This is a genomic window from Janthinobacterium silvisoli, from assembly GCF_014200725.1.
Taxonomy (GTDB): Bacteria; Pseudomonadota; Gammaproteobacteria; order Burkholderiales; family Burkholderiaceae_D; genus Janthinobacterium.
This window is the reverse complement of the sequence record NZ_JACHCL010000003.1, coordinates 456871-514541: the sequence shown is the minus strand read 5'-3', so window position 1 is coordinate 514541 and position 57671 is coordinate 456871. Positions and strand designations below refer to the sequence as shown.

The window sequence follows — 57671 nt, the reverse complement described above, 5'->3', positions numbered from 1 at the left end:
CAGGCTGTACCACAGTCGCGCCGTCAGCACGCAGAGCGGTCCGACAGGGCCACTGTGACTCAGCCATTGCATGGACCTTGGCAGATAGGTGCGTACCAGGTGGGGCGTCAGGCCGAGCGTGTCCTGTCCGCGCATCCAGCGCAATTTGAGCAGCTCGAGGCGGGTATCGGGCAGCTTGTGCTCGGTGTGCGCCCGCGCCGCGTAGTGCAGAACCACGCCTGCGGCTTGGAGGCGCAGGCCCAGCACCTGACAGTGCGCGCGGTACACGCCGTCGAGTGGCTGATAGCGGTGCTGCGCGAACACCTCGCGCAAGAACACCACGTTGTTGGCGTAGAAGTTGCGCGTCGCGCGAGCTTGTAGCTGGCTGGGGAAATACATGAAGTCAATCGTGGTTAGGGCGGTGCCTGCCACGGTGGCGGCGTAGCTGGTGCGGCCGGCCACCACTGCCGGTGGCGCTGCCTCTGTCAGCGGCGCGATCAGCTGTTCAAGCCAGTCTTGTTTGGGCGTGCAGTCGGCGTCGGCGAAGCAGACGTAGTCGCAGCGGTCGGCATGGACTGCGTCGAAACCGTCGTTCTTGGCCTGGTAGTAGCCGGTGCTGGCATTGATACGCACGAAGTCGATGCCGCGACCTGCCAGGCGCTCCGCGCTTGTGCGAATTCGCTCGGACAGGCCGTCGTGCGTGACAACCAGTTGCGCGAGTGCGCTCAGTGCTACACTCTGTTGCGCCAGCAGGCCGATCACATGCAGCAGGCTGGTGCCGGCCGCATCCAAGCCGGCACCGCCGCGCAGGTTATTCGTTTCCAATACCAGCGCGGTACGCGCGGCGACCTGTTCATGCGGCATATTGATGTCCATTGCCCAAACAAGACGAGGGCCGTTAATTGGTCAAATCGGCGCACCGTTGCGCGGCCAGCCACTCAACTCAATCCAGATGAGGCTGCTAACCAAGCCAAGCTGCAGGTGTACGGACTGTCTATTCCGAGATGCCATTTTGCTTTGCGAGTTCCGAACCCATCTTGATTTTGGACAATATCATCATTAGTTCCCCCACTCTCGGGCATTGATGGATCAGCTTACTGCCGTCATGCTGGCGAACGGCGGACCACGATGACTCATGGAACACCTGTCCTCATGGCCGCATTCTGGTGCTAGCAGGCTGATGCATCGATGTTTAGTGGTAGTGTTTTTATTTGTGCTATCAGCCGAAGCCGGCCGATTGGTGTTGAGGGCGATTCCGGCCACACCGAGCCAGAGGAGTGCAGTTGAGATTGTTTATGCGTTGTGTCGCGCTGCTGACGACCCTCTTGGGCTCGCCCGCGTGAACGGTCAGAGCTCTGTGTCAACCTACTGTGACACAACTTCATCATGCAAATTCAGGAGATTGCACGCAAGCGCGCTACTTACTCCCATTTTTCATTGCTCATTATTTGGCATCCAGAATCGGGCTCGATCAATCTGGTCGATGTGAGTGGATTCGAAGCTGCGGCCTCTGCGTCCCGCACGTAGAGCTCTACCAGGCTCATGTGGCAGCTTCATGGCGGCTTATTTTTTCTCCTTCTGCGCCTTTTTGATTTCCGCTTCGCTCACCTTTTTTGCTGGCGCATTCGTGGCTGGCGAAGTCGGATGCTGGCGCGTAGCGGTGGCTTGCGCCATGATGGCGGCGCAGTCGGTGTCGGGGGCTTTGTCGATATTGACCAGGGGCAGCAGGGCGGCGACGGGGGCGACCACAGTAGCGAGGGCGATGGCGGCGCCTGCTTTCAGGGCCAGCGGGCCTTTTTGCGGGCCCACGTCGGGGTTCTTGAAGGTGCCTTTCGCGTACAGCGGCGTGCGCAGCGAAATGATGCGGGCGCCCTTGGTTTTCGGGCGGATGTCGAGGTCCAGGGTTTCCTTCGCCAGGCTGACGTTGCCGGTCACGTCGACGACGGCGCTGTCCGTGTCGAGCACGAAGCGGCGTACCTGGGCCAGGCCATCGGTGACGGCAAAGTCGCTGGCCATGCAGTTCAGTTTGACCTGCTTGTCGCCAAATACTTTCACGAAGACGGCATTGGCCAGGTTCAGGCCGGCCAGTTCCAGCACGAACTGGCTGACCGTGCCTTCGCTGACGGTGGCCGCCAGTTCGCCATTGGCTGTGGCCAGCATGGACGAGACGGAATTGCCGTGGCCCGTCAGTGCCGCATCGCCATACACTTCGCCGAAACTCGCTTGCATCGATTGCAGTTTGGGAAACAGTTCGCGCACTTTCAAGTGGCGCGCGGCCACCTTGGCTTGTGCGGCGATGGTTTTCTGGCGGCCGTCGAGCGTGATATTGGTGGTGATTTCGCCGCCCGCCATGCCGAAGTTCAGGGGTGTCAGGCTCAGCACCTTGTCTTTCATCTGGATGTTGGCGACGATATTGTCGAGTGGAATATCGTGCGTGCGCACCAGTTTTTTACCGGTGAATTTCACGTCTGCATCGAGGGCATCCCAATGCGCCGTATTGAACTGTTCCACCGGCAAGGCCTTGCTGTCGGGCTGATTCGCTTTCTTGCCGCGCGCCTGTTTGCTGGCGTTGCTTTCCGCGCCGATGGTGGGGCCCAGGTCTTCCAGGCGCAATTGCTCCGAACGGACTTCGCCACGCAGCAAGGGGCGGGGCTGGCGCGGAGAATATTGCAAGGTACCGGCCAGGTCGCTGGCGCCCAGGGTGCCCTTGAAGTTCTGGTAAGTCCAGGTCCAGAGTTGACCATCTTTCTTGCCCAGCAGGCGGCCGGTGGTGGCGTAAGCCGGCGTTTCGGGCAGCAGCACGCCTGTCAGCGGATACAGGTCGGCCATGCTGGCGCCTGCCAGGCTCAGCTGCAAATCGATGCCGGACAAGGTGCGCGGGTCCGTCAGGGTGCCGTTGATACTGGCCTTGTTCTTGCCCAGCACGGCATGGGCTTGCACCGGATAAATGGTATGGTTATCCGTCAGCGACAGTACGGCGCCCGCCTTGCCACCTCCCGTGACGGGCGCCTTGCGGTAGCTGCCACCTAATGTAAACGCGATGCCATATTTTTGTGACGCTGCGTTTGCAGTTGCGGTACCGGGCGCCGTCGAGCTGACCTTGGCGCGCAGATCGAGCGCGATGGCTTCATCGAGATAGCGGATGGTGCCATCGGCAAAAGCCAGGCGGTCGATTTCCACCTCCCATTGCGACGGGCCATTGTCTTTCAGGGTCCAGCTATTGCTGCCATCAGCGCGGCGCTGCAGGGCGATTTGCGGCGCTTCGAGCGCCAGGTCGGTCAGCACCACCTGGTGATGGAGCAGGGGCAGCAGATGCAGCGAGAGGTCGATGCGCCGCGCGCTGGCCATTTGCGGGCCGGCCGTGACCCAGTCCGGATTACTCATGTGTACGTCCTGCGCGCTGATCACGGGGCGCGGCACGTAGCGGCGCCAGCCAGTTTCCGTTGCCAGGCCCTGCGTCCATTTCACCTGCAGATCGCCGCCGATGGCGAACTCGCGGCCCGTGCTTTCCGAGACGCTGCGGTTGATGTAGGGCCGGGCGCGGTTCCAGTCGAAGGTCGCGATGATGATGACGAAGATGGCGATCAGGGCCAGCAAGACGGCGAGCGACCAGCCGAGGATTTTGAATGGTGTTGTGCGTGTCATGGTTGGCCCATTGTTTTGAATTTTTAGCCAAGATAGACAATTCTTCCATGCCTGTCGGTGCGCTGGGTTACGTAGGAACAGATAGAAGCTGGTATTGATTCTATAATTCGACTATTATTGAAATATGGAAAACGAAAACACACTGAGCAAGCAGCCCGCTTTGGCCCTGACGAGCACGGCCGCCATTGCAGCGCTGGCCGCGCTGGCCCAGGAATCGCGGCTGGCCGTCTTCCGCCTGCTGGTGCAGACGGGGCCGGAAGGCATGGCCGCCACCAAAATTGCCGAGGCGCTGGGCATCGCGCCTTCGTCGCTGTCGTTTCATTTGAAGGAGTTGGCGCATGCCGATCTGGTGACGGCAAGCAAGGCTGGGCGTTCCATCATCTACGCTGCCAACTATGCGGGCATGAATGGCTTGCTGGCCTTTTTGACGGAAAACTGCTGCGCGGGCGCGCCGTGCTGCGTTACTGCGCCCACTGAACCATCTTGACCAAAGGAGAATATTTAGATGAGCATCACGATTTACCACAATACCGCTTGCGGCACTTCGCGCAATACCCTGGCCCTGATCCGCAACACGGGTGTGGAACCCGTCATCATCGATTACGTCAAGCATCCGCCTACGCGCGAGGAACTGGTCGACCTGATCGCGCGCGCTGGCCTTTCCGTGCGGGCAGTCATGCGCGACAAGGGTAATTTGTACGAGGAACTGGGCCTGGCCAATCCGGACTTGCCTGACTCGGCACTGCTGGACGCCATGCAAGCCCATCCTATTCTGATCAACCGGCCCATCGTCGTCACGGAACTGGGCGTGCGCCTGTGCCGCCCGTCGGAAAAGGTGCTGGAAATCTTGCCGCTGCCACAGCAGGGCGCGTTCAACAAGGAAGACGGGCAGGCGGTGGTGGGCGCCGACGGCAAGCCGGTAGTTTGAAATGGACGACCTACCCAACATCAGTGCCGCCCACCTGGATGTGCCCAGCCTGGACAAGCTGGCGCCGGTGACGCACTCCACGCACGCGCCGCGCATTTTGTTGCTGTACGGCTCCTTGCGCGAGCGGTCCTACAGCAAGCTGCTGACCCTGGAGGCGGAACGCATCCTGCACCATTTCGGCGCCGACACGCGCGTGTTCGATCCGGCTGGCTTGCCCATGGTCGATAGCGTGCCGCCCGATCATCCGAAGGTGCAGGAGTTGCGCGAATTGTCGTTGTGGTCGGAAGGGCAGGTATGGTGCAGCCCCGAGCGGCATGGCGCGGTGACGGGTGTGTTCAAATCGCAGATCGACTGGCTGCCGCTGGAAACGGGTAGCGTGCGGCCCACGCAGGGGCGTACTCTTGCCGTGATGCAAGTATCGGGTGGTTCGCAATCGTTTAACGCCGTCAACGGCTTGCGCGTGCTGGGCCGCTGGATGCGCATGGTGACTATACCGAACCAGTCATCGGTGGCCAAGGCTTACCAGGAATTCGACGATGCGGGCCGCATGAAGCCGTCGCCTTATTATGAGCGGCTGGTCGATGTGATGGAAGAATTGTATAAATTCACCTTGCTGGTGCGCGACCGCCGCGACTATCTGGGCAGCCGCTATAGCGAACGGCTGGAAGCGGAGCCGGCCATCGTGCAGGCATTGGCAGGCGCGGCCATGGCGCACGAGCGGCTATAAGCACGCAACAAAAAACGGCGCCATTGGCGCCGTTGTACTTGCGGTGACACGCGATCAGTGATTGCGGTCGACGGCAAACGTGCACAGTTGCAGCAAGGATTGCTTATAGACGCTGTCGGGCCAGCCGGCAATGGCGTCCGCCGCGCGCTGGGCGGCGATTTCCGCTTCCTTGCGCGTGTAGTCCAGCGCGCCGCTACTGGTGACTGCCGACAGGATGGCGTCGAAATGCTGCTCGTCGCCTTGCTCGATGCAGCTGCGTACCAGTTCGCGCTGTTCCGGCGTGCCGTTTTCCATTAGCCATATCAGCGGCAGGGTAGGTTTGCCTTCGCGCAAGTCGTCGCCCACGTTCTTGCCGATTTCGGCGGCGTCGCCTGCATAGTCGAGCACATCGTCGATCAGTTGGAAAGCGGTGCCCAGCGAGCGGCCGTATTCGGCTGCCGCTTCGATATCGGCTTCGCTGACGCCGGCGATCAGGGCGCCCAGTTGGGCCGATGCTTCGAACAGCTTGGCCGTTTTCGAGCGGATGACTTTCAGGTAGCTTTCCTGCGTCACATCCGGATCGTGCATATTCAGCAATTGCAGCACTTCGCCTTCGGCGATCACGTTGGTGGCGTCCGACAGGATTTGCATGACGCGCATATTGTCCAGCGCCACCATCAGCTGGAACGAACGCGAATGCAGGAAGTCGCCCACCAGCACCGAGGCGGCATTGCCGAACAGGGCGTTGGCTGTCTGGCGGCCGCGGCGCATCGACGATTCATCGACCACGTCATCGTGCAGCAAGGTGGCGGTGTGGATGAATTCGACTACGGCAGCCAGTTCGTGGTGCGCCGTGCCGCGATAGGCGTGGGCGTTGGCCACCAACAAGATCAGCACCGGACGGATGCGTTTGCCACCTGCGCTGATGATGTACTCGGCGATCTGATTGATCAGTATCACCTCGGAGTGCAGTTTTTGGCGGATCACCGTGTTGACTGCGTCCATATCGGCGGCAATCGTTTGCACGATGGTGTTTTGGTTAACGTGGTTGTTAGCGTCAGACAAGGCGAACCTGCAATAGATTGTGGGTGCCGCGATTATACGACATGGCTTGCGCCTGCGTGGCGTTTGCCTATAGTTTGACTATGAGTGTTGAATAATTGATTGTATTGCCCGCCATGGTCAGTAAAAAGGCCAGTAAAAGCAGGCCTGACATCGTGTCCAGGTTGTCGACATACCACGATCATCCGCATTTGTGAATAGTTTTTGACGCAATTTCACGAGCCATGTATAATTGCAGGTTCCCCCTGTTGTGTACGGCTTGCTGAACATCGCAGCGGGACAAATTCTTTCAACATTTGATGAGGTTTCAAATCATGTACGCGGTCATAAAAACCGGTGGCAAACAATACAAAGTTGTCGCTGGCGAAAAACTTAAAGTAGAACAGATACCGGCAGACATTGGTTCCGAAATCACCATCGATCAAGTTCTCGCCGTAGGCGCGGGCGACAGCATCAAGTTTGGTGCTCCATTGGTCGAAGGTGCAACGGTACTGGTTACGGTTGTGGCGCACGGTCGCCATGATAAGGTCAAAATTTTCAAGATGCGTCGTCGTAAGCACTACCAAAAGCATCAAGGCCATCGCCAGAATTTTACCGAAATCCAAATCGTTTCGATCAACGGCTAATCGCCGCTGTTTGAATTAATCAGTTATCAAGGAGTTTTAAATGGCACATAAAAAAGGCGGCGGCACTACGCGAAATGGCCGTGATTCAGAATCAAAACGTCTGGGCGTTAAAGTCTACGGCGGCCAATCGATCAATGCAGGCGGCATCATCATTCGTCAACGCGGCACCCCAGTGCGCGCCGGCGAAGGTGTAGGCACGGGCAAGGACCACACTCTGTTCGCGTTGATCGCTGGCAAAGTGAAGTTCGTTGTCAAAGGTGCTGGCTCGAAGCAATTCGTGACCGTTGTACCAAACGAAGCAGTACCAGCGTAATTCATCGCGGGGCGTTTGCTCCGCTGTGATCGCATGATGTAAGGCGCAAGCCTTCAATCGAAAGGCTCTGCCCAAGGTAGAGCCTTTTTAGTTTTATGGCGGCAAAATTATGAAGTTTATCGACGAAGCAAAAATCGAAGTCATCGCGGGCGATGGCGGCAACGGCTGTGCCTCTTTCTGCCGTGAAAAATTCCGGCCTTTCGGCGGTCCCGATGGCGGCGATGGCGGTAAGGGCGGGTCCATCTGGGCCGTGGCCGACCGCAATATCAACACGCTCGTCGATTTCCGCTTTTCCAAAATGCACAAGGCGCGCAATGGCGAGCCTGGCCGCGGCGCGGATTGCTACGGCAAGGGCGCTGACGATATTCACCTGCGCATGCCTGTCGGCACCTTGATCGTCGACAACGCGAGCGGTGAGATCATGGCCGACCTTACCGAGCACGGCCAGATCGAATTGCTGGCCAAGGGCGGCGAAGGCGGCTGGGGCAATATCCACTTCAAGTCCTCGACCAACCGCGCACCACGCCAAAAAGGCGAGGGCAAGGAAGGCGAACGCCGCGAACTGCGCCTCGAATTGAAAGTGCTGGCCGACGTCGGCCTGCTGGGCATGCCGAACGCTGGCAAGTCCACCTTCATTTCGGCCGTATCGAACGCGCGTCCGAAGATCGCTGACTACCCATTTACCACCCTGCACCCGAACCTGGGTGTGGTGCGCGTGTCGCACGAGAAAAGCTTTGTGATCGCCGACATTCCCGGCTTGATCGAAGGCGCTTCCGAAGGCGCGGGCCTGGGCCATCAATTCCTGCGTCACTTGCAGCGTACCGGTCTGCTGTTGCACATCGTCGACCTGGCGCCGTTCGAAACCAATGTCGATCCTGTCAAGGAAGCCAAGGCACTGGTCAAGGAGCTGAAAAAGTACGACGAGTCGTTGGTCGACAAGCCGCGCTGGCTGGTGCTGAACAAGCTCGACATGGTGCCGGACGAAACCCGCGTGAAAATCGTCAAGGATTTCATCAAGCGTTTCGCCTGGAAAGGTCCTGTATTCGAGATTTCTGCGCTGAACCATAACGGTTGCCAGGAACTGGTGAATGCGATTTACCAGCATCTGGAAGAGAAGAAACACAGCGAAAGCCGTGCCGAAGAAACGCAGATGACCGAAGAAGCACGCGGTATCTCGTCGATCGACCCGGATGATCCGCGTTTCAAGATTCTCGATTAACGCTGACTAACCGCGGCTGCCTGCAAGGTAGCTGCGGTCATCATTTCAAGGGTCTCATAGGCCTTCATGGTGTCAGCGGCTACCGCCAGTTTGACGCCATCCTCCAGTGTCTGGGCGCTATCGCGCTACTGGCGCTGTTCGCAGCACGACAGGGCAAACCGCCCGTCCTTGGCGATATCACTGCATTGTTGGTCCTGGCGCAGCCAGCCGGTCGCATGTCGCGCTCCTGCATTTCTGCTCGCCCCAGGGTTTTGTGTTGTTCATGTGTGCAATTGTGTGCTTGGCAGGCATAATCTTGCTACTACCGTGTACTGCATGCTGACAGATAAAGAGCCTCCATGGATTCCGTGATTCAAAAAGCCACCCGCATCATCATCAAAGTCGGCTCCTCGCTGGTCACCAACGATGGCCGCGGCCTCGACCATGCCGCCATCGCCCGCTGGGCAGCGCAAATCGCCGGTTTGCGCGCGCTGGGCAAGCAAGTCGTGCTGGTCAGTTCCGGCGCGATCGCCGAAGGCATGCTGCGCCTCGGTTTCGAGCAGCGCCCCACCGATATCCACGAATTACAGGCTTGCGCCGCCGTCGGCCAGATGGGGCTGGCGCAAATCTATGAAAGCAGTTTCCGCGCCCACCAGCTGGGTACGGCGCAAGTGCTGCTGACGCATGCCGACCTGGCCGACCGCGAACGCTATCTGAACGCCCGCTCCACCCTGACCACCTTGCTGCGCCTGGGCGTGGTGCCTATCATCAATGAAAACGATACGGTCGTTACCGATGAAATCAAGTTCGGCGACAACGACACGCTCGGAGCCTTGGTGGCCAACTTGATCGAGGCCGACGCGCTGGTGATCCTGACCGACCAGCATGGCCTGTTCTCGGCCGACCCGCGCAAGGACCCGAACGCTTACCTGATTACGCAGGGCATCGCCGGCGATCCTGCGCTGGAAGCGATGGCAGGCGGCGCTGGCAGCAGCCTCGGCCGCGGCGGCATGCTGACAAAAATTTTGGCCGCCAAGCGCGCCGCCAAGTCGGGCGCGCATACGATTATTGCCTGGGGCCGCGACAGCGATGTGCTGAGCCGCCTGGCCCAGGGTGAGGCGATCGGCACGGAACTGCGCGCGCAGACGGGGCAGTTGACGGCGCGCAAGCAGTGGATGGCCGACCATCTGCATACGGCCGGCGCGGTGGTGCTCGATGCGGGTGCCGTGCAAAAGCTGCGCCAGGAAGGCAAGTCCTTATTGCCGATCGGCGTGACAGCGGTGCAGGGCGAGTTTGGCCGTGGCGCCATCATTACCTGCGTCGACGGCCAAGGTACGCCCGTCGCGCGTGGCCTGTGCAACTACACCAGCGGCGAAACGCGCCGCATCATGCGCAAGCCTTCCGCCGAGATCGAAGCCATCCTCGGCTATATGGAAGGCCACGAGCTGATACACCGCGACAATATGGTTTTGTTGTGATGGCAGATTGAAGCGCTGCCAGCATGGCGTGCTGGCAGCGTTTTCTATATCTGGCCGTAGCGGAAACCGATGCCCAGGGCGTCTGGTAGCTTGAGCCATAACATCATCAGCAAACCGCCATACCACAAGGCCATGATCAGATTGGCCAGTGGGGCCGGCAGCCAGCGCAGCAAAAATGTGTACATCCCATTGCCTTTCTTTAAAAGTGCAAGCCGCCCAGGATGGCCAGTTTGTGCATCGCTTCAGCGATGGTCGGACTGGACGTGAGCGCAAAACTGAGGATCACGAATTGCAGCGTGAAAAACCAGCTGGCCACGCGCCATACCTTGTATTCGCGCAATTTTTCGGCGAGTGGCGCGTATTTTGACCACAGGTGCACCAGGCCCAGGCCGGCGCCATGGAACAAGCCCCACGCCAGGTAGCGCGGTGACAGCTCGTGCCACAGGCCCAGCACCATCATGCCGCACAGGCTGGCCGCCAGGTAATTGTTGCTGCGCGCAAACATGGGCCGGAACATAAAATCGCGGCACCATTCCGATACCGTAATATGCCAGCGGCGCCAAAAGTCCGGCAGGCTGCGGGCAGCGAACGGGAAGTTGAAATTTTCCGGTACGCGTATGCCCAGCAGCAATGCGAAACCGATGGCGATATCGCAATACCCTGAAAATTGCCAATACAAGTCCAGGCCATAGGCCAGCAAGCCGAGGTAGGTATCGAGCCAGGCATGCCCGGTCAGATCATGCAGGCCTTGCAGTTTATTCGCCAGCAGATAGTTCGCCAGCAAGACGATCTTGCAATAACCGTACAGCATACGTTCCAGCGCGCGCGATACTGCCTGGCTATCCCAGCGCGCACGCAGCGCTTCCATGCGAAAGGCGTCATACCGCTGCACCGGCCCTACCAGCAGGGTGGGCGGAAACAGCAGATACGACATTGAACTGACCATGCGGCCTTGCCGGTAGGCGCCCGTGCCATGTTCGGCGATCAAGTGCCAGGCTTTCAAAGTCACGAAGGCAAAGCCCAGGTAGGGCAGCAGTCCCTGCCATGCCTTGGCGTATTGATATCCGGCAAACGCGATCAGCAAGCCAGCCAGCCCGATTTTCTGTACCAGTGCGTGGCGTCGCCAGCCGGGACCGCAGATCAAGGCCAGCCAGGCGATCAGCGCGACCCAGACCAGCAAGCTGGTCCAACCATCGTGAACCAGCAAAAGACAGCCAGCGGCCGTCAGCAGCCATGGCCGCCACACTTGCGGCAGTAGCCAGTACAGCACGCACGTGATGGCAATGAACAGCATGCCGAAATTTGTCAGCCATACCATCTCAGTGCATTGCTTTCTGTATTTGTGTTAGTTCCTGCGACCACCAGGCGCTGAAAAGGCGCCGGCCTGCGTCATTTAAATGGCTACTGTCACAATATAGTTCCCCGTTGTCATACGAAGGCGAGGTGCGATAGGCGACCCTGGCGCCGGCTGGCAGTAGTTGTCGCAGATGCGTAAACCAGGTTTGTTTGGCTGCGGCAGTCATACGTTCGATTTGCATCGAGCGCTGTATATCCAGGATCACGATGGTGACACCTTGCTTAGACAGCTCTTGTAAGGCGGCTAATAAAGAAGAATCCACTTGCAGGCTGCTATAGCTCGTATTTAAAAGATGTAGATACTTGTTAAAATCAAAGGCATTGGCTGGTTTAGGGATTTGCTCGCAAGTGAGTTCCTCATTTTGTCGCTGCAAGACTTCACCCCTTGGATCAGTCTGGATCAGTGACGGGATCGCGATAGCAGCTATTTTCCTCAAGCTCAGCCAGACATTGCGGCGCAGCAGGGCCATTGCCTGACGCTGCGGATCGACCAGTAGCAGGTTTTTTTCAATCACCAGAATATCCGGCGGATGTTGCTCCACCTCTACCAGGCTGGCGCCAAGAAAGTCCACGCCCAGTCCAGGATTGCTCAAGCGTTTCCAGTGCAAATGTGTTTTTGTTTGATCTGTTGGTGGCGTTGCTGCCATTAACAAGGATGAACCCATGCCCAATACGCGGATGTCGCCCGGCGCGCGCGGTGCGTTTAAAACTTGTCTGGCATAAGCGGCCGCGCGGCCGGACGGTTCTGCTTCCTGTTGCACAGTCTGAGCCGCCCACAACTGCATTAAAAAGGCGGCACCGGCCGCCAGCCCGGCTCCCAGCGGCCAAATCCATAATGGTGGTGCGGGGCGCATCAATGCACCAGGCGCTTGATCAGTTGCACCGTCGCATCCATGGATTCCATGCGTACCACATCGGATGGTTTTAATTGGATATCAAACATGGTTTCCAGGCCGATCACGAAATTGATGTGCGCCAGCGAATCCCAGCCCGGTGTATTGGCGGGGCCGGAATCAGCCTTCAGCTGGCCGGGCTGCAAGTTGAACAGTTGCGCCGCCAGCATATAGATTTGTTCCTGAAAATCGCCGGTTGCAGGGCCAGCCTTGTCCTGCGCCAGTGCGTGTTGCAATTGCGCCGTGATCACCTTGCCCGATGGCGTGCGCGGCAATTGACTGCTGAAATGTATTTTTTTCGGTAATTCATGGGTACCCAGATACTGACCGCAATGGGCCAGCAATTGCGATGCATCGCTTTCCTGGCCCGGGCGCAATACCACGCAGGCGACGGGGATTTCTCCCCATATAGCGTCCGGCATGCTGACCGTGGCCGCTTCCAGCACGGCAGGGTGTTGCATCAGCACGCCGTTGATGGCTTCCGGCGACAGATTGTAGCCACCGCAAATGATCAGGTCCTTGATGCGGCCGACGATCCAGTACACGCCGTCGCTGTCGCGGCTGGCCTGGTCGCCCGTATGCAGCCAGCCGTCGCGTAGCGCCTTGGTCGTGGCGGCCGGATCGTCGAGGTAGCCGGACATCAGGTTGCTGCCTTGCACACACAATTCGCCAGGCTCATTATCACCGGCCAGGCTGCCGTCCTCACGCAGGATTTTTGCAATCATGTCGCGCGGCATGCCGATACTGCCGATTTTGTGGCTGGCCGCGTCGGGACCGGCATAAAAGCCGCAGGTACCGGTTTCGCTCAAGCCATAGGTATTGACGACGGGCACGCCAAAACGTGTACTGAAGCCACTCCAGACGGCGCTGCTCAATGGTGCGCTGCAGGAAATCGCAAAGCGGAAGCTGTCGCTGGAGAAATTTTCCGCCAGGTGGCCGCCGTATTGCTGGATCAGCGCCAGGGCGGTTGGCGCCACGATCAGGTGGCTGACCCGTTCTCGGTACAGCGCGATCAGGATGTTTTCGATGGCGACGATGCTGAAGGGCGCCGGACGCACCAGTGTCAGGCCGCGCCGGTAGCAGAGCAGCAAACCTTGCACGAGGCCATCGGCGTGCGACAGCGGCATCAGATTCATGAGCCGCGCATCGTCTTGCAACTGATATTGCGTGGCGATGGTATCGAGATGGCTCAGCAGTGCAGGCCAGCGCATCTGGACACCTTTCGGACGCGCCGTGCTGCCGGAAGTAAACACCACATAGGCGATGCCATCCTCGCTGAATGGTGGTAGCGGCGGCGCTTTCGGTCCGGACAGCAAGCCCGGCCAATTGTCCAGGTCGACCGGTGCGCGGCGTCCCAGCAGCTTGTTCAGCAGCATGCCCTTGGCGGCGGCGGGCTGCACCCGAACTTGCTGCGCCGGCAAGGCGATGCCTTGCGCCTGCCAGTGGTCTATCGTATCGCCATCGGCGATCAGACCCTCGGCACCGCTGTGTGCCAGGATATCGCGCACTTGCTGCGCCGGCGTGCCCGGATCGAGCAGCATCGGCACCGCGCCGGCGCGCATGCAACCCAACAGCAGCGGGACGTAAGGATGATCGTCGCGCACCATGAACAAGATGCGCTTGCCGGCTAGCTGGCGCTGCAGCAACTGGGCGGCAACTTGCAATATGGCTGCTTCCAGTTCGGCGTAGGACAGGTTCTTAGGGCCGAGCAGGAATTGGGCGGCGCTGGGACGTGCTTGAAACATAATCTCTTCCTATTGTTCTAGTTTTTATTGCGGAATCGACTGCGCCAATGCCTGGCGATCCAGTTTTCCTGCGGGGGTATAAGGCAGTGCGCTCAGTTGGCGTAGCTCGCGTGGTAAATAATGTCCGGCAAGCTGGCTACGGCAAAAGGCCACAAAATCGCTGGAAAAGTTCGGCAAGTCGCAGCCATCTTGCGTCACCAGCAAGCCGACCAGGCCTTGCGGCCCTTGCGCGACAGCGGCCTCGCGCACTTGCGGATGGCTGGCCATGATGCGCTCCAGGTGCGATGGATGGACGATCTCGCCGAATTCGTTTTTCAACTGGTCGTCGCGCCGACCCAGCAGCTTGATGCGGCCCTCGCCGTCGTGGCTGGCAATGTCGCCGGTGTACAGCCAGCCGCCGCGCTTGACGGTTGCGCTATGCACAGGATTGTTCCAGTAGCCGCACATTAACTGGTTGTTGTGCACGCGCAATTCGCCGGCCACGCCCGCTGCGACGGGTGTCCCGTGTTCATCGCAGATTTGCAGCAGCGCGCCGACTGGCCGGCCCAGCGCTGGCGCCTGCAAGGCGCTGGTGTCATGTTCGAACACCAGGCACAGGCCGCCGGTTTCCGTCAAGCCGTAATAATCGATGATGGCCACTTGCATGCGCGCGGCCAGCGCAGCGTATAGCGCCGATTGCAGTGGTGAGCCGGTGGACAGGATTTGCCGCAAGCTGGCCGGATGCGGGGTCAGATGCGGTGGCAGCAAGTCCAGCATGGATAGCCAGGCCGGGCCGGTAGCCAGCAAGGTGACGCCGTGCTCGGCCACCGCCTGCAAGGTCTTGCCGACATTCAGGCGTTCGGCATCCTCAGGAATATAGACCGTGGCGCCAGCGAACAGGGCGGCCACCGCCGGATTGCGCAAGCCGCTCATGGTGTGGTTGTCGCCCAGCGACAACAAGACATCCTGGTCGTGCCAGCCGAATTCGGTGGCCGCCAGCTGGCCGCTTTGCAAGAGTGCGCGCTGATCCAGCACCACGCCCTTGGGCTGGCCCGTGCTGCCGGACGTAAACAGGATCACCGCTGCATCGTCTGGCGCCACGGCAGTTGCTGCGGTGGCGGGCAAGTCCATCCATGTGCCCAGCAAATCGGCCAGTACCGGCCAGCCGTCGTCAGCCGGGGCCGCTTCGTCGCTGGCATCGTCTAGCATGAGCACCGGACAGGCCGCCACGCTGGCGGCACCGACACGCGGCCGGTCCAGCACCAGCAGCACAGGCGAAATATGCTGCAGCAGGGTTTCCAGGCTGGTGCCGGCATCGGCCAGCTCTTTGCGCAGCGGTACCAGCACGCTGCCGTTGCGCCATACCGCCCAGCTCAGCAACATGGCTTCAGGATGGGGCGCGGATAGCATCGCGACCCGGTCGCCCGGCTTGACGCCACTGGCGCTCAAACCGCGCTGCAAGGCGCCGACCAGCAGTTCCACCTCGTTCCAGCCGAAGGCGCTGCCATCGGCACCTGACAATAGCAGAGGCCGTTCGCCGTACAGCGCCGGCAGCAATTGCCACAGGTATTCGAAAGTTTCCTCGCCTGGCAGCGGTCGCACGATCTGGTTGGCATAATACGATTGCAGCCGTATCATGGCGTCGCTGAGCGGCGCCAGTTGCAGCAATTCCTTGCTTACCAGTTGTGCCGCTTCGTGCGCCACCGTATCAAATGGCAAGTCCAGTTGCCGCGCCGTTTCCTGCAGTGTACGTAATTGGCCCAATTGGAATAACAACTGTAATTGCAGTGGATTGAGCGCGATCGGTCCCAGTTGCGCCAGCCGCTCTGCATAACATGGGTGGCGTAGTAATAATTCTTCCATCAGGCCGCCCAGCGCCGAGGCGTCAGGCTTAGCGCTGCCGGCCAGGCTGTCGATACGCAGCAAGGCATTGCTTGCCGCGCGCGATTGCGGCAGGCAAATGTCCAGGTTGGCGCTGCGCAGTGGCGCGCCTTGCCATACCGGCGGCAGCAGCGCCACCACCCCGTTGTAATGGGGCGTATCCGGATCGGTGTTGAGAAGCCCTTCGGCATTGAACAGCTGCACTTCGGCCATCACCATTACCTCGCGGTCGCGGCGCGCTTGCGCCCGCTCGAAACGCTGCTGATAAGCCCTGCCATGCACGATGGCGCCGCCGCGCTCGAAAAACGGCTGAGGCTGGCTATTTGCCATATGTACATGGGGAAAGACGATCACCGCATCACCGCGCGCCACGCGCAGCACGTCGCCGGCAAAGCTCAGCGGCGCGTAGCGGTGCAGGGAATCGAGACCATGTATCAGGTGGAACTGGTGATCCAGGAAAGGCAGACCGGCGCCTGCTGCGGCAAAGACGATATCGTGATTGGGAGCGCGCCGCGCGGCCGGCAGCCAATGTCCATAACCGGCGTAGCCAAGCACATCGAAATTGCCCTCCCAGATAGACACCACATGTTGTTCGGGAAAGGCTGCCGCCAGCATTTCACCGCTCCAGCCAGTACGTCCCCATGTGTCGAGTATCACGTCGCCCGCTTGTAGCTGGCCGCGTATCAGATCGAGCAGCGCATAAAAAGCGCGGGTCGATTCATTGAATGGCTGAAATGCCGCATAGCGGTCGGGAATGCGACGGATATGGCGGTGATGGACAAAGGAAATGTAATCGCGCGATGGATTCAGTTGCTGGTCCAGCGCGGCCAGTTTTTGCGTCAGGCCTGTATTTCCGGCTGGAGTGGCTTCAGTAAACATCGCAAAGCCCTGCACTACCGGCACTTGCACTGCGCATTGCGGGCATTCAAGCCAGCCGTGCATCAAGCGTTTGCCGGTATCAGATAGGCTAGGTGCTTGCAGGCCAATACGACAAGCGGGACAGGCAAGCAGGTCTAGTGTTTTTTTTAACATATTATAAAAAGACTGTTTTACCGGATCGGCGTTGTTGTGCTGATTGGTGGTAGTGATTTCATACCGCTGTGCGCAAAAACGTGATCATAGGCAAGTCCGTTGACCCACATTACAAAAGCTTACATGGAGCTACGTTAATATACATTGATAGATAGAAAGTTTTTTGAAGGCGCTTTTTACCGTGAGGTAAAACTTATGTCAATGCCGGCATCGGCGATTTATCCTTGTAATCGCACAGGTCGGCGATCATGCAATTCCAGCACTGGGGTTTGCGGGCGATGCAGGTGTAGCGGCCGTGCAAAATCAACCAGTGGTGGGCATCGTGCAGAAACTCCTTGGGCACGAACTTGAGCAGCTTTTGCTCGACGATATCGACATTCTTGCCTGGTGCAATGCCGGTGCGGTTCGAGACGCGGAAGATGTGCGTGTCGACCGCCATGGTCGGCTCGCCAAACGCTGTGTTCATCACCACGTTGGCCGTCTTGCGGCCCACGCCGGGCAAGGCTTCCAGCGAGGCGCGGTCGCGCGGCACTTCGCCGCCATGCTGGTCGAGCAGGATCTGGCAGGTGGCGATGACGTTCTTCGCCTTGGTGCGGAACAGGCCGATGGTGCGAATATATTGCGTCAATTCATCGACGCCCAGCGCCAGTATGCTCGCTGGCGTATTGGCCACTGGATACAACACACGCGTAGCCTTGTTGACGGAGACGTCGGTGGCCTGCGCCGACAGCAGCACGGCGATCAGCAGTTCGAATGGCGTAGTGTATTCCAGCTCGGTCTTGGGCGAAGGATTGGCAGCGCGGAAGCGCGTAAAAATTTCCAGTCGTTTGGCAGCGTTCATGCGTCTTTTTTCGGTACGGTGGATACGTCAGGGGCTGGCGGTTCGTTCGTGCTGGCGCTGGTTGCTGCAGCGGCGGCCTTGGCGCGCGCGCGCTCCATGGCGGCGGCGATGATGGCGCGCTTGCGTTCCTTTTCGGCGGTTTCTTCGGGCGTGACCGCTACTTCCTGTGTCACTTCCTGCATCTTGGCGACGGCCTTGGCGGCCAGGCGCGCTTCGTTTTCTTCCGCCTCACGGCGCAAGCGCTGCGTGCGCAAGTCGTGGCGCGCGCGTGCATCGTCGGCTTCGGCCTGGCTCCAGGCGTCCCAGCCGGTGGCCTCGCCGCTGACCGGGTACATGACGATGCAATCGACGGGACAGGGCGCCACGCACAGGTCGCAGCCCGTGCACAGCTCGCTTACCACCGTATGCATCTGCTTGGCCGCACCGACGATGGCGTCAACCGGGCAAGCCTGGATACACAGGGTGCAGCCGATACACAGCGACTCATCGATGTAGGCCAGCGAGCGCGGGCGTTCATAGCCATTGACTGGATTGAGGGGAATGACTTTTTTGCCCAGCAGGCTGGCCATGCGGACCACGCCCTGTGCGCCGCCGGGCGGGCACTGGTTGATCTCGGCGCTGCCTGCGGCGATTGCATCGGCATACGGGCGGCAACCGCTGTAACCGCATTTGGTGCACTGCGTTTGCGGCAGCAAGTCTTCAATCTGGTCGGCAAGTGATGGGGGAGCTGGGTGTGGCACGGTCTTCTTCAATACGCTAAAACGCCATTATCGGCCATCCGGGCCATATACAAGTAAACACAAGTAAAAAACCCTGTTGTATGGAAGGGAATACGCCGTCTGCGTGCACCACTCAATTCTCACCAACTGTTGCGTCTTGCCAAAACGAAATAACCTAATACGAAACCATTCGTTCTTGTTTGTTTGTCCATCCCTTAGTCTGCAGACATTGTCTTGTTGACTATTAAAAAGGATGTTTGTATGCAAGTGTTGTCTGATTCCGTGCGTTCCTCCGCACCACGTTTACGGCGGCTGGCAGAGGCGGTGTCAGTCGCCGTGTTGTTGCTGGCGCAGGTTGGTATTGCCCATGCGCAAGTATCCGCCGATACCGCCGCCAACCCGCTCGATGCCGTGATCGTCACCGGCGCGCGTGGTTCGGGCCGCACCGTCGATAACAGTGCCGCGCCTGTCGATGTGATCAGCGCGCAGCAGCTGGTGGCGACCGGCAAGCTCAATTTGCTCGATGCGCTCGACTCGGCCTTGCCCTCGTTTAATTTACCGGCCAGGGTGCAGCCTGACCTGGGTAGCATCGTGCGCGCCGGCCAGCTGCGCAATCTTGATCCTTCGCATACTCTGGTGCTGGTCAACGGCAAGCGCCGGCATACGACGGCTATCGTCAATGAAGATGGCTTCCCGGGTTCGGTGGCCACCGATCTGGCCTTGATACCCACGGGCGCGATTGCGCGGGTGGAAATCTTGCGCGATGGCGCCTCGGCCATCTACGGCTCCGATGCGATTGCCGGCGTGATCAACATCATCCTGAAATCCGATGACAGCTTCACTGCCAGTACGCAAGCGGGCTCCACCAATGCGGGCGATGGCGCCAACGGCTACGTGCGTGTGGATGGCGGCACGCGTTTAGGCGAGCGGGGCTTTGCCCACTTCGGCGCCGAATACCAGCGCCAGGGTATTGCCGTGCGCAATTTCGGCTTGAATCCTGGCTATCTGTCGTACCCGGCCTTGCGCAACAGCGATGGACAATTGGTGCGCCTGGGACCGAACAATAGCTTGCCGGCCGGCGCTTCGCCGAACCCGGCCGAAGCGACGCGCAACAGCAACCCGTGGCGCAATACGGGCGTGCCGGAAAGCAGCACCGCCTCGCTCAGCGCCAACCTCGGGTATGAGGTGTCGGACGAGGTACAAGTCTACGGTTTCGGCACTTATGCCCACCGCAATGCCCGCTCGGCGCAGAATTTCCGCCTGCCTAACACCATTTTCAATAACAACCGTGGCTTGCTGTCCGTCTATCCGGACGGCTTTACGCCCTATGAAACCACCAGCGAAGACGATTTTTCGCTGACGGGTGGTCTCAAGGGCGAAGCGGCGGGCTGGGCCTGGGATTTCAGCACCACCTATGGCCGTGACGATATCGATGTCGGCGTGGAGAGTTCCGCCAATTACTCGCTCAGCTACCCGGGTGGACAAACCAGTTTTTATATCGGCAACCAGCGCTATAGCCGTTCGACCAGCAATTTCGACGTGCGCCGCCCGGTGGCGCTGGGCCTGGCCGAGCCTGCAGATTTGAGCATCGGCCTGGAATACTCGCATGAAACGCAGCAGCGCAGTCCCGGCGAACCGGCTTCTTACCAGGGCAGCGGTTCCTCGGCGCTGGCCGGTTATTTGCCCGTCGATGCATCGGACACGGCGCGCCACAGCTACGCCGCCTACATCGGCCTGGGAACAAAGGTCACGCCGCAGTTGCTGGTTGATACCGCCTTGCGTGCGGAAAAATACTCGGACTTTGGCAGCAAGAGTACGGGCCGCTTGTCGGCGCGCTATGACATTGATCCCGCGTTTGCCGTGCGCGGCACGGTCAGCAATGGTTTCCATGCGCCCAGCCTGGTGACGCAGTCGTATTCGAATACCTCGGACCACGCGGGCGTGCCTTATACCCTTGCACAACCGAGCTCGGCTGCCGCCAAGGCGTTGGGAGCACAGCCTTTACAACCGGAAAAATCGACCAATTTTTCGGCTGGCCTGACTTTCAACCCGACGTCGACCCTGCGCTTTGCCGTCGATGCTTACCAGATCAAGGTCAGCGATCGCCTGGGCGTATCGTCGAATATTGGCATCGACCGCAGTTCGGGCGTGGCGCTCGATGGCAGCGGACGGCCGCTGACGGCGGCGCAGGCGGCCACCATCGAAAACCTGCTGCGCTCGGCGGGCTTGACGGTCGGCAATGGCCTGGTCGCGCATTACTTCACCAACGTGGGCGACACACGCACGCGTGGCATCGATCTGACGGCGGAAGATGTGCTGCGCCTGGCCGATGGCAAGCTGCGCTGGACGGCGGCCGCCAATTTCAATCATACGAGCCTGGTGAGCAAGGCAGACTTGCCGGCCGTGCTGCAAGGCTTGCCCAATATCGGCACGCTCAGCAAATCGGCCGAATACGATTTGCTGTACCGCGCACCACGCGACAAGGAAATCGTCACTATGGCCTATGAAAAGGCAGGCTGGACTTTCAATCTGCGCGAGACGCGCTACGGCAAGCTGAAACGCCTGAACGCCATCACGGGTGGCGACTATCAGCTGAAAGCGGCGTTCGTGACGGACTTGAGCCTGGGCTACGACATCAGCAAGCGCATCAACGTGACTGTGGGCGCCAACAACGTCTTCAACCAGAAGCCGAGCCAGGTGCCGCGTGAAGCGCGCAGCGCCTCGAATCTGGCGCAATACACGGGCGCCTATGACAACTCGGGACCATTGGGTGTGCTGGGCGGCTATTACTACGCCCGCGCCACCGTCCGTTTTTAATTTATTCCTCCATTACTGATAATCAAGAACAGGAAACCACATGTCTGACCATACTGAACACGCCGCCATCGACCTGGAATGGGCTAATTTATTATCGCCGCAACGCCGCAAGGTATTGCGCGGCGGCGGCCTGGTGGCGGCCCTGGCCGCTTCCGGCCTGGCGGGCACGGCCCTGGCGCAAGAGGCCAAGCCTGCACGCGTGAAACCGGCGCCCGGCAAAAGCCCGTGGGGCGAACATACAGATACGGCACCCACGCCGCGCCCCGTCAGCGTACGCCCTGGCGAAGAAACCTTGCCAACGAAACCGCGCGCCTATACCGATATCGAGAGCTATCACGCGCATATCTATTTTGACGAAGATACTTACCAGAAGGCGGCGCTGATACGAAAATGGGCGGCCGAGCGTTTCTCGGTCGAACTGGGCGACTGGAACCTGGAGCCGCGCGGCCCGCACGTGACGCCGTCGTTTTATTTTGGTTTCACCAATGACTTGCTGCCCGTGATCGTGCCATGGCTGCAATTGAACAGCCTGGGCCTGACTATCCTGATCCATCCGAACACCGATGATCCGCGCGCTGACCATTTGTATTACGCGCTGTGGGTGAACCGCTCGCAACCCGTGAATGGTTACGCGATGAAGAAGCCGGGGCCGGGTGAGCCGCGGGTGGAACAGATCTATGTCAATACGCGCCCGACGGTAAAGGTAGAAACCTCGCGCGCATAAAAAAACGGCACGTCAGCTTGCGCTGGCGTGCCGTTTTTTCAGTGCTCCAGATTAGCCATGCTTCTGGATGAATTCGCCGATTTTCGGGCAAATGATTTCACGCCAGCGGCGGCCCGAGAAGATGCCGTAGTGGCCGCATTTCGGCGCCACGAAGTCTTGCTGCATGTGTGCGGGGATGCTGCTGCACAGATCGTGGGCCGCCTGTGTCTGGCCAGCGCCGGAAATATCGTCCAGCTCGCCTTCTACCGTGAATAGCGCCACGTTGGTGATGTCTTGCGGACGCACCAGCTGGCCGCCTACTTTCCAGGTGCCTTTCGGCAGGCTGAATTCCTGGAAGACAGTTTTAATCGTTTCCAGATAGTATTCGGCCGGCATGTCCAGCACCGCGTTGTACTCATTGTAGAACTGGCGATGGCCTTCCGCCGGTTCGTCGTCGCCCGTCACCAGGTGCATATAGAACTCGCGGTGGCTTTGTGCGTGGCGGCCGGGATTCATGGCGATAAAGCCCGCGTGCTGTAGGAAGCCCGGATAGACCTTGCGGCCAAAGCCCGGGTAATTCGGCGGCACTGCGTAGATCACGGTGTTTTCAAACCACGAGAATTTCTTTTCCGTCGCCAGGTTGTTTACTTGCGTGGGCGAGCGGCGCGGATCGATCGGGCCGCCCATCATCGTCATGGTCTTTGGCATGTGCGGATCGTTGGCAGTCGCCATCAGCGAGATGGCGGCCAGCACCGGCACGGTTGGCTGACAGACAGAGATCACGTGCAGGTCGGGCGCCAGCAGGCGGATGAACTCTTGCACATAGTAAATGTAATCATCCAGGTGGAACGGGCCTTGCGTCAGCGGAACCATGCGCGCGTCGGTCCAGTCGGTGACGTAGACATCGTGCTCGGCCAGCAAGCTGCGCACCGTATCGCGCAGCAGGGTTGAATGGTGACCGGACAGGGGGGCAACCAGCAAAACCTTAGGCTGTTGCAAGCCAGTGGCTTCTTTCTTGAAATGGATCAAACGGCAAAACGGTTTGGTCACGACAACGTGTTCGAGGATGTCGACGCTCTCGCCCTTGACGAGCACGGATTTTATGTCAAATTGCGGTTTTTCATAGTCTTTGCCAAGGCGGTACATCAGCTCGTAACCGGCTGCGATGCGTTGCGAAAACGGGGTGTGGGCCAGAGGGGAAACCGGGTTGGTAAATAACTTGGAGGACATGTCTGCCCATTGCATCACCGGGGTGAGGAAGGAGCGTTGCAGTTCGTGCAGTTGGTAAAGCATATAGAGTCCTTGTTTAATTCCAAGCGCCAATATCGGCTCAAATATCATAATCTAATTCTACGATAGATGGAGAGGACAAAATGTGCTTTACCGCGCACAGGGCCACACTTTGCGCCCTAGTGTGTTTATGCGCCACACTTGTATGAAAAGATCATTAATCATGTTTTTAAAGCAAAAAAGCAGCGTTTCCGCTGCTTTTTTCATATTGTTGCATCGATGCGTCTTAGCGTACCAGCATGTCCAGTTTATCCTTGACGTCCTTGTATTGCTCGGCTTCCGGCAATGCAGGCTTGGTCTTGGTAATCGACGGCCAGTTACGGGCCAGGTCGACGTTAATCTTGATGAAGGCTTGCTGGTCGCCAGGCACGTCTTCTTCCGCAAAAATCGCGTTCACCGGGCACTCTGCCACGCATACTGCGCAGTCAATACATTCGTCCGGATCGATTGCCAGGAAATTGGGGCCTTCCCGGAAACAATCTACCGGGCAGACATCGACGCAGTCGGTGTAACGACAAGCGATGCAGGATTCGGTGACAACGTGGGTCATAACAGTCCTATCAATATTGGGAGGTGCTGTAGCGCCTGAAGGAACGTCGGCGGCGCATACTAAAGCAAAGCCTCGTATTTTAAGGCAATTCGCTATTTCTCACAAATCGGGCTTAGATACAATACGCATAAGTAAATTCTTTTTTCACTGGCGCCACGGCTGTACGTGCAGATGGGCAGGTATTTCAGTTGGCGGCGCGGATTTGCGCCACCAGGGTTTGCCAGCGGGTATTTTCAGCGCTGCCATCTTCGGCAAAGCTGATCGTGCGGCGTGCATCGGGAGCGTCGACGGTGATGCGCCAATGGACCATGTCTGCCCCCACGGCGGTTTCGCTTGCCATGCTGCCATTGAAGAAACCGCTGCTGGCCAGCGCTGCTTCGAGCTTGTGGCCGGAAGGATGGGTTTGTGTATCGATTTCATAGTGTTCATGCAGGCCGGCAAAGCCGCCGCTGCTGCTTGCTGAGATTTTCATGGCGCTCCCTGTGATGGGTGGGTTACTCGGTTCTGCAGGCATAGTCGCGGCACCAGGCGGCCAGCGCGGCCCGTTCCGCATCGAGTTCCTCGTCCGATGTGCTGTATTGGGCGTGGTTCATGGTGCCGCAGCAGGCGCGCCGGTCTTGTACGGCGCCGGCTTCATCGACGATGCCAGGAGCATAGCCTGTATGTTCGCCGCCCATGTCCACGCCCACGCCTGCACTGAGCGTGTCGCTAAGTACTTCGCGCCGCGTGAAACTGCTGTGGATGAAATCGAGATAGCCACCCTTGCCGTCAGCGCTGGCGATGGCCAGCATATGGTTTGCCACATCGGCATAGCTGGCCGCCTGGTTGGGGGAGGCCAGCAGGGCGCGTAGCACCAGGCCGCGCAGGTAGTCGCCGCAGCGGTGCAGCACGGCGGCGTCGTCTTCCACCTGCGGCTGGCGTTCATGGGAAAAGATGTCGGCCAGGATGTCATAGATGGCGCCCGTAAAGACTTGTGAAATCGCATGCACTTCCGTGCCCGCTTCAGACAGCTTGATGTCATTGTCGGCGTTGCGCAAGCCATTCGGGCGGCCCAGCGCCAGGCCGAACTGTTCGGCCAGGTCGGCCAGGAAGGTTTTATCGTGCAAGTCGGATTTGGTCTGGGCGATCACTGCTTCCACCTGGTCCAGCTGCGACAGGGCCAGGAAGATGGCCGTCAGGTCGCCGAACGATTCGTGCAAGCCGCCCGTCTGCGGCGGGTTGTTGCTGAGCAGCCACTGTGGTTTCAATCCATCGAGCACGGCGTGCCCCGTTTCATGCGAGACGATGTCGAGCGAGCGGCAAGTGTACACACGTTCGGTAGCGCCGCTGGGGATGAAGTCGCCGAACTTGAGGGCTTTGTCGCTGCGGCTGTAATACGCGTTCATGACGTTGGGCAAGCCGTGCGGAAATACGGACAAGGGGGCGGTATTGCTGGCGCTATTCCATTGCCAGGGCAGTGGCGAAGGCGTGCCTATGCTGGCCAGTGCGCGCTGATACATGGTGAGGGTCATGCGCACGATGGCAAAGGTGTGCACGGCGTCGAACTGGTCGGTATTGGGCGAGACGATGAAGTCGCCGAAGGCGTTGGGGCTGACCTGGGCGATACCCGGTTCGCCAAACGTGATACGCGCATCGCGCGGGCCTTGTAGTATCAGCCCAGGCACGAAGGCCTTGCGCGTGCCCAGCTCGCTCACGGACGGGTCTTGCTTCCAGATCAGCATGCGCGAGCCGACGGGCACGGCAGCCAGTACACGCCCGCTGATGTCGTTCAGGCGTGGCGGACCAGGCTGCAAGGTCAGCTGGGCGTTCTTGCGGTGCTGGCGGTAGGGCGCCGACGGCGTGGGCACGTAGCCGATGGGCAGGGAAACGCATTGGGTCAGTACGGCTTCGACCGGCACGATGACTTTCTGGTCCATGGCGACTCTCCACGACAACACGACAAGCGACAGCTGGAAGTCAAATCATCTGCCCGCACGGCCCTGGCAGGTTTGATGCGGCGCAAGCGGATGTCGGAGAGGGCGGCTTTCCGGCTGTTATCATGCTGGCCGTGTCGTACCCGTTTTTAATAAAAGGATAGTTTGATGGCGGATATCAATATAGTTCAGCAGCATCAGCTGACAGCAGAAAAAGCCCGTGCAGCGGCGCAGCAAGTGGCTGACAAGCTGGCGCGGGAGTTTGATCTGGCGTGTGCATGGGATGGTGATGTGCTGCGCTTCGAGCGCAGTGGTGTCGACGGTGCGCTGACCCTGGGCAAAGAGCAGGCCCAGCTGACAATCAAGCTCGGTTTCATGCTCAGCGCCTTTGCTTCCACGATCGAAGGCAAGATCGCTGAAAAGATGCGCAAGGTGTTTACAGAGCAGGCTTGAGGCCTTGTCTGACGCCATGTTCAATGGTAAAGGCAGGTAGTTAATCAGCAGGCGGCTGGCCGTGCCATCCGCCCGTTTTAGTGAGGTTTTTACGGTTGACTGTGCGTTGCCGCACATTACTACCATGTTTCAATTTAGAAAGCCATTGGACTTTGCTGTCTTTTTGCGTTATACTTGACGCATATTTACAACAGCTTCATCGCATCATCTTCTGCTTCGCAGTACTTTTCCACTGACTTTTCATAGTCGTTTGGTTAATATTTCTTCGGGTTATAACACCCGCATCCGCTTAATCGTTTTTGACCGATTTTTTCGGTTAGATACATTTGGTGCCATGTATTTATGGCGCCAGCGTCGCTAAAAGTCCTGAACCACAGCCTCTTTTAGCACGCACTGGGCACCCCGGCATGGCTTATCCATATGCCGGTCACACGCGTGTCATCCCTGCCATCTGTCGCTCCCGTGCGCATTGCGCCGTTGCGTAGCCGACGGAGCAGGGTTTGCTGATACCTGGCGCAAGCTTGCATGCTTGCAAGGTGTCATTCCATTCGTCAAATCGAGGGAGAACCACAACGTGGCAAAACAAATCATTATCGACCATGTATTCAAGGTGTTCGGCGACCAGCCCGATACTGCACTGGAACTCGTCCACCAGGGCGCCAGCAAACAAGACATCCTGGCCAGGACCGGCTGTACCATCGGCGTGTTCGACGCCAGCTTTACGATTGAAGCAGGTGAGATTTTCGTCATCATGGGCCTGTCCGGTTCCGGCAAGTCCACGCTTGTTCGCATGCTGAACCGGCTGATCGAGCCGACGGCGGGCAAGATCCTGATCGACGGCAACGATATCAATACCTTGCCCGATTCCCAGTTGCGCGCGCTGCGCCGCAAGGACATCAGCATGGTGTTCCAGTCGTTCGCTTTGCTGCCGCAAATTACCGTACTCGACAATACCGCCTTCGGCATGGAACTGGCCGGGATGCCCAAGGCCGAGCGCCATGCGCTGGCCCAGCAGGCGCTGGAACAGGTGGGGCTGGCTGGCTACGGCGCCAGCTATCCCGACGAATTGTCGGGCGGCATGCAGCAGCGTGTGGGCCTGGCCCGCGCGCTCGCCTGCGATCCATCGATTTTGCTGATGGACGAAGCGTTTTCCGCCCTCGATCCCATCATCCGTACGGAAATGCAATCGGAACTGCTGCGTTTGCAGCAGATCAAGCGCCGCACCATCGTCTTCATTTCGCATGACCTCGATGAAGCGATGCGCATTGGCGACCGTGTTGCCATCATGAAAGATGGCCATGTGGTACAGGTGGGCACGCCCGAAGAAATCCTGCGCAAACCGGCCAACGATTATGTGCGCAACTTTGTGCGCGGTGTCGATGCGGCGGCGGTCTTCAAGGCCAGCGATATTGCCCGCAAGAGCCAGGTGGTGGTCTCCGAATCGCCGACCCGCGGTTCGCGCGCCGCGCTGACGATGCTGGAAGACCAGGACCGGGCCTATGCTTATGTGGTTTGTCCGCAGAAAAAATTCCTGGGCGTGGTGTCGGCCGATTCGCTGCGCGACGCGCTCGACGGCCACGTGGGACCGCTGGGCCTGCAGCATGCCTACCTGCCTGAAGTACAGACGATTAATGCCGATGAACCCGTAGCCGGCCTGTTTGGCCAGGTGGCACAACTGCCGTACGCCGTGCCTGTGGTGGCCAATGATGGCAGCTTCCGCGGCGCCATCAGCAAGACAACTTTGCTGAAGTTCCTCGACCGCGATACGCCAGCCATTGCCGAGCCACAATTACAGAAAGGACAAGCATGAATCCAGATAACGTTAGCGTAATCGAACCCGTCGTCGAACAAGCAAGCACTGCCGTTGTACACGCACCGCAAATCAACCCCTGGGCCATGACGCCGCCACCGGCCGGCAGCACTGCCTGGCTCGATGCTGCGACACCTGCCGTATCGCCAGAACATGTTTCCGGTTTCCATTTGACGCAAATTTTTGACGGTTCGCTGCCACTGGAAAGCTGGATCAATCAGGGCCTGGGTTGGGTGGTGACCCATTTCCGCCCGTTTTTCCAGGCCGTGCGCGCGCCGATCGACAGCACCTTGAACGGTGTGCAAGATGTGCTGATGGCAGTGCCATCGCTGAGCCTGATCGCCATTATCGGCCTGCTGGCCTGGCAATTTACCAGCCGCACCCTGGCCGTCGGCACCGTGCTGGCGCTGCTGGTAGTGTCGATGCTGGGTATCTGGCCGGAAGCCATGGTGACCTTGTCGCTGGTGCTGACCTCGCTCGCCTTCTGCCTGGCGATCGGTTTGCCGCTGGGTATTTTCCTCGCCAGCAGCGACCGCGCGCAAAATTTCCTGCGCCCGGTGCTGGACGCCATGCAGACTACGCCCGCCTTCGTGTATCTGGTGCCGGTGGTGATGCTGTTTGGTATCGGTAATGCGCCTGGCGTGATCGTCACGATTATCTTTGCCTTGCCGCCACTGGTGCGCCTGACCAACCTGGGTATCCGCCAGGTGCGTCCCGACCTGATCGAAGCGGCCCGCGCATATGGTGCCTCGCCGTGGCAATTGCTGACCCGCGTGCAATTTCCGCTGGCCATGCCATCGATTATGGCCGGTATTAACCAGTCGCTGATGCTGTCCTTGTCGATGGTGGTGATTGCTTCGATGATCGCCGTTGGTGGCCTGGGTCAAATGGTATTGCGCGGCATTGGCCGCCTGGACATGGGCCTGGCAACGGTGGGTGGCCTGGGCATCGTGCTGCTGGCCATTACGCTGGACCGCCTGACGCAAGCCATGGGCCAGCCACGCCGTGGCGTGCGCCACTGGTACCAGACGGGCCCAGCCGGTTTTGTGCTGCGCCTGGTGCGCGGCAACCCGGCCCGCCGTGAAGAACAAACTACGCAGCAAGCGACGCTTGCCAACGCACAATAAGAAAGGAACCGCATGCATCAAACTAAACATTTTAAAGAAACGCAAAAATCGCAACGCCGCTTCAAATGGATTTCGGCCCTGGCGCTGGCCGCCCTGGCCCTGACCACCAGCCTGGCCATGGCGCAGGCGCCAGCCAATGCCAGCTTGCCCGGCGCTGGCATCAAGGTGCAGCCGCTGCAAAGCTCGATCGCGGAAGAAACTTTCCAGACCATGCTGGTTGACCGCGCGCTGGAAAAGCTCGGCTACGATGTGCAGCCAATCAAGGAGGTGGAATATCCGACCGCGCATATCGCCATTGCCAATGGCGACGCGACCTTCATGGCCGTGCACTGGGATCCGATGCACAAGGATTTTTATAACAATGCGGGCGGCGACGCCAAGCTGTCGCGCACCGGGCAATATGCTGGCCCGGCCGCGCAAGGTTATCTGATCGACAAGGCGACTTCGGAAAAGTACAACATCACCAATATCGACCAGTTGCGCGACCCTAACCTGGCCAAGCTGTTCGACCATGACGGCGATGGCAAGGCTGACTTGACGGGCTGCAACCCTGGCTGGGGCTGCGAAGCGCTGATCGAGCACCATATGGATGCGTATAAATTGCGCGACACGGTCAAGCACGTGCAAGGTAGTTATGCGGCGCTGATCGCCGACACCCTGGGCCGTTACAAGCGTGGCGAACCGATCCTGTATTACACGTGGACCCCGTACTGGGTCAGTGGCGTGCTGGTGCCGGGGCGCGATGTGGTTTGGCTCAAGGTGCCGTTTTCCGCCAATCCGGACCATGTGAATACCCGCCTCGATGATGGCAGCGATTACGGTTTTGCCGTCAACACGGCCCGTATCGTGGCCAATAAAGCATGGGTAGAGAAAAACCCGGCGGCGGCCAAGCTGTTCGAGGTGATGCAATTGCCGGTGGCCGACATCAATGCGCAAAACGAGCGCATGCGCAGCGGCGAAAACACGCAGCAGGATATCGCACGGCACACGGATGGCTGGATCAAGTTCCACCAGAAAACGTTCGACGGCTGGATAGCCCAGGCGTTAGAGGCTGCGAAGAAATAACAGCTTCTTTAGCATCAGCATTGAGTGGCTACCGGGTCGGTAGCCACTTTTGCGTTTACAGGCTATTTTTGTGGTTTTTGGTGATTTTTTTACTGTTTTCAGCCTGTTTTTAGCCGTTTTACGCCAAAAAGTGAAAAACAGCCTGAAAAAGTGCTGATTCAGTACCTACTGTTTCGGTAGTCACTATGGTGGTTTTCTGCTGTTTTTGTGGTTTTTGGTGATTTTTTAGCCTTTTTTGGCCAATTCCAGGTGCAAAATGGGGAAAGGTTTGCCAAAAGGGTCCAATTCGGACCTGCTTTCCTCGATAAAACCCAAATGAAGGTAAAAACCGTGGCCTAAACCGTTGTGTTCGTTCACATCGACGGCCATTGCACCCAAAGATGCGATGGCAAACGTCACCAGGTGACGGCCAGCACCGTTGCCGCGCTGCTCGGGATGCACGAATAACATCTCGATTTTGTGTTTTTCGACGCATAAAAAGGCGTATACCTCATCACTGGTATCGCGCAATACGTGCAATAACTGTTCGCGCACGACGCGCTCCAGTTCGATGCGTACAAAGGGACTGAGGAAGTCGATATCGACGGGACTCAGGAAATCGTGGGTTGCGACGACGGCGCGATGCCAGACGTCGAACAGTCGTGGCAGATCGGTGGCTTGGGCGAGTGTGATGGTGTGCTGGTTCATACAACATACTAAAAAACCTGCCCAGGCGGTGCCGCCGGGACAGGTAAAACTGAGATCAGTCTTTCAAATCTTCGATCAGATCGATGTATTGTTGCTGCGCATCTTCTTTCGAGGTGCCAGCCAGGGCTGTCCATGCGTCAAACTTGGCGCGGTTGACGAAATCGGTCATGCCAGGGCGCTCGCCGGTGGCGTCGCCGCTGGAGGCTTGCTTGAACAGTGCGTAGATTTTCAGCAAGGTCATATTGTCCGGACGTTCGGACAAGGTCTTGGAATCGAGCTGCGCCTGTTCGAATTGCTCTTGTAGACTCATGGTATCTCCTGTGGGCTGGATGAATCGCTGTGATGTATCGTAGTGATATATGGCTGCGCAGGCCCGGCGGAGTGGCCACCGTGCGTGCCGCATGTTTGACATCATAGTGAAAAAAACGTGTCCTGCATTAGAGGGGACACTCAAAACAGCGCTTCCATGAAAAACGCCGCCTGCTGGCGGCGCTCGATACAGTCAACGCTTAGACGCCCAGCAGTTCGACGTCAAAAATCAGGGTTGCATTCGGTGGAATCACGCCGCCGGCGCCGCGCGTGCCGTAGCCCAGTGCCGATGGGATGATCAGCTGGCGGGTGCCGCCCACTTTCATGCCTTGCACGCCTTCGTCCCAGCCCTGGATGACGCGGCCGGCGCCCAGCGGGAATTCGAATGGATCGTTGCGGTCCTTGCTCGAATCGAATTTCGAACCGGCGCTGCCATCGTCGTTTTGCAGCCAGCCCGTGTAATGCACGACAACATTGTTGCCCGCCTGGGCTTCAGCGCCTTCGCCGATGACGGTGTCGATGTATTGCAGGCCGGAGGCCGTGGTGATGGTGGACATACTATTCCTTATGGTTCGGATAAAAGCTTCAGATTGTAGTGCAAGCGCCGCCAAAGCGCCAAGACAGGCCCTGGTACGCTAAATAACACGAACGGACGTGCTGCCCGGCCATCATTCGCACAGCAGGGGAATTTATTCAAAAAAAACAGTGTTTCCACGTAAAATAGCTGTTTTGTAATTAACAGTGACTCCTCATGCTCCGTCGCCTTTGCCGCCTGTCCGTACTGTGCCTGCTTTGCTTCCTGTCCACGGCGCAAGCCGAAGTCGTGGTGGTGCTCAATTCCCGTGACGCCACGGTGCAACTACTGGATCAAAAGACGTATGCATCGCTGTCGACCTTTTCCGTTGGCAAGGAGCCGCACCATTTGATGGAGACGCCGGATGGCAAGTCGCTGATCGTCGCCAGTGCTGTCGGCAATGAATTGATCTTCCTCGACCCCGTGTCGGGTCAGATCCAGCGCCGCATCGGCAATATCCTCGACCCTTACCAGATCGGTTTTTCGCCAGACCAGAAATGGTTCATCTCCAATTCCCTGCGCCTGGACCGTATCGACCTGTATCGCTATGACGGCACCAATCTGACCCTGGCCAAGCGTATTGCGCTGCCGAAAATGCCCAGCCATATGGCATTTACGGAAGACAGTACCATGGCCTTTATTACGCAACAGGGCAGCAACCAGGTCAGCGCCATCGACCTGGCCACGCAAACGGTGAAATGGACCATGCCCGTCGGCCCCGCGCCGGCCGGCATTACGGTGACGCCGGACGGCAAGTATCTGCTGGTCGGCATCATGGGCAGCGATTATGTGGAAGTGATCGACTGGCGCGCGCAAAAAAGCATCAAGCGCATCAAGGCCGGCGCCGGCGCGCATAATTTCCGTGCACTCGGTGACCGGCGCATGACGTTTGTGTCGAACCGCGTGTCGAACACCATCAATATCATCGACCAGACCACCCTGGAAAACGTGGGCACCATCAATGTGCCGGGCGGCCCCGATTGCATGGAAATCACGCCCGATGGCAAGACCATGTGGGTAACCCTGCGCTGGATCAAGAAAGTGGCCGTGATCGATATTCCCAGCCGCAAGGTGATCAAGCTGATTCCCGTGGGCCGCTCGCCGCACGGCGTGTATTTCTCGCGCCATTCGCCGCGTATGTAAGTAGGCAGTCCGTCAGCATGCGCTCCCTTTCCTTCGTCTCGCTGGCGCTGGCGTTGACCAGCCTGCCGGCACAAGCGGCCGCGCCGGTCTGCAAGGGCACGATTTACCTGACCTTCGACACTGGCAGCCAGTCGCAAGCCCAGTTGATTGCCGACGTGCTCAACAAGTACCATGTCAAAGCCACTTTTTTCCTGGCCAATGAAAAAACCACGCGCGGAGATTATTCGCTCGATCCCAGCTGGGCGCCGTACTGGCAAGCCCGCGTAGCCGAAGGCCATGCATTTGGCACGCATACGTTTGACCACGTGTACTGGAAAAAGGATCTGCCCAATGGCTTGATCCAGGTCAAGCCCCAGTTTGGCAAGGATGGCGGCAAGCTGGCATCCATCACGCCAGAACAGTTTTGTACAGAGTTGCGCCGTGTCGATACACGGTTCAAGGAATTGACCGGGCGTCCGCTCGATCCGTTCTGGCGCGCGCCTGGCGGTTATACTTCGCCCCGCACTTTGGCTGCGGGTAATACTTGCGGCTATCGCCACGCGGGCTGGGCGCCAGCCGGTTATTCGGGAGATGAACTGCCCAGTGACAAGTATCCGAACGCCATGCTGCTGAAAAAAGCCCTGGCGAACTTGCGCAGCGGCGATATTTTTATTGCCCACATGGGTATCTGGTCGCGCAAGGATGCGTGGGCGCCCGCCAACCTCGATGCCCTGGTCACGGGCTTGCAAGACCGGGGTTTTTGCTTCGCCACCCTGCGTGAACACCCTGACTATGTAAAAAAGAAAGATTAGCCATGATAGATGCCTTGCTTGCTCCCATCGTTGCCGCGGTGGTCGATACCTTTGGACAAGCGCAAGGCTGGCTATTCCAGCATGTCGTCAATCCTGTCGTGTATCACTTGGGCTTTGGCGAATTTACCGAGGAAGCATTCGAAGGCACGGAGTGGTTGTTGATCGGCATCTGCGAGTTGCTACTGCTATTCCTGGTGCTGCGGCCGATGGAAGCCTTGATCCCCGCGCAAAAAATCACCGATCCGCGTGCGCGCTGGAACGATTTTATCTATACCGTGCTGCACCGTATCGGCCTGTTTTCCGTGCTGATTTTCTTCACGCTCGATCCGCTGATGGATAGCCTGGCTGGCGCCTTGCGCTTCGACAATGTACGTCCGCTGCATCTGGAAACGCTGCTGCCTGGCATCAGTCCGCTCGCCAGCTTCCTGATTTATTTTGTTCTGCTGGACTTTGTCGACTATTGCTACCACCGCGCTTCCCACCATTTCGGCTGGTGGTGGGGCTTGCACAGCTTGCACCACAGCCAGCAAAACCTGAATCTGTGGAGTGATAACCGCAACCACTTGCTCGACGACTTGCTGCGCGATGTGGTGATGGCTGTGATCGCCCTGGGCATCGGCGTGCCGCCTGGCCAATATATCTTGCTGGTATCGATTTCGCGCATTTTGCAAAGCTTGCAGCACTCCAATGTAAGGATGCACTTCGGCCGCATTGGCGAGCGCTTGCTGGTATCGCCCCGTTTTCACCGCACCCACCATGCGATTGGAATAGGACATGAATCGAAGGGCAAAGGCAGCATGGGCGGCTGCAACTTTGGCGTCGTCCTGCCAATTTGGGATATGCTGCTGGGCACCGCCAATTTCTCCACCGACTATGCACGTACGGGGGTGCGCGACCAGCTGGCCCGCATCGACCGCAATGGCATCGGCCGGCCGGGGCGCAACTATGGACGCGGCTTCTGGCAACAACAATGGCTGGGCCTACGCCGCATGGTGGAATTTGCAAGAAAAAAAGGACGTTCTTGATGCGCAATGTATTTAATTCCTATGGCCGCGCTTTTCTGTCTCAGCTGCACGGCAAGATGCTGCTGCTGAGCGTGTTGCCATTCCTGCTGTCGCTGGTATTGTGGGGCGCATTGTTGTGGGTGGGGCTGCAACCGCTGATCGACAACTTGCACGCCTTGTTTACCGACCATGATTTCTTCCATGCCAGTGGCCAGATACTGGCCATGGTGGGTCTGGGCATGCTGAAAACCGTGGTCGTGCCCCTGATCGCCATGTTTTTATTGTTGCCGCTGATGATATTGACGGCGTTGATCTTCATGGGCTTGTTCGCCATGCCGGTGATTTCGCGCCATGTGGGCGGCCGGCATTTTCCGCAACTGGAAAAAAAGCATGGTGGCAGCCTGCTGGGCAGTGTGGGCACGGCCCTGGCCACTTTTGTGATTTTTATCCTGGCGTGGCTGGTCTTGCTGCCCCTGTATGTGTTTCCGCCGGCCGCCCTGGTGGCGCAGGCTGTGCTGTGGGGCTGGCTCACTTACCGCGTGATGGCGTATGACGCGCTGGCCGATTACGCTACTACCGAAGAGCGGCAGGCTGTCACGCGCGCGCGGCGCTGGCCGCTGCTGGCGATTGGCATGGTCTCGGGCGCGGCTGGTTCCGTACCGGGCTTGCTATGGATGGGCGGTGTGATGTCGGTGGTGTTTTTCCCCTTTATCGCGGCGTTCGCGATCTGGCTGTATGTGCTGATCTTTATTTTTACAGGCCTGTGGTTCCAGTATTACTGCCTGGAAGCGCTGTCGGCCCTGCGTGGTCTGCGCGGCATGCGGGATGTGGCGCCGGCCGACCTCTGATCTGAATTTACAGAACTTAATTTATAGAACTTAGTTTACAAAATTTAAGGAAGTTTCATGGCTATCGGACTGATCATCATCGGCGACGAAATTCTGTCAGGCAAGCGGACGGACCAGCATTTCCCGAAAGTAGTGAGCATGCTCAAGGCGCGCGGCTTGCATTTGAACTGGGCGGAGTATGTGGGCGACGAGCCCGAGCGCATCGTTGCCTTGCTCAAGCGCACCTTCGCCAGCGGCGATATCGTGTTCTGTTTTGGTGGTATCGGCGCCACGCCGGACGACCATACGCGCCAGGCCGCCGCCGACGCGCTGGGCTTGCCGCTGGTGTTGCATCCGCAGGGCAAGCTCAATATCGAGCAGCGCATCACGGAAATGGGCCTGGAGGCGGGTGTGCCGGCCGATTTGAATTCGCCGGAAAACCTGCACCGTCTGAAAATGGCCGAATTCGTGCAGGGCGCGGACCTGATTCCGAATCCCTACAACAAGATCGCCGGTTTTGCCGTGCGCGAGCATTACTTTGTACCGGGCTTTCCCGTCATGTCCTGGCCGATGATCGAATGGGTGCTCGATACCCATTACGCGCATTTGTTCAACCAGGTGGCGCATGCGGAACACGCCTTGCTGGTGTATGAAACGGCCGAATCGTTGCTGACGCCGCTGATGGTGCGGCTGGAAGCGCAATATCCGCTGATCAAGGTGTTCAGCTTGCCCAGCGTGGGCGATGCCGTCACCCGCCGCCATATCGAACTGGGCGTAAAAGGCGAGCCGGCACAGGCCGCCGCCGCCTACACCGAGATGTGTGCCGAGCTCGACAGCATGCACGCCGAATACGTCAAAATCTGACTTTCCGCCAGTCCCGCGCCGGCAGTTTGCTGCCCGGCGCGTAGCCCGCTTTGCGCTCCGTCAACGCTACTTTCCAAGGCGCGCGACCCCAGACGTTGTTTTTTTGCGAAAATCTGCACAGAAGCATGATTTTTGTGTGCGCTCGACCGTCGTTTTCGCGCCGATGTGGTGCAATGGTAAGTAGGGCTTCTTGAAAGAAAAATCAGACTTGTCCTGCAGCGCCTGCGTGCTTTACTGCTTGGCTGACTCTGAAATAGTTCGTTTGAATCACCGGTCTGGACATCATGTTGAGCAAGTTTAGTTTCCTCCGGCCCCATTGGGCCGCCGCACCTTGCACCGCCTTTGCCACTGCTGTTGCCGAGGGCATACCGGACGCCGTCCACACCCCACTTTTCTCGTGCATCCCATGAAAGACACTGGCGTACACCTGGCCCATGCCCAAGCGCGGCCAAATTCCGAACCCGAATCCGGGCCTGATGCGCCACCGCCTGCCGGTCCGCAAAAGCGGCGCCGCTCGAGGATCTGGCCGATCTTCCTGATCCTGCTGCTGGCGCTGATCGCCGGCGTGGCCTGGTTCGTGCTGCGCGAAGTGCGCACCTCGGCCCTGCAGGCGGAGTTCTTCAATCGCCTCAGCCGTCAACTGACGTACAAGGTTGAAGCGGGCCCCGCACCTGAGGGCACCGTACGTTATCCGCAGCATGGCCCCTACGATGAGCGTCTCGGCTATGCCAGCCTGCCCGACTACCTCAGCAAATTGAATGCGCGCGACTACGCCGTCACGGCGCAGGCGCGCATGTCGGCCAAGATGGTGCAACTGGCCGATATGGGCGTCTTTGCCACCTATCACGAGAAAAACCGGGCTGGCTTGACCATTCTCGATTGCCGCGCCCAGCCTTTGTTTGCCGCCAGTTATCCGGAACGCATGTTCAATGGTTTTGACGAAGCGCCGCCCGCGCTGGTGCAAAGCCTGCTGTTCATTGAAAACCGCGAATTGCTCGATCCCGGCACGCCGCAGCGTAATCCCGCCGTCGAGTGGGACCGCCTGAGCAAGGCGATTCTCGACAAGGCGCTGAATCTGTTTGGCGGCCATCGCGGTGGCGGCGGCAGTACCCTGGCCACGCAGATCGAGAAATACCGCCATTCCGAGGATGGCCGCACCAGCTCGATGAAAGACAAACTGTTCCAGATGATGTCGGCCAGCCTGCGTTCTTACCAGGACGGCGAGAACACGGTGGCGGCGCGTCGCAAGATCGTCGTCAACTACCTCAATACGGTGCCGCTATCGGCAAAAAGTGGTTTTGGTGAAGTCAATGGCATTGGCGACGGCATGTGGGTCTGGTATGGCCGCCCGTTCGACGAGGTGAAAACCTTGCTCAACGGCAAGCTCGATCAGCCGGGCAGTGCGCTGGCCTACAAGGAAGCGCTGAGTTTGCTGATCGCCCAGCGCCGACCTTCGCATTATCTGGTGGCCGGTGGCGCCGACCTGGAAGCGTTGACCAACAGCCATTTGCGCTTGCTGGCGCAGGCAGGTGTGATTTCGCCGCAACTGCGCGACGCCGCCATTGCCCAGCCGCTGCACCCGTCGATGGCCAGCGGCGTGCAGTCCGAAGCGGCCACTTCGTTTGTCACGCGCAAGGCCTCGAACGCCGTGCGCAATCACCTGGCCAGCATGTTGGGCGATCCGCGCCTGTATAACCTGGACCGTCTGGACTTGAACGTGGTCAGTACGCTTGATGCGCAAGCGCAAAATGCCGTCACCAAAGTGCTGCGCGAGTTGCGCGACCCGGAAGCGGCGAAAGCGGCTGGCCTGACGGGCAAGGGTATGCTGGGCAATGGCGATCCGGCCAATGTGGTCTACAGCTTTACCTTGCTGCAAAAAGGCGACAAGGCCAACTTGCTGCGCGTGCAGACTGATAACTATGACCAGCCGCTTGACATCAATGAAGGCGCGAAGCTGGACCTCGGTTCCACCGCCAAGCTGCGCACCCTGGTCACGTATCTGGACATCATGGACCAGTTGCAGCAGCGCTACAGCGGCATGAGCGCCGCCGAGCTGAACAAGGTCGCCGTCGATCCAAAAGACTTGCTGTCGCAATGGGCGATTGCCTACTTCAAACCCTTGCCGCTGGGCGAGGCGCGCAACTTGCCAGCCATGCTGGCCGCCGCCATGGAGCGCAAGTATTCTGGCAGCCCCAACGAAGGCTTTTTCACGGGCGGCGGTTTGCATCATTTCGGCAACTTCTCTAAGCTCGACGACAGCCGTATCCTGACGGTGCAGCAAGCGTTGCGCCAGTCGACCAATCTGGTGTTCGTGCGCCTGATGCGCGACGTGGCCCGCTACTACATGTTCTCGCGTCCCGATTCCTCGGCCTCGCTGCTGGCCGACGCCGACGATCCGCGCCGCGCCCAATACCTGAGTCGTTTTGCCGACAAGGAAGGGCGCGAATTCCTGCACCGCTTCTATCAGAAGTACCGTGGCAAGAGTGTCGATGAGCAAGAGAAAGTCTTGCTGGCCAGCATACGTCCGACGCCAGTGCGTCTGGCCAATATTTACCGCACCATCAATCCGCAAGGCACGCTGGCAGAGTTCAGCGATTTCCTCGGCGCCAACCTGCCATCGCAAAATGAAGTGCCGCCCGAGCGCGTGGCCAAGATGTACCAGCAATATGCGATGGAAAACTGGTCGCTGGCCGACCGTGGTTACCTGGCCAATGTGCATCCGCTGGAACTGTGGATGGTGGCCTATTTGCGCCAGCATGAAGGTTCGACCCTGGCGCAGATGGTGGCGGCCAGCGAGAAGGAGCGCCAGCAAGTGTACAAATGGCTGTTCAATACGCACCGCAAGCATGCGCAGGACCGACGCATCGCCAACTTGCTGGAAGTCGAAGGTTTCCTGGAAATTCACCGCCAGTGGAAAAAGATGGGGTATCCATTCGATTCCCTGGTGCCATCGTACGCCACCACCCTGGGCGCTTCGGCAGACCGGCCGGCAGCGCTGGCCGAGTTGATGGGTATCATCATCAACGACGGCGTGCGCAAACCGAGCGTGCGCATCGATTCCATGCATTTTGCGGCCGATACGCCGTACGACACGCTGGTCAAGCGCGACGCCAAGGCGAAGGCAGAGCAAGTGCTGTCGCCGGACGTGGCGCGTGCCGTGGCCAAGGCGATCCGCGAAGTAGTGTCGGACGGCACGGCCAAGCGGGCGAAAACTGCGTTTATCGGCACCGATGGCCAGCCTATTCCGATGGGCGGCAAGACGGGCACCGGCGACCAGCGTTTCGATGTGTATGGCGCAGGCGGCCGCCTGATCGAGTCGCGTTATGTGAACCGCTCGGCGACGTTTGTGTTCAATATCGGCGAGCGTTTCTATGGCAGCATGACGGCCTATGTGCGGGGACCGGAATCGAAGAACTATGACTTCACCAGCGCCTTGCCGGTGCAATTGCTGGTCTCGCTGGCGCCCAGTTTGATGCCGCTGATCGAGCCGCCGGCCCAGAAGGATGCAGTACTCAAGCAGTGCGGTAATTGATTAGCCGTTGAATGCGGCTGTTTTTCCGGCCAGCCGCGCACCGTAGGCGGCAATCGCCGGATACCCGGGGCGCTGCATGGGCGCCTTCAGCCAGCGCTTGACGGACAGGCCCAGCACGATGTCGGCGAGTGTGAACTGCTCGCCGCACACATGGGAGCCCGTTTGCTGTAGCTGCTGTTCCAGGACACCCATCATCCTGTTCCAGCCCGCGATGCCAGCCGCCAGTTGTGCGGGATCCTGGTGCGAGGGGCTGTTGCGCACCAAAGACATAAAGGCGTAGCGCCAGCTGTTGTTCAGGTCGCCCATCTGCCAATCCATCCATTTTTCCACTTCCGCCCGGGCGCGGGGATGGCTGGGTAGCAAGTCGTCGCGGCCGGTTTTGGCGCACAGGTAGCGGCAGATGGTGTTCGATTCCCACAGCACCAGCTCATCATCGATCAGCACGGGTACCATGGCGTTGGGATTGAGGCGCAGGAAGGCCGGGTCGTCGGTGGCACGAAAACCCGCACCCCAGTCTTCGCGCTCGAAAGGCAGATTGAGCTCGTCGCAAGTCCAGATGACTTTGTGGACATTGATCGAGGCGGCTTTTCCAAGAATTTTCAACATGCGCGGCTCCGTGATAGGTGGTTTTTTATGCCACTCTAGCGCAAGCAAGGGTGCTGTGCATGCGAAAGTGCCTTGCATAGTTGAGTTTTTCTTGGCATCGTAGCCGCCATGAAACCTATGCGCGACCAGATGTCCAAAATCCTCACCTTCAGCCGTTTTTCCGTGCGTGATTTCCTCGCCACGGCTGGCCCCACCTTGCTGCTGATCGCCGCCGTCTGCGCGTTGGCGTACTGGCTGGTCGATCCGGCGCCGCCGCGCCAGGTGACCTTGTCGACCGGACAGGAAAACAGCGCCTATGAAGAATTCGGCAAGAAATACGCGGCCGCGCTGGCGAAGCACGGCATCAAGGTGACCTTGAAGCCATCGCTGGGTTCGCAGGAAAACCTGCAGCGCTTAAATAGTGGCAGCACCGATATCGCCTTCGTGCAAAGCGGTTCGACCGAACACGCCGAGGCGGAACGGCATGGCTTGATTTCACTGGGCAGCTTGTTTACGGAACCTGTATGGCTGTTCATGCGCGAAGACAAGGCCGTGACGGAACTGACGCAATTGAAGGGTTTGAAGATCAACCTGGGGCCGGAGGGTACGGGCGTACCCAGCCTGTTTCGCCAGTTGCTATCGGTCAATGGTGTCGAAGCCAATGAGTTGACCGTCAGCGACTTGCAAAACACGCCGGCCACGGTGGAGTTGCTGGAAGGGCGCATCGATGGGCTGGTGTTCAGTTCGGCGCCGGAAGCGCCGCTGATCCAGATGTTGCTGCAAACGCCGGGCATCAAGCTGTTCGATTTTTCCCAGGCAGAAGCGTACACGCGGCGTTTGCCTTTCCTGACCCATGTGGTGCTGCCGCGCGGCATCGTCGATCTGGGCCGCGACTTGCCGCCGCAGGATTATCAATTGATCGCACCGACGGCCACTTTGGTGGCGCGCGAAGACTTGCATCCAGCCCTGATCGACCTGTTCGTGCAGGCCGCGGCCGGTATCCATGGCGGCACGGGCTGGTTCCAGCAACAGGGGCAATTCCCCTCGGCCCGCTACACGGAAATTCCCGTGGCGCCGGAAGCCTTGAAATTCTACAAGGATGGCGCTCCGGTGCTGCAGCGTTACATGAGCTTTTGGCTGGCCAATTTCTTTGACCGCATGTGGGTGCTGGTGGTGGCGCTGGGCGCCTTGATCCTGCCGCTGTCGCGGGTCGTGCCGCCGCTGTATGTGTGGCGCATCCGTTCGCGCGTGTATCGCTGGTATGGCCAGTTGCGCACGGTGGAACAGGCGCTGGAAGACGTGCCGGAAGAGCGGCGTGCGCAAGTGTATGCGGAGCAATTGAAGCGGCTGGACCAGATCGAAGACATGGTCAACCAGATTTCAATTCCTTTGTCATTTGCCGATGGCTTGTATGGCTTGCGCAGCCATATCAATTTCGTGCGCAAGCGCATTCTGACTTTGATGGGCGAATCGCCTGTGGCCGAGCTGGACGCCCTGGCTTAACTTTTACACCAGGGTAATTGACAGCTTGCGTCCTACCAGCGCGGCGGCCCGCTCCAGGGTGGACAGGGTCACGTCGCTGTGCGGATCGAGCAGGCGGTCGAGTTGCGAGCGGCTTGTCTGCAGCATGGCGGCCATGCGTGTTTTTGACAGCGATTGCTGTTCCATCGCCTGTGTCAGTTGCCAGACGATTACTTCCTTGACGGCCTGGGTTTGGGTTTGCTCGAAGATGCCTTCTTCTTTCAGGAAGTCGTCGAGACTGCTGCCGATATGGCTGTTTGTCGTTTCCATCACAGTTCCTTTAAACGTTTCCGGGCCAGTGCCAGATCGTCGTCTGGGGTAGTGCGGGTTTTCTTGATAAAGCCATGCAGCGCCACCAGGCAAGCGCCATGTTGGCAAATCAGTACGCGGGCGATACGGTTGCCGGGCAGGCTGCTGCGTATTTCGGACAAACCCTGCCCCAGGTGGCGGCACAGCGGCATGCCCACGGGCCAACGCCATTGCGCGTGCATCAAGTCTTGCCCGATGGCGTGGCGTTCGTCGGCAGGCAGCGCTTTGAGCCAGTCCCGTACGGGTTCGCCGCCATTGCCATTGGCATAAAACAGCAGATTAATCTGCCGTAAGTCGGAAGCATCCATGGCGCACCCCTATGTTGTACTATATAAGGTACTTACTCGCAAGGAGAATTTGCGCCGCTATTCAAAAAGCGGCCATGGATTGTTGTAAACGATGTCAGGCGGGGGCGGGGTCCGCCAGATCAAACACGGTGCAGTTAAATTTCAGGTCAGGCGCCCAGCCACGGCAGGCCGGCCTTGCACCAGCCACCTACTTGCTTGCGGTGGCCGTCTGCATCCTTGTCGCCTTCGAAACCTTCGAGGATGTCGTAGCAGTTTGTATAGCCGTTTTCTGTCGCCAGCTTGGCCGCGTGGCGCGAGCGCACGCCGGAGCGGCACAGGAACAGCAGCACCTCATCCTTGCCGGCGCAGCTGGCCAGCTGTGCCAGGAAGTCGGGATTGGGCACGCCGCCAGGATAGGTGGCCCATTGCACCGCACCATGCTGGGTATCGGCGATGTCGGTCCGCCCTACCCAGTCGCGCTCGGCATTGGTGCGCACGTCGACCAGCTTGACGGCGGCATCGACTTGCAGCAATGCATATGCTTCCTCTGGCGTGACGGCGCCCGCGTAGGGCATCCCCTCATTGGCGCGGCTGCGGGCAGTGTTCAGGATATCGGCGGCGGTAGTCATGGCGTCCTCGATGAAAGTGGAAAGGTGTGAACGATTATAGTGCGCCATCGATGGCATGCAACGGTGAAAAGCAGATGCACCAGAATGGTACATCAGTGGGTTTTTCTGATGAAATGCACGATAATGGTGCGTTATTTGATTTTCGCACTTGCATAGTGCATTTTTGATGCATCGCAGATGCGACTCAAAAAAATCGCAGGATGGACAATTCCACTGTGATTTCAGCGCCTTGCCGCTGCCGGCCGGGGCCCATCAGAGGCTGGCATGGAATCTGCTATGATCCTTGTTGAGTTTTGGTGGCACGCAATGTTTGCTTCGCTTCATCAGCCCAGACGCACTTGGTCGGCTCACCCCACATTCATTTAGGAGATACGCATGGCAATGACAGCCGCAGAAGTCTTGAAGATGGTAGAAGAAAACGAAGTCAAATTCGTTGATTTCCGCTTTGCCGACACCCGTGGTAAAGAGCAGCACGTGACGGTTCCCGTGTCGCACTTCGATATGGACAAATTCGAATCGGGCCATGCCTTCGACGGTTCCTCGATCGCTGGCTGGAAGGGTATTGAAGCATCCGACATGATCTTGCTGCCGGATCCAAACACCGCCAATATCGACCCATTCATGGAAGAAACGACGCTGTTCATGCAGTGCGACGTGATTGAGCCGTCGGACGGCAAGGGCTACGACCGCGACCCGCGCTCGATCGCGAAACGCGCTGAAGCCTACCTGAAATCGTCGGGCATCGGCGATACCGCCTACTTTGGCCCTGAGCCAGAATTCTTTATCTTCGACAACGTACGCTGGAAAATCGACATGTCGGGCTGCTTCGTCAAGATCGGTTCGGACGAAGGTTCCTGGTCGACCGGCAAGGACATCGAAGGCGGCAACAGCGGCCACCGTCCTACGGTCAAAGGCGGTTATTTCCCAGTGCCACCAGTAGACAGCTTCCAGGACATGCGTTCGGAAATGTGTCTGATCCTGGAATCGCTGGGCATTCCAGTCGAAGTGCACCACCACGAAGTTGCTGGCGCTGGCCAGAATGAAATCGGCACCAAGTTCTCGACCCTGGTCGAGCGCGCCGACTGGACGCAAAACCTGAAATACGTGGTCTGGAACGTGGCGCACAGCTATGGCAAGACCGCTACCTTCATGCCAAAACCTATCGTTGGCGACAATGGTTCGGGCATGCACGTGCACCAATCCGTATGGAAAGATGGCAAAAACCTGTTCGCTGGCGACGGCTATGCCGGCCTGTCCGATTTCGCCCTGTATTACATCGGCGGCATCATCAAGCATGCCAAGGCACTGAACGCGATCACCAACCCGGGCACCAACTCGTACAAGCGCCTGGTGCCAGGCTATGAAGCTCCAGTGAAACTGGCTTACTCGGCGAAAAACCGTTCCGCTTCGATCCGTATTCCACACGTTGCCAATCCAAAAGGCCGTCGTGTGGAAGCACGTTTCCCGGATCCACTGGCTAACCCATACCTGTGCTTCGCAGCACTGCTGATGGCCGGCCTGGACGGCGTTGCCAACAAGATCCATCCAGGCGAAGCAGCCTCGAAAGATCTGTACCATCTGCCGCCTGAGGAAGATGCACTGATCCCTACCGTCTGCGCTTCGCTGGAAGAGGCACTGGACGCACTGAATAAAGACCGCGAGTTCCTGACCCGTGGCGGCGTATTCAGCGATTCCATGATCGACGCTTACATCGAATTGAAAATGCAAGACGTGCAGCGCATGCGCATGACCACGCATCCTGCCGAATTCGATATGTACTATTCGCTGTAATGGCGGCTTGCCGGTACGCCGGTAGGGTATAAAAAACGCGGGGTGAGGCGATGGTCTTCCCCGCGTTTTTTCATTAGCGGGCCAGTGCGATGTTGTATAGTCAGTCCAGGACCGATGGACCGGGACCGCGCGAGCGCGATGAGAGCTGACAGGAGTAAAGATTGACGAAGCAAGGCAGAATGGCTTGGGCCGCAGTGTTGCTCTGCATGGCAGCGCCGGCCCAGGCGCAGATTTTCATGTGCACCGATGCGCAAGGCCACAAGGAATTGACCGATGTGCGGCGTAATCCCGCTTGCAAGCTGCTCGACTTGCCTGGCGCCATCACGGAGCCGCCACGCAAGACGGGGCCGCTGGCGGGCTCGGCCAAACCAGCGGTACAGGCGGCTGGCAGCGTGGCGCCAGCACCCGGCGCCTTTCCCCGCGTCGATGGCGCCGAACAGCGTGCACGCGACCTGGACCGGCGCCAGATCTTGCAGGATGAATTGCGCAGCGAAGAACAGAAGCTGGCGGCGCAGCGCCAGGAAATGAATGAAGGCCAGCCCGAACGCCAGGGCAATGAGCGCAACTATGCCAAGTATCAGGAACGGGTGGCGCAAATGAAAGACAATATCAACCGGACGCAGCAAAACGTCGAAGCGCTGAAACGCGAGATCGCCAATATCCGATGACGACAGAACCCCACTCCAGCCGTCCCAGCCACCTGGCCGGCCTTGATTTGCTGGCTTCGGCCGTGATCGTGCTCGACGCCGATGGCCGCATCAGCTACGCCAACGCGGCGGCAGAAAACCTGCTGGAAAGCTCCTTGAAAGCGCTATCGCGGCAAAAGCTGACGGCGCTGTTCCTCAATTCCGATGAGCTGGCCAGTATATGCGCGCAGGCGCTCGAGCATAAATTTTCCGACTTGCGCCAGGACTTGAACCTGGAGCGCCTGGGACGCGAACCATTGCGCGTGCACAGCATCATCAGCGCGCTCGATGGTCCGGACGACAGCATCCTGATCGAGCTGCGCGAAAACGTGCAGCAGCTCAAACTGGACCGCGAGGAACGTATCCTCGACCAGAGCCAGGTCAACAAGGAACTGATTCGCAACCTGGCGCATGAAATCAAGAACCCGCTGGGCGGCATCCGCGGCGCGGCGCAGTTGCTGGAAATGGAATTGCCGGCGCTGTACCTGAGCGAGCTGCGCGAATATACCCAGGTCATCATCAAGGAAGCAGACCGTTTGCAAACGCTGGTCGACCGCCTGCTGGCGCCGCACCGGCGGCCGCATATCGTGGGCGACGTGAATATCCATGAAGTGTGCGAAAGGGTGCGCAGCCTGATCCTGGCCGAGTTTCCCACTGGCCTGACCATCTTGCGCGACTACGACGCCTCGATCCCCGAGTTTCGCGGCGACAAGGAGCAATTGATACAGACCGTGCTTAATATCGCCCATAACGCGGCGCAAGCCTTGTGCGAACGCATCGAAGCGGGCGATGCCGAACTGATTTTCAAGACCCGGGTAGCGCGCCAGGTGACCCTGGCCAAGGTTCGCTACGGGCTGGCATTAGACTTGCATATCATTGACAATGGACCGGGCATCGCGCCCCAGATCCGTGACCGCATTTTCTATCCGCTGGTGTCGGGACGGGAAGGTGGCAGCGGCCTGGGGCTGACTTTGGCGCAAACCTTCGTGCAACAGCACCTGGGCGTGATCGAGTGCGAAAGCCGGCCTGGATACACCGATTTCAGGATCGTTTTACCTTTGCCATAAGCGGGGGAGTATCCCACCCATGAAATCCATTGCGGGACGCACACACTAATGAAGCCAATCTGGATAGTCGACGACGACGAATCAATCCGCTGGGTACTGGAAAAAGCCCTGGCGCGGGAAAACCTCGCCACCAAGAGTTTTGCCAATGCGCGCGATGCCATCACCGCGCTGGAATTTGACACGCCGCAAGTGCTCGTGTCCGATATCCGCATGCCGGGCGCATCCGGGCTGGAACTATTGCAAACGGTCAAGGCCCGCTTTCCGGGCTTGCCGGTGATTATCATCACGGCCTTTTCCGACCTCGATTCGGCCGTCGCCGCCTTCCAGGGCGGGGCCTTCGAATATCTGGCCAAGCCGTTTGATATCGACAAGGCAGTGGAATTGATACGCCGCGCGCTCGATGAAAGCCTGCGCGAGACCAGCGTCGAGTCGGGTCCCTCGGAAACCCCGGAAATCCTGGGCCAGGCGCCCGCCATGCAGGAAGTGTTTCGCGCCATCGGCCGCTTGTCGCAATCGAATGTGACGGTGCTGATCACGGGTGAATCGGGTTCCGGCAAGGAATTGGTGGCACGCGCGCTGCACAAGCACAGCCCCCGTGCCGCACAACCGTTCATCGCCCTCAATACGGCCGCCATCCCCAAGGATTTGCTGGAATCGGAGTTGTTTGGCCATGAACGCGGCGCCTTTACGGGCGCGCAAACCACGCGCCGGGGTCGCTTTGAACAGGCTGAAAACGGCACTTTGTTTTTAGACGAAATCGGCGACATGCCGTTCGATTTGCAGACGCGGCTGTTGCGCGTGCTGTCCGACGGGCATTTTTACCGTGTCGGCGGACATCAGCCCATGAAGGCGAACGTGCGCGTGATTACGGCCACCCATCAAAACCTGGAACAGCGCGTGCGCGATGGCCTGTTCCGGGAAGACTTGTATCACCGCCTGAACGTGATCCGCTTGCGCGTGCCCAGTTTGAGGGAGCGGCGCGAAGATATCCCCATTTTGGTGCGTCATTTCCTGGTGCAGAGTGCGCGCCAGCTAGGTGTCGAAGCGAAACGCATGAGCGAGTCCACCATGCAATTTTTAAGCGGCCTCGATTTGCCGGGCAATGTGCGCCAACTGGAAAACCTGTGCAACTGGATTACCGTGATGGCGCCAGGCCAGACGGTAGAAGTGAAGGACTTGCCACTCGACTTGACGCAAGGCAAGGGGGACGGCGTGGCGCCGTCCGTCGCTGGCGAGCCGGCCGCAGCACCTGCGCAGGGGCATACTCAGGGTGGCCAGGTGTTCGACGTGGCCACACCGGCCAATGGCGCGCCGCCAGGCTGGATTGGTTTGCTGGAATTGCAGGCCGCCGGCATGCTGGGTGCGGGGCAGCAGGAAGTCATGGCCGTGCTGGGCCGCCAGTTTGAATCGGCGCTGATCAAGACGGCGCTCAAGCATACGCATGGGCGCAAGAATGACGCCGCCGTGCGCCTGGGCATAGGCCGCAACACCATCACGCGCAAGATATCGGAACTGGGCATCGACGGCGCCAAGGACGACTGACGCTGTTCCCGGACGGGGCGTTCGCTCCGTCCATTTCCCTGCTATTGCTCTCTACAAGGCACAACAATTTCCCACGATAAGGTAAGCTGGCGCTTGCCGGGCTGTTTCGTCCGGCCTGTCCTTACTCATGAATTGTGAAACTGTATGCTGATTAACTGTGTAGCCTATCAGGATGGCAAAAAACTGGCCGATTTGCCGATTGCGGACATCAGCGATTACGTCGAGCGGCCCGATTGCTTCGTCTGGGTCGCCCTGCGCGACGCCACGCCCGATGAACTCGGTGAGATGCGCCACGAGTTCAACTTGCACGAGCTGGCCGTGGAAGATGCGCAGCGGGGTCACCAGCGTCCCAAGATCGAGGAATATGGCGATTCGCTGTTTGCGGTGGTGAAAACCGTGGAAATGGTCGATGACGAGCTGGTGCTGGGCGAAGTCGATATCTTTGTCGGCGCCAATTACGTGCTGTCCGTGCGCAGCAATAGTTCGCAAGGTTTCCTGGGTGTCCGCGCGCGCGCCGAGCGTGAACCGCATTTGCTGCGCCAAGGGTCAGCCTTCGTGCTGTATGCATTGATGGATGCCGTCGTCGACCGCTATTTCCCCGTGCTCGACGCGCTGGAATCGGAACTGGAATTGATCGAAGACCGCATCTTTGACCGCGGCAGCGAGCGCGACAACATCGAGCGGCTGTATCAGTTGAAGCGCAAGGTGATGGTCTTGCGCCATGTGGTGTCGCCCTTGATGGAAGCGGTGGGCAAGCTGCATGGCGGCCGGGTGCCGCCGCTGTGCCACGATACCCAGGAGTATTTCCGCGATGTCCACGATCACCTGGCCCGCATCAACGGCACGCTCGACACCATCCGCGACACCATCAGCACGGCCATCCAGGTCAATTTGTCGATGGTGGCCATCGATGAAAGCGAAGTGAACAAGCAGTTGGCAGCCTGGGCGGCTATTTTTGCCGTGTTTACCGCCTTTGCCGGTGTCTGGGGCATGAATTTCAAGGTGATGCCGGAATTGGACTGGAAATATGGTTATCCGGTCGCCGTGGCTGTCATGTCCTGCGTTTGTGGTTATATGTATACCAAGTTCAAACGTGCTGGCTGGCTATAAAAATTTCACATGAATCTGTATTATTAAGCAATATCCGGGGGTACAATCGCGGCAGGCTTGCAGTAGCGGGTCTATGATGAGGATTGCCGCGCCGGCAGTGTTGCTTGCGCTTGCCATGTTGCGCAGGAGCATTCATGAGTATTCCGCTATTCGATGTGAATTCGCAAGAGCCCCTGTTCGATCCCGAGCAGCGGCGCACCCTGGCGGAAGCGGCCCTGCGATCGATCACGGCATCGACGGCGCGGGCGCGCGGCGATGATTTCCTGCGCATCCTCGTCAAGGAACTGGCCGAAGCGCTCGATGTGCACTATGTGCTCGCCGGGCGGCTGGTCAAGCTGGACGATGGCAGCGAAGGCGTGCGCACCCTGGCCCTGTGGGGCGGCGGTACCTATCAGCCGAACGTGGAATACAGCTTACGGCACACGCCTTGCGAGGATGTGACGCAGCAGAGTATGTGTTTTCACGGCAGCGATATCCAGCTGCGCTTTCCCCTCGATACGATGCTGGTCGACATGCGGGCCCAAAGCTATGTCGGCATGCCGCTAGTCGATACCGACGGCAACATTCTGGGCATCCTTTCGGCCATCGACACGCGCCCTATCGATGAAAACAAGCGCCTGCTGGCACTATTGCTGCTGTCGATCTTTTCGGCGCGCGGCGCGGCGGAACTGCAGCACCAGGAACAGACCCGGCAACTGGAAGACATGGTACGCCAGCGTACCGAATCGTTGCTGGCGGCGCAGGCTAACCTGATCGAACAGGAGCAGATGGCCGCGCTCGGCTCACTGGTGGCTGGCGTATCGCATGAAGTCAATACGCCGGTCGGCGTGGCGCTGACGGCGGCGTCGAGCATGGGCAGTTATGCCGACCAGATGGTGCAACTGCTGGGCGGCGCCAAGGTCAGCCGCGCCGAATTGATCGACCTTGCCGACGCCTTGAAGGGGGCGGCCGCGCTGGTCGAGCGCAACCTGGCGCGGGCCGCTGAATTGATCGGCAATTTCAAGCAGCTGGCAGTGGACCAGGTCAGCGAGTACGTGGCCGACCTGGCGCTGCATGAATATGTGCACGGCCTGGTGTCGGCGCACAGCCCGGAATTGCGCAAGGCGGCTTTGCGCGTGGAGCTCGATATTGCGCCAGATTGCCGCGTGCGCCTGGCGGCCGGCAAGCTGTCGCAAATCCTGTCGAACCTGCTGATGAACAGCGCCCGCCACGGCTATCCGCAAGGCGGGCCGGGGCGGATCACGATACGCGCACAAATCGAGACTGAGGAAAGTGATGGCCGGCAATGGCTGTCGCTGGAATTTTCCGATGACGGCGTCGGCCTGGCGCCTGCCGTGCGCGAGCATATGTTCGAACCCTTCTTCACGACCAAGCGGGGCCAGGGCGGCTCCGGCCTGGGCATGCATATCGTCTACACCATCGTGCAGCAACTCGGTGGCCAGGTACGCGCCACCGACGCCGCGCCTGGTTGCCACATTCACATCAGACTGCCACTGGCAAGCTGAAGGACATACCTGTCCCCGCGCCTGTCATCAGCTTGCCAAATATCGTTTCTTTTTTTTGCAATGTTGTATATATGCCATACGGTGGCGAGTTCAATTGACATCAAGATTGCCTCCGTGATCCTATGGGATTTCCTGGTTGATATATAGCTAACCAGAACTTTTTTGCATCGTCATGCGCCTGTATGAATGTCACTGCAAGGATGGCGTCCGCTGCAAGGCATGCGATGCGATAGTGCCTTTGGATCAATGCATGTAATCCGGATACCAAATCTGGAACTTATACAACGTACAAAATGAAAAGGGTTCGATATGCTTAAAGAAACCGTCATCTCCCGTGCCGTTCGCATGGTGTGCACCAGTGGTATGGTTGCCGCCGTCTCCATTGCCTCGCAGTCGGCAATCGCACAAGATGCACAGAGTACTGATCCGCAGATACAGCGTGTGGAAATTACCGGCTCATCCATCAAACGTATCGCCGCCGAAGGCGCCTTGCCAGTTACGGTACTGACCGCTGCCGCCATCCGTACCTCCGGCGCGACCTCGGTCACGGATTTGGTCAAGAAACTGTCCGCCGCCCAGGGGGCAACCAGCGAGAGCGCATCGGTCGGTGGCAGTACCTTTGGTTTCTCGGGCATCTCGGTGCACAACGTGGGTGAAACACGCACGCTGGTACTGCTCAACGGCAAGCGCCTGGCCCAATTTGGTGGCCAGACACTGACGGGTTTCGCGGCTGGCTTCGACTTGAATTCCATCCCTATTTCGGCGATTGAGCGGGTGGAGCTGCTCACGGACGGCGCGTCGGCACTGTATGGCGCAGACGCCATTGCCGGCGTGGTCAACTTTATTACCAAGCACGACACGACAGAAGGCGACGTGACCATCGGTTATTCCGCACCGAAAAATGGTGCGCGTGAGAAACGCATGAGCGCCACCAAGGGCTTCGGTAATCTCGATGATGATGGCTACAATGTGGTGCTGACCTTTGGCCACGACGAGCGTACCAAGCTGAACTCGGTGGATCGCTCGTTTGCCAGCACGGGCCAGGTGGAGTTCTCGGCCAACGGGAAACGTTACCTCAAGCAGCAGTTTTCGGGTAGTCCCATTCCGGCCAATGCCCTCGATGACGTGGGACAGCTGATCAGTCCTTATCAAAAAACCACCGGCGCTTGTCCGGTCAAGACTTTCCGCGTGCTGGAGCCGTATCAGGATACGGATGGCACGCCACGGCTGAATGATTATTGCGGCTATGATTTCACCAAGGATCTGGAAATCTATCCGGAACGCAAGCGCGACAACTTCATGGCATCGGGGACGTTCAAAATCGCCGGTCACGAAGTATATTCCGATGTCTTGTTGTCGCGCACCAAGCAGACATCGCGCATCGCTCCCGTGCCTGGCGCGATTGCTGTCGATGCGGGAACGGCCTTGCACGACAAGTATTTGCTGCCAATTGGCATCACCGGTGATAGCGTCGCCTTCTACCGACTGTTCGACATGGGGCCGCGTACCTCTGACGACACGGCTGATTTCGCCAGTGTCGTCGTTGGCACGCGCGGGATTGCCGCCGGCTGGGACTACAATGCATCCTACAACTTCTCTGAAAGTCGCGTAAAAGGCAATATCTCTGGTTATCCTGGCGCGATTGCCGTGAATAACCTGACATCGAGCGGCTTGCTCGATCCCTTCGTCGGCCCTGGCCAGCAATCTGCTGCTGCACAGGCAGCCATCAAGGCGGCCACTTTTTCCGGTTACTGGGATGGCGGCACGTCGAAGTTAAACACCATTAACGTCAATGGATCGAGGGAAATCCGGCGCTTGCCTGGTGGCGCCATGATGCTGGGGTTGGGCGCTAATATCAACCGCGAGCAATTCTCTGCCCAGCCTAGCCCGTTTGCGCAGGGTATTCTGGCCGATCCCGTGAAAGGCACCTTGTGTGGCCCGACGACGGGGCTGGAATGTGATCAGCGATTTGGCGATGCCGCCAGCAGTTCGCCGTACAGTGCCAGCCGGACTTCGAAGGGTATCTTTGGCGAAATTATCGCCCCAGTGCTGAAAGAGCTGGAACTGGGGGCCGCCTTGCGCTTCGATGAGTTTTCTGACTTTGGCGGCGCTACCACGGGCAAGGCCAGCTTCAAGTGGACGCCGGCATCGACCTTGCTCATTCGTGGTTCGGTGGGGAATGGTTTTCACGCTCCGACAGTGCCACAGGTCAACGCCTCGCAGCGTGGCTATGGCGTGACCAGCGACAAGTACGCGTGTACGCCGGCATTGCAAGCCATCGCCACCCGGCTGAATGCACAATGTCAGCCAGGTAGCCGGCAATACGATCAGTTGGCTGGCGGTAACCGTGATTTGCAACCGGAAAAATCGAAGCAGGCGACCCTGGGCTTCCGTTATGAGCCCATTAGCGCCATTACCTTGGGCGCCGACCTGTGGCATGTGCAGATCAGGGATTCCTTTGGCCAGTTGAGCGAGCAGTTGGTGTTTGCCAACCCGGCCGCTTATCCCAAATCCTGGGGCGTTAATACGGACGTAGGAACGGGCGCCACGTATCTGGCTTTCCTGGCAGACAATCAGAACCTGGGTAAATCTTTCTCCACGGGGGTCGATATCGATATCAGTGCCCGCTATCGTTCCGGTATCGGCCTGTTCACGTCGCAGCTGACGGCAACGCAGATGCTGCGCGAACAGATACAGCTTGAACGCAATGGCCCATATTATTCCGCTTTAGGCAACTTTGCGGAACTGGGAACCGTCACCTTCCGTACCCGTGGCCAGTGGACCAATACCTTGAAAACGGGTAATTGGGCCAACTCGCTGACCGTCAATTTCCAGTCAGGTTACAAGGATCAGGAAACGACAGTCGATGTGCTCGATGCCTCTGGCGCCGTGACGGGCCAGGAAGATATCCGTCTGCGCGTCGGCTTTTATTCCACCCTGGACTGGCAAACGGTCTGGACACCGGGCAAAAGCTGGGCGATTACGGCTGGCGTGCTGAATCTGGCTGACAAGAGCCCACCGTTTGTACCGTCAACTTCAGGCGCGAATCGCGGCCAGCAATTTGGTTATGACGACCGCTACTATGATCCACGTGGCCGCACCGCTTACCTGAATGCTTCGTACAAGTTCTAAGCTTGCTTGAACGGCTGTGCCTGGCGCAGCCCCAAAAAAACCGGCATGCGTGCCGGTTTTTTGTTGTTTGCATGGATAGCACATTGCTGCATGACTCAAGATGGGCAGGTCCGTGTACTTCGGTATCGACGAAATTTTGATGCTAAAAAACAACACGTAGCCTGTGCTGCTGTCAGCACTTTTTGGGTTGCCACATATTGGTGCGGAAGAATTTCTTTTTGCTGCGTTTGCACAATTTAAATTATTAAAAAGACTAACTTTATCCGCAATATGAAAGAGATGAAAAAATACCCTTTTCCGATCAAGTTGTAACGATTTTTGTTGAGAATTAATATTTTTTTGCTGCATTGCAATATAAATATCACTGCACCAAAAATGGGCGCTATAGCACTTATTTGGGGATTTTTTGAGGGATTTTCGAATAAGCTATGGCGTAAAACCTCTTATGAAAATTAATGTGTTGTTTTGCTGTGGTGTCTTCAAGCCAATAAATTGACATTCGTATTATGCGTATGGTTCCATGTAACCACTGCGTCACATCTGTAACATGTGGACACATTTATCAGGAAATCCTTTACCCAGGGATTTCTTACAAAAAAATCAGGGCCATGCTCAGAAGGAGTTTTTACATGAAGTTACGTGTCAAACCTATGCCAGTTGCGATCTTGCAAGTTATTGCAAGTGGTGCGTTTTCCGTCGCTGCCCTTGCTCCGGCAATGGCTCAGCAAACAGCAACCAGTGAGCCTCAGCGGGTCGTTGTGACCGGTTCGCTGATTAGCCGTACCGACACTGAAACCGCGACGCCGGTGCAAGTGCTGACCGCGCAAGATATCCAACGCAGTGGTAAAACCTCTGTGGCTGAATTGCTCAGTGAACTCGCTGCCAACGGCGCCGGTACCCTGGGTAGTGGATTCTCCGGCGCGTTTGCCAATGGCGCCTCTGGCATTTCGCTGCGCGGCCTGACCGTGGGCGCAACCCTGGTACTGGTCGATGGTCACCGTTTGGCACCGTACCCACTGTCGGATGACTCCCAGCGCTCCTTCGTCGACGTTTCATCGATTCCATTTGATGCCATCGAAAGCATTGAAATTCTGAAAAGCGGCGCCTCGTCCCTGTATGGTTCGGACGCGATTGCCGGTGTGGTCAACATCAAGCTGAAAAAGAACCTGACCGGTGTGCGCCTCAATGCAGACTCGGGCAAGACCCAGCATGGTGGTGGCAAGACCAACCGTGCCTCGATCAGTGTAGGTACCGGCGATTTGGATAATGATGGCTACAATGCCTTCATCAGCGCCGAGTGGCGCCGCCAGGACGCGATCAAGATTTCTGACCGTGATCAATACGCGTGGGCCAACCGCGATTGGCGCTCGCGCGGCGGTAACGACCTGACCCTGGGCGTGCCAACCAACCTGAATAGCTTCCTGGTCGCGCCTAGCTCGCCTTTCCTGTACAACCCGGCCAACCCGAACAATCCGGCAGGCGTGTCTAACGTCAATAATCCGGCCAACTATCAATTCCTCGACCCAAGCTGCAATTTCCAAAAGTACCGTGCCGGTGCCTGCTCGGTGCGCGATACGGTTTCGAACATCCAGCCGCCAACGGAAAACGTCAACGTCCTGGTGGGCGTGACCAAGAAGCTGGGCGAGGACTGGGAACTGAACCTGAAGGCTTCGCTGTTCCAGCGTAACAGCATCAATGACCGTGGCGTACCATTAACTTTCTCGCCGAGTACCTTCGCTGGTAACACCACCTTGGTTAACGGTGTCTTGACGACGGGTGTCAATCGCGTACCGACCACCCTGTTCCAGCCGGGCGCTGCGCTGGGACCTGGTGTAGTCAATGGCCTGGGTGGCGCTGCCCGCCTGTACGGTTATATTCCTGGTATCGCTGCCAACCAAACGCAAGACAACACGTCGAAAACCACCCGTTTCGCCGCCGACATCCACGGCACGGCATATGGCTGGGATATCAATGGCGGTATTGGCGCGACCGAAGTCAAGACCAATATCGACTACAGTGGTTATATCGATCGCGGCGCGCTGTACACTGCGCTCAACAACGGTAGTTTCAATCCTTTGGGCAACAATTCTCCAGCGGTGCTGGCAGCTATTTCGCCGACTTTCAGCAATTCGTTGACGTCAAAATTGAACTACGGTGACGTAGTAGGTTCGCGCGAAGTGTTTCAGTGGGGCGCAGGCCCGGTAGCGCTGGCGGTTGGTTTGCATTGGCACAAGCGTGAACAAAACTCGCCGCCGCCAGGTCCTACCCTGACTGGCCAGGTTGCCAATACGACCGCCTTCACGGTTGGTAATGAGACGAACACCGCTTTGTTCTCCGAGTTGCAAGCGACGCCGATCAAGGATCTGGAATTGCACCTGTCGGGTCGTTATGACCATTACGATACCTACGGCAATTCGTTTACTCCTGCGACCAGCTTCAAGTGGGCGCCGATGAAGGAACTGGGTTTCCGCGGCTCGTTTGCACGTGGTTTCCGTGCGCCGAATCCGGCCGAAGTGGGCAATGCCGGTTCGTTCTTCACGTTTAACGCGATCAACGATCCGATTCTGTGCGCCGACGGCAAGCAAACTACCAAGGGCAACGTACCTGCCGCTTGTGGGATCAACCCGACCTATGTACAGACCACCAACAAGGATCTGTCGCCTGAGAAATCGAAGTCCTACACCTTCGGTATCATTCTCGAACCAGTCAAAGGCTTGAACGCGACCCTGGATTACTACCGCATCGAAGTGAACAACCAGATCGTGACGGCCGCTGGTGGTTTGCCAGGCTTCGTTCCAACCTTTGTGCGCACGCCAGCAACGCCTGTCGATATCGCCACTGGCGTAGGTACTGGCACGGCGCTTGGTACGCCTAGCGTTGGCCCGATCGCTTACGCGATTTCACCATATGTCAACGCCGGTTCGACCAAGACCGATGGCCTGGAAGCGGATATCAATTATCGCTGGCGCCTGGGTGACCTGGGTACGCTGAAAGCGGGCCTGAACGTCACTCACGTGCTGAGCTATAAGACTGAATCGGGTGGTGTCAGCTATGAGCTGGCCGGTACGCAGGGTCCATCGAGCGTGTCGGGTGCTACCGGCAATCCGAAAGACCGTGCCCAGTTCACCCTGAACTGGAACCGTGGTCCGCTCGATATCACCGGTACGATGAACTACGTCAGTTCGTTCTCGACGCTGGATCCTTCGATCGGTGGCGATAGCTGCGATTCGAGTGGCTTAGATGTAGGCGGTCGTACATACTTCCAGAACCTTGTCCAGCCAGGTCGCTTCTGCCGCGTATCGTCGTTCACCACCACGAACCTGAACGTGCAGTACAAAGCTACGCCGAATCTGACCCTGCGCGCTTCGATCCTGAACGTGTTCGACAAGCAGCCACCATTCGACGTTGCAACCTACGGCAATTCCGGTCCTCAAACTTCGTACAACGCTTCCTTGCATCAAGCTGGCGCTGTTGGCCGCTTCTTCTCGCTGGGCGCGAACTACACGTTCTAATCGGAATGTTGTATTAGGGAAATACAGGTCTGGCACAGGAAATCAATGTGCCAGCAATAAAAAAATGGGCACCTTCGGGTGCCCATTTTTATTGTGTATCAGGTCTCAGGTATCAGCCGCGTGCTGCCATTGACAGCGCCACCGCTTCGGCCACC

At 58.5% G+C, this 57671-nt stretch carries 50 protein-coding genes (2 of these 50 only partly in view); 28 read left to right on the top strand and 22 right to left on the bottom strand.

What is annotated here, in order from left to right; all coding sequences use genetic code 11:
* A protein-coding gene (locus tag HDE75_RS18650; RefSeq protein ID WP_221291924.1) for a glycosyltransferase family A protein crosses the window boundary here: on the bottom strand, window positions 1-855 show its 5' portion. It extends 180 nt beyond the left edge of the window; only the first 855 of its 1035 coding nucleotides appear in the window; its start codon is at window positions 853-855; its stop codon lies beyond the left edge, outside the window.
* Window positions 856-1542: 687 nt separating this feature from the next.
* Window positions 1543-3624 (bottom strand): AsmA family protein, encoded by a 2082-nt coding sequence (locus tag HDE75_RS18645; protein ID WP_183681002.1) that lies wholly within the window; start codon window positions 3622-3624, stop codon window positions 1543-1545.
* Window positions 3625-3748: 124 nt separating this feature from the next.
* Here HDE75_RS18645 and HDE75_RS18640 point away from each other — a divergent pair, with 124 nt between their 5' ends.
* From HDE75_RS18640 to arsH, 3 genes are read left to right on the top strand one after another with little or no spacing between them, the layout of a single operon-like run.
* Window positions 3749-4111 (top strand): metalloregulator ArsR/SmtB family transcription factor, encoded by a 363-nt coding sequence (locus tag HDE75_RS18640; protein ID WP_183681000.1) that lies wholly within the window; start codon window positions 3749-3751, stop codon window positions 4109-4111.
* Window positions 4112-4129: 18 nt separating this feature from the next.
* Complete coding sequence (arsC, locus tag HDE75_RS18635; protein WP_183680998.1) at window positions 4130-4552, top strand: arsenate reductase (glutaredoxin); 423 nt, start codon at window positions 4130-4132, stop codon at window positions 4550-4552.
* A gap of 1 nt (window position 4553) precedes the next feature.
* Entirely contained in the window at window positions 4554-5279 is a 726-nt protein-coding gene (arsH, locus tag HDE75_RS18630) for an arsenical resistance protein ArsH (protein WP_183680996.1), read from the top strand.
* A gap of 54 nt (window positions 5280-5333) precedes the next feature.
* Here the strand turns inward: arsH and ispB are convergent, their stop codons facing one another.
* Window positions 5334-6323 (bottom strand): octaprenyl diphosphate synthase, encoded by a 990-nt coding sequence (gene ispB, locus HDE75_RS18625; RefSeq protein ID WP_183680994.1) that lies wholly within the window; start codon window positions 6321-6323, stop codon window positions 5334-5336.
* A 311-nt stretch (window positions 6324-6634) separates the two neighbouring features.
* Here ispB and rplU point away from each other — a divergent pair, with 311 nt between their 5' ends.
* The 4 genes from rplU to proB all read left to right on the top strand — a co-directional run bounded on the left by rplU (window position 6635) and on the right by proB (window position 9935).
* Window positions 6635-6946: a 50S ribosomal protein L21 gene (gene rplU, locus HDE75_RS18620; protein ID WP_034754730.1), complete on the top strand. Its 312-nt coding sequence runs from the start codon at window positions 6635-6637 to the stop codon at window positions 6944-6946.
* Between the two features lie 40 nt (window positions 6947-6986).
* Window positions 6987-7259, top strand: coding sequence for a 50S ribosomal protein L27 (rpmA, locus tag HDE75_RS18615; protein ID WP_183680993.1), 273 nt, complete (start codon window positions 6987-6989; stop codon window positions 7257-7259).
* Window positions 7260-7368: 109 nt separating this feature from the next.
* A complete protein-coding gene (gene obgE, locus HDE75_RS18610; RefSeq protein ID WP_183680992.1) occupies window positions 7369-8478 on the top strand; it encodes a GTPase ObgE in 1110 nt (369 codons plus the stop codon).
* 338 nt (window positions 8479-8816) lie between these two features.
* Window positions 8817-9935 (top strand): glutamate 5-kinase, encoded by a 1119-nt coding sequence (gene proB / locus HDE75_RS18605; protein WP_183680990.1) that lies wholly within the window; start codon window positions 8817-8819, stop codon window positions 9933-9935.
* Between the two features lie 44 nt (window positions 9936-9979).
* Here proB and HDE75_RS18600 read toward each other — a convergent pair whose 3' ends face one another.
* The 7 genes from HDE75_RS18600 to rsxB all read right to left on the bottom strand — a co-directional run bounded on the left by HDE75_RS18600 (window position 9980) and on the right by rsxB (window position 18402).
* Complete coding sequence (locus tag HDE75_RS18600) at window positions 9980-10120, bottom strand: hypothetical protein (RefSeq protein WP_183680988.1); 141 nt, start codon at window positions 10118-10120, stop codon at window positions 9980-9982.
* A gap of 14 nt (window positions 10121-10134) precedes the next feature.
* Window positions 10135-11253, bottom strand: a complete 1119-nt coding sequence (locus HDE75_RS18595; RefSeq protein ID WP_183680986.1) for an MBOAT family protein — start codon at window positions 11251-11253, stop codon at window positions 10135-10137.
* Between the two features lies 1 nt (window position 11254).
* Window positions 11255-12145, bottom strand: coding sequence for a hypothetical protein (locus HDE75_RS18590; RefSeq protein WP_183680984.1), 891 nt, complete (start codon window positions 12143-12145; stop codon window positions 11255-11257).
* The gene (locus tag HDE75_RS18585) at window positions 12145-13929 is read right to left on the bottom strand and encodes an AMP-binding protein (protein WP_183680982.1); all 1785 of its coding nucleotides are present in this window, start codon (window positions 13927-13929) and stop codon (window positions 12145-12147) included. Before HDE75_RS18585 ends, HDE75_RS18590 begins: the two co-directional genes overlap by 1 nt.
* Before the next feature lie 24 nt (window positions 13930-13953).
* Window positions 13954-16668 (bottom strand): class I adenylate-forming enzyme family protein, encoded by a 2715-nt coding sequence (locus tag HDE75_RS18580; RefSeq protein WP_183680980.1) that lies wholly within the window; start codon window positions 16666-16668, stop codon window positions 13954-13956.
* Between the two features lie 346 nt (window positions 16669-17014).
* Window positions 17015-17662 (bottom strand): endonuclease III, encoded by a 648-nt coding sequence (gene nth / locus HDE75_RS18575; RefSeq protein WP_183680978.1) that lies wholly within the window; start codon window positions 17660-17662, stop codon window positions 17015-17017.
* Window positions 17659-18402 (bottom strand): electron transport complex subunit RsxB, encoded by a 744-nt coding sequence (gene rsxB / locus HDE75_RS18570; RefSeq protein ID WP_183680976.1) that lies wholly within the window; start codon window positions 18400-18402, stop codon window positions 17659-17661. Before rsxB ends, nth begins: the two co-directional genes overlap by 4 nt.
* A 240-nt stretch (window positions 18403-18642) precedes the next feature.
* Between rsxB and HDE75_RS18565 the strand changes: the two genes are divergently transcribed.
* Both HDE75_RS18565 and HDE75_RS18560 read left to right on the top strand, forming a co-directional pair.
* Window positions 18643-21198, top strand: coding sequence for a TonB-dependent receptor plug domain-containing protein (locus HDE75_RS18565; RefSeq protein WP_183680974.1), 2556 nt, complete (start codon window positions 18643-18645; stop codon window positions 21196-21198).
* 40 nt (window positions 21199-21238) lie between these two features.
* Window positions 21239-21922 carry a DOPA 4,5-dioxygenase family protein gene (locus HDE75_RS18560; RefSeq protein ID WP_183680972.1) on the top strand — a complete coding sequence of 228 codons (684 nt, stop codon included), beginning with the start codon at window positions 21239-21241 and terminating at the stop codon, window positions 21920-21922.
* A gap of 51 nt (window positions 21923-21973) precedes the next feature.
* Here the strand turns inward: HDE75_RS18560 and HDE75_RS18555 are convergent, their stop codons facing one another.
* The 4 genes from HDE75_RS18555 to HDE75_RS18540 all read right to left on the bottom strand — a co-directional run bounded on the left by HDE75_RS18555 (window position 21974) and on the right by HDE75_RS18540 (window position 25657).
* Window positions 21974-23194, bottom strand: a complete 1221-nt coding sequence (locus HDE75_RS18555) for a polyhydroxyalkanoate depolymerase (protein ID WP_183680970.1) — start codon at window positions 23192-23194, stop codon at window positions 21974-21976.
* A gap of 223 nt (window positions 23195-23417) precedes the next feature.
* The gene (gene fdxA / locus HDE75_RS18550) at window positions 23418-23741 is read right to left on the bottom strand and encodes a ferredoxin FdxA (RefSeq protein WP_131374221.1); all 324 of its coding nucleotides are present in this window, start codon (window positions 23739-23741) and stop codon (window positions 23418-23420) included.
* Window positions 23742-23925: 184 nt separating this feature from the next.
* Window positions 23926-24213, bottom strand: coding sequence for a protealysin inhibitor emfourin (locus HDE75_RS18545; protein WP_183680968.1), 288 nt, complete (start codon window positions 24211-24213; stop codon window positions 23926-23928).
* 22 nt (window positions 24214-24235) lie between these two features.
* A complete protein-coding gene (locus tag HDE75_RS18540; protein ID WP_183680966.1) occupies window positions 24236-25657 on the bottom strand; it encodes a gluzincin family metallopeptidase in 1422 nt (473 codons plus the stop codon).
* A 165-nt stretch (window positions 25658-25822) separates the two neighbouring features.
* Between HDE75_RS18540 and HDE75_RS18535 the strand changes: the two genes are divergently transcribed.
* The 4 genes from HDE75_RS18535 to proX all read left to right on the top strand — a co-directional run bounded on the left by HDE75_RS18535 (window position 25823) and on the right by proX (window position 30109).
* Window positions 25823-26107: a polyhydroxyalkanoic acid system family protein gene (locus tag HDE75_RS18535; RefSeq protein WP_183680964.1), complete on the top strand. Its 285-nt coding sequence runs from the start codon at window positions 25823-25825 to the stop codon at window positions 26105-26107.
* A 574-nt stretch (window positions 26108-26681) separates the two neighbouring features.
* On the top strand, window positions 26682-27917 hold the full coding sequence (gene proV / locus HDE75_RS18530; RefSeq protein ID WP_183680962.1) for a glycine betaine/L-proline ABC transporter ATP-binding protein ProV: 1236 nt from the start codon (window positions 26682-26684) through the stop codon (window positions 27915-27917).
* A complete protein-coding gene (gene proW, locus HDE75_RS18525) occupies window positions 27914-29044 on the top strand; it encodes a glycine betaine/L-proline ABC transporter permease ProW (protein ID WP_183680960.1) in 1131 nt (376 codons plus the stop codon). Before proV ends, proW begins: the two co-directional genes overlap by 4 nt.
* Before the next feature lie 12 nt (window positions 29045-29056).
* The gene (proX, locus tag HDE75_RS18520; protein WP_183680958.1) at window positions 29057-30109 is read left to right on the top strand and encodes a glycine betaine/L-proline ABC transporter substrate-binding protein ProX; all 1053 of its coding nucleotides are present in this window, start codon (window positions 29057-29059) and stop codon (window positions 30107-30109) included.
* Between the two features lie 225 nt (window positions 30110-30334).
* Here the strand turns inward: proX and HDE75_RS18515 are convergent, their stop codons facing one another.
* The 3 genes from HDE75_RS18515 to HDE75_RS18505 all read right to left on the bottom strand — a co-directional run bounded on the left by HDE75_RS18515 (window position 30335) and on the right by HDE75_RS18505 (window position 31662).
* Window positions 30335-30796 (bottom strand): GNAT family N-acetyltransferase, encoded by a 462-nt coding sequence (locus tag HDE75_RS18515; RefSeq protein WP_183680956.1) that lies wholly within the window; start codon window positions 30794-30796, stop codon window positions 30335-30337.
* Window positions 30797-30851: 55 nt separating this feature from the next.
* The gene (locus tag HDE75_RS18510; protein WP_183680954.1) at window positions 30852-31106 is read right to left on the bottom strand and encodes an acyl-CoA-binding protein; all 255 of its coding nucleotides are present in this window, start codon (window positions 31104-31106) and stop codon (window positions 30852-30854) included.
* A gap of 199 nt (window positions 31107-31305) precedes the next feature.
* Window positions 31306-31662 (bottom strand): FKBP-type peptidyl-prolyl cis-trans isomerase, encoded by a 357-nt coding sequence (locus HDE75_RS18505; protein ID WP_183680952.1) that lies wholly within the window; start codon window positions 31660-31662, stop codon window positions 31306-31308.
* A 194-nt stretch (window positions 31663-31856) separates the two neighbouring features.
* Here HDE75_RS18505 and HDE75_RS18500 point away from each other — a divergent pair, with 194 nt between their 5' ends.
* From HDE75_RS18500 to HDE75_RS18475, 6 genes are all read left to right on the top strand, one after another.
* Entirely contained in the window at window positions 31857-32822 is a 966-nt protein-coding gene (locus HDE75_RS18500; RefSeq protein WP_183680950.1) for a YVTN family beta-propeller repeat protein, read from the top strand.
* A gap of 17 nt (window positions 32823-32839) precedes the next feature.
* Window positions 32840-33613 (top strand): polysaccharide deacetylase family protein, encoded by a 774-nt coding sequence (locus HDE75_RS18495; protein WP_183680948.1) that lies wholly within the window; start codon window positions 32840-32842, stop codon window positions 33611-33613.
* Window positions 33614-33615: 2 nt separating this feature from the next.
* Window positions 33616-34638 carry a sterol desaturase family protein gene (locus HDE75_RS18490; protein ID WP_183680946.1) on the top strand — a complete coding sequence of 341 codons (1023 nt, stop codon included), beginning with the start codon at window positions 33616-33618 and terminating at the stop codon, window positions 34636-34638.
* Window positions 34638-35465 (top strand): EI24 domain-containing protein, encoded by an 828-nt coding sequence (locus tag HDE75_RS18485; RefSeq protein WP_183680944.1) that lies wholly within the window; start codon window positions 34638-34640, stop codon window positions 35463-35465. The genes HDE75_RS18490 and HDE75_RS18485 overlap by 1 nt, the downstream gene beginning before the upstream one ends.
* A 57-nt stretch (window positions 35466-35522) precedes the next feature.
* A complete protein-coding gene (locus tag HDE75_RS18480) occupies window positions 35523-36308 on the top strand; it encodes a competence/damage-inducible protein A (protein WP_183680942.1) in 786 nt (261 codons plus the stop codon).
* 406 nt (window positions 36309-36714) lie between these two features.
* Window positions 36715-39840: a transglycosylase domain-containing protein gene (locus HDE75_RS18475; RefSeq protein WP_183680941.1), complete on the top strand. Its 3126-nt coding sequence runs from the start codon at window positions 36715-36717 to the stop codon at window positions 39838-39840.
* Here the strand turns inward: HDE75_RS18475 and HDE75_RS18470 are convergent, their stop codons facing one another.
* Complete coding sequence (locus tag HDE75_RS18470) at window positions 39841-40446, bottom strand: glutathione S-transferase family protein (protein ID WP_183680939.1); 606 nt, start codon at window positions 40444-40446, stop codon at window positions 39841-39843.
* A 129-nt stretch (window positions 40447-40575) separates the two neighbouring features.
* Between HDE75_RS18470 and HDE75_RS18465 the strand changes: the two genes are divergently transcribed.
* Window positions 40576-41928 carry a TAXI family TRAP transporter solute-binding subunit gene (locus HDE75_RS18465; RefSeq protein WP_183680937.1) on the top strand — a complete coding sequence of 451 codons (1353 nt, stop codon included), beginning with the start codon at window positions 40576-40578 and terminating at the stop codon, window positions 41926-41928.
* A 3-nt stretch (window positions 41929-41931) separates the two neighbouring features.
* Here HDE75_RS18465 and HDE75_RS18460 read toward each other — a convergent pair whose 3' ends face one another.
* From HDE75_RS18460 to HDE75_RS18450, 3 genes are all read right to left on the bottom strand, one after another.
* Window positions 41932-42216, bottom strand: a complete 285-nt coding sequence (locus HDE75_RS18460) for an XRE family transcriptional regulator (RefSeq protein ID WP_183680935.1) — start codon at window positions 42214-42216, stop codon at window positions 41932-41934.
* On the bottom strand, window positions 42216-42563 hold the full coding sequence (locus tag HDE75_RS18455; protein ID WP_183680933.1) for a type II toxin-antitoxin system RelE/ParE family toxin: 348 nt from the start codon (window positions 42561-42563) through the stop codon (window positions 42216-42218). The genes HDE75_RS18460 and HDE75_RS18455 overlap by 1 nt, the downstream gene beginning before the upstream one ends.
* A gap of 146 nt (window positions 42564-42709) precedes the next feature.
* On the bottom strand, window positions 42710-43171 hold the full coding sequence (locus HDE75_RS18450) for a rhodanese-like domain-containing protein (RefSeq protein ID WP_183680932.1): 462 nt from the start codon (window positions 43169-43171) through the stop codon (window positions 42710-42712).
* 375 nt (window positions 43172-43546) lie between these two features.
* Between HDE75_RS18450 and glnA the strand changes: the two genes are divergently transcribed.
* The 8 genes from glnA (at window position 43547) to HDE75_RS18410 (ending at window position 57516) form a co-directional block, all read left to right on the top strand.
* Window positions 43547-44962: a type I glutamate--ammonia ligase gene (glnA, locus tag HDE75_RS18445; protein WP_183680930.1), complete on the top strand. Its 1416-nt coding sequence runs from the start codon at window positions 43547-43549 to the stop codon at window positions 44960-44962.
* Window positions 44963-45141: 179 nt separating this feature from the next.
* The gene (locus HDE75_RS18440; RefSeq protein WP_183680928.1) at window positions 45142-45630 is read left to right on the top strand and encodes a DUF4124 domain-containing protein; all 489 of its coding nucleotides are present in this window, start codon (window positions 45142-45144) and stop codon (window positions 45628-45630) included.
* Complete coding sequence (gene glnL, locus HDE75_RS18435) at window positions 45627-46715, top strand: nitrogen regulation protein NR(II) (protein WP_183680926.1); 1089 nt, start codon at window positions 45627-45629, stop codon at window positions 46713-46715. The genes HDE75_RS18440 and glnL overlap by 4 nt, the downstream gene beginning before the upstream one ends.
* Before the next feature lie 48 nt (window positions 46716-46763).
* Entirely contained in the window at window positions 46764-48257 is a 1494-nt protein-coding gene (ntrC, locus tag HDE75_RS18430) for a nitrogen regulation protein NR(I) (protein ID WP_183680923.1), read from the top strand.
* Between the two features lie 144 nt (window positions 48258-48401).
* Entirely contained in the window at window positions 48402-49367 is a 966-nt protein-coding gene (gene corA / locus HDE75_RS18425; RefSeq protein ID WP_183680921.1) for a magnesium/cobalt transporter CorA, read from the top strand.
* 134 nt (window positions 49368-49501) lie between these two features.
* Complete coding sequence (locus HDE75_RS18420) at window positions 49502-50872, top strand: GAF domain-containing sensor histidine kinase (RefSeq protein WP_183680919.1); 1371 nt, start codon at window positions 49502-49504, stop codon at window positions 50870-50872.
* A 309-nt stretch (window positions 50873-51181) separates the two neighbouring features.
* Window positions 51182-54004: a TonB-dependent receptor plug domain-containing protein gene (locus HDE75_RS18415; protein ID WP_221291921.1), complete on the top strand. Its 2823-nt coding sequence runs from the start codon at window positions 51182-51184 to the stop codon at window positions 54002-54004.
* Between the two features lie 758 nt (window positions 54005-54762).
* A complete protein-coding gene (locus HDE75_RS18410; RefSeq protein WP_311735155.1) occupies window positions 54763-57516 on the top strand; it encodes a TonB-dependent receptor in 2754 nt (917 codons plus the stop codon).
* Between the two features lie 112 nt (window positions 57517-57628).
* Here HDE75_RS18410 and HDE75_RS18405 read toward each other — a convergent pair whose 3' ends face one another.
* A protein-coding gene (locus HDE75_RS18405) for an NAD(P)/FAD-dependent oxidoreductase (protein ID WP_183680915.1) crosses the window boundary here: on the bottom strand, window positions 57629-57671 show its 3' portion. Its footprint extends 1589 nt past the window's final position; 43 of the gene's 1632 nt are visible here — the last part of the coding sequence; its start codon lies beyond the right edge, outside the window; the stop codon is at window positions 57629-57631.

What these genes read in the sequence shown, in the direction of transcription:
- HDE75_RS18645 (WP_183681002.1), bottom strand. Translation starts at nt 3,624, where the DNA reads ATGACACGCACAACACCATTCAAAATCCTCGGCTGGTCGCTCGCCGTC.
- HDE75_RS18640 (WP_183681000.1), top strand. Translation starts at nt 3,749, where the DNA reads ATGGAAAACGAAAACACACTGAGCAAGCAGCCCGCTTTGGCCCTGACG.
- arsC (WP_183680998.1), top strand. Translation starts at nt 4,130, where the DNA reads ATGAGCATCACGATTTACCACAATACCGCTTGCGGCACTTCGCGCAAT.
- arsH (WP_183680996.1), top strand. Translation starts at nt 4,554, where the DNA reads ATGGACGACCTACCCAACATCAGTGCCGCCCACCTGGATGTGCCCAGC.
- rplU (WP_034754730.1), top strand. Translation starts at nt 6,635, where the DNA reads ATGTACGCGGTCATAAAAACCGGTGGCAAACAATACAAAGTTGTCGCT.
- rpmA (WP_183680993.1), top strand. Translation starts at nt 6,987, where the DNA reads ATGGCACATAAAAAAGGCGGCGGCACTACGCGAAATGGCCGTGATTCA.
- obgE (WP_183680992.1), top strand. Translation starts at nt 7,369, where the DNA reads ATGAAGTTTATCGACGAAGCAAAAATCGAAGTCATCGCGGGCGATGGC.
- proB (WP_183680990.1), top strand. Translation starts at nt 8,817, where the DNA reads ATGGATTCCGTGATTCAAAAAGCCACCCGCATCATCATCAAAGTCGGC.
- HDE75_RS18600 (WP_183680988.1), bottom strand. Translation starts at nt 10,120, where the DNA reads ATGTACACATTTTTGCTGCGCTGGCTGCCGGCCCCACTGGCCAATCTG.
- HDE75_RS18595 (WP_183680986.1), bottom strand. Translation starts at nt 11,253, where the DNA reads ATGGTATGGCTGACAAATTTCGGCATGCTGTTCATTGCCATCACGTGC.
- HDE75_RS18590 (WP_183680984.1), bottom strand. Translation starts at nt 12,145, where the DNA reads ATGCGCCCCGCACCACCATTATGGATTTGGCCGCTGGGAGCCGGGCTG.
- HDE75_RS18585 (WP_183680982.1), bottom strand. Translation starts at nt 13,929, where the DNA reads ATGTTTCAAGCACGTCCCAGCGCCGCCCAATTCCTGCTCGGCCCTAAG.
- HDE75_RS18580 (WP_183680980.1), bottom strand. Translation starts at nt 16,668, where the DNA reads ATGTTTACTGAAGCCACTCCAGCCGGAAATACAGGCCTGACGCAAAAA.
- nth (WP_183680978.1), bottom strand. Translation starts at nt 17,662, where the DNA reads ATGAACGCTGCCAAACGACTGGAAATTTTTACGCGCTTCCGCGCTGCC.
- HDE75_RS18565 (WP_183680974.1), top strand. Translation starts at nt 18,643, where the DNA reads ATGCAAGTGTTGTCTGATTCCGTGCGTTCCTCCGCACCACGTTTACGG.
- HDE75_RS18560 (WP_183680972.1), top strand. Translation starts at nt 21,239, where the DNA reads ATGTCTGACCATACTGAACACGCCGCCATCGACCTGGAATGGGCTAAT.
- HDE75_RS18555 (WP_183680970.1), bottom strand. Translation starts at nt 23,194, where the DNA reads ATGCTTTACCAACTGCACGAACTGCAACGCTCCTTCCTCACCCCGGTG.
- fdxA (WP_131374221.1), bottom strand. Translation starts at nt 23,741, where the DNA reads ATGACCCACGTTGTCACCGAATCCTGCATCGCTTGTCGTTACACCGAC.
- HDE75_RS18545 (WP_183680968.1), bottom strand. Translation starts at nt 24,213, where the DNA reads ATGAAAATCTCAGCAAGCAGCAGCGGCGGCTTTGCCGGCCTGCATGAA.
- HDE75_RS18540 (WP_183680966.1), bottom strand. Translation starts at nt 25,657, where the DNA reads ATGGACCAGAAAGTCATCGTGCCGGTCGAAGCCGTACTGACCCAATGC.
- HDE75_RS18535 (WP_183680964.1), top strand. Translation starts at nt 25,823, where the DNA reads ATGGCGGATATCAATATAGTTCAGCAGCATCAGCTGACAGCAGAAAAA.
- proW (WP_183680960.1), top strand. Translation starts at nt 27,914, where the DNA reads ATGAATCCAGATAACGTTAGCGTAATCGAACCCGTCGTCGAACAAGCA.
- proX (WP_183680958.1), top strand. Translation starts at nt 29,057, where the DNA reads ATGCATCAAACTAAACATTTTAAAGAAACGCAAAAATCGCAACGCCGC.
- HDE75_RS18515 (WP_183680956.1), bottom strand. Translation starts at nt 30,796, where the DNA reads ATGAACCAGCACACCATCACACTCGCCCAAGCCACCGATCTGCCACGA.
- HDE75_RS18510 (WP_183680954.1), bottom strand. Translation starts at nt 31,106, where the DNA reads ATGAGTCTACAAGAGCAATTCGAACAGGCGCAGCTCGATTCCAAGACC.
- HDE75_RS18505 (WP_183680952.1), bottom strand. Translation starts at nt 31,662, where the DNA reads ATGTCCACCATCACCACGGCCTCCGGCCTGCAATACATCGACACCGTC.
- HDE75_RS18500 (WP_183680950.1), top strand. Translation starts at nt 31,857, where the DNA reads ATGCTCCGTCGCCTTTGCCGCCTGTCCGTACTGTGCCTGCTTTGCTTC.
- HDE75_RS18495 (WP_183680948.1), top strand. Translation starts at nt 32,840, where the DNA reads ATGCGCTCCCTTTCCTTCGTCTCGCTGGCGCTGGCGTTGACCAGCCTG.
- HDE75_RS18490 (WP_183680946.1), top strand. Translation starts at nt 33,616, where the DNA reads ATGATAGATGCCTTGCTTGCTCCCATCGTTGCCGCGGTGGTCGATACC.
- HDE75_RS18485 (WP_183680944.1), top strand. Translation starts at nt 34,638, where the DNA reads ATGCGCAATGTATTTAATTCCTATGGCCGCGCTTTTCTGTCTCAGCTG.
- HDE75_RS18480 (WP_183680942.1), top strand. Translation starts at nt 35,523, where the DNA reads ATGGCTATCGGACTGATCATCATCGGCGACGAAATTCTGTCAGGCAAG.
- HDE75_RS18475 (WP_183680941.1), top strand. Translation starts at nt 36,715, where the DNA reads ATGAAAGACACTGGCGTACACCTGGCCCATGCCCAAGCGCGGCCAAAT.
- HDE75_RS18470 (WP_183680939.1), bottom strand. Translation starts at nt 40,446, where the DNA reads ATGTTGAAAATTCTTGGAAAAGCCGCCTCGATCAATGTCCACAAAGTC.
- HDE75_RS18465 (WP_183680937.1), top strand. Translation starts at nt 40,576, where the DNA reads ATGTCCAAAATCCTCACCTTCAGCCGTTTTTCCGTGCGTGATTTCCTC.
- HDE75_RS18460 (WP_183680935.1), bottom strand. Translation starts at nt 42,216, where the DNA reads ATGGAAACGACAAACAGCCATATCGGCAGCAGTCTCGACGACTTCCTG.
- HDE75_RS18455 (WP_183680933.1), bottom strand. Translation starts at nt 42,563, where the DNA reads ATGGATGCTTCCGACTTACGGCAGATTAATCTGCTGTTTTATGCCAAT.
- HDE75_RS18450 (WP_183680932.1), bottom strand. Translation starts at nt 43,171, where the DNA reads ATGACTACCGCCGCCGATATCCTGAACACTGCCCGCAGCCGCGCCAAT.
- glnA (WP_183680930.1), top strand. Translation starts at nt 43,547, where the DNA reads ATGGCAATGACAGCCGCAGAAGTCTTGAAGATGGTAGAAGAAAACGAA.
- HDE75_RS18440 (WP_183680928.1), top strand. Translation starts at nt 45,142, where the DNA reads ATGGCTTGGGCCGCAGTGTTGCTCTGCATGGCAGCGCCGGCCCAGGCG.
- glnL (WP_183680926.1), top strand. Translation starts at nt 45,627, where the DNA reads ATGACGACAGAACCCCACTCCAGCCGTCCCAGCCACCTGGCCGGCCTT.
- ntrC (WP_183680923.1), top strand. Translation starts at nt 46,764, where the DNA reads ATGAAGCCAATCTGGATAGTCGACGACGACGAATCAATCCGCTGGGTA.
- corA (WP_183680921.1), top strand. Translation starts at nt 48,402, where the DNA reads ATGCTGATTAACTGTGTAGCCTATCAGGATGGCAAAAAACTGGCCGAT.
- HDE75_RS18420 (WP_183680919.1), top strand. Translation starts at nt 49,502, where the DNA reads ATGAGTATTCCGCTATTCGATGTGAATTCGCAAGAGCCCCTGTTCGAT.
- HDE75_RS18415 (WP_221291921.1), top strand. Translation starts at nt 51,182, where the DNA reads ATGCTTAAAGAAACCGTCATCTCCCGTGCCGTTCGCATGGTGTGCACC.